Source organism: Allobosea sp. 01N443 (assembly GCF_056399325.1).
Genome location: NZ_JBFTRC010000041.1, coordinates 1 through 46,233 on the forward strand (window position 1 = coordinate 1; position 46,233 = coordinate 46,233).

Genomic DNA, 46,233 nt, shown 5'->3' on the forward strand with positions numbered 1-46,233 from the left:
AGAGACAAAAGTCTATATCAACGAACCGGCTCGCATCCGGTCCGATGATCCGACTTTCTGTGTCGGCATCGGCCTGAAGTCCGCAATCCACTCTGCGGGCCGATGCCGTGAAGCTAGATCTCAGACGAAGTCGAACCGGTCGACATCGACCAGCCCCTTGTCGGTGATCTTCAGATGCGGGATCACCGGCAAGGTCAGGAAGGCGACCTGCAGGAACGGCTCGGCCAGCACGACGCCGAGCGCCCTCGCTTCCGTTCGCAAGCCCTCCAGGCCGTGCCGCACGACCTCGAAAGGCTGGTCGCTCATCAGGCCGGCAACCGGCAGCGCCAGCTCCGCCTTGACCACGCCACCATCCGCGACGGCGAACCCGCCGCCGATCTCGATCAGCCGGTTGGCGGCAGCCGCCATCGAGGCTTCGTCGACGCCGACGACGCAGAGATTATGGCTGTCATGGCCGACGGAAGAGGCGATGGCGCCGTGTTTCATGCCAAAGCCGTGGACGAAGCCGGTCGCGATGCCGTTCGTCTTGCCATGCCGTTCGATCACCGTGACCTTGACCGCGTCCTGCGTGAGATCGGGCAGGGCCTCTCCATCCCGGGCGGGCAGGGACATCGCCAGCCGCTCGGTGATGATGCGGCCCGGCACGACGCCGATGACGGGGGTGTCGCCGGACCGGGCCGCGACCTTGAAATCTCCCGGCTCCAGTCTGCGGCACCGGACACTGCCGAGGCCAACCGGCGGAATGGGCTTGCGATCCGCGAAGAGGGCCCCCTCGACGAGCCGGCCTCCCGCAAAGACAGACTTCACCTGGCAGGTCGCGAGATCATCCACGAGCACGATGTCGGCGCGCTTGCCGGGCCCGATGAAGCCGCGATCGAACAGGCCGAAATTCCGTGCAGCCGCGAGCGTCGCGACGCGATAGGTCGCAAGCACATCCGCCCCGGCGGCGATCGCAGTGCGGATCATGTAGTCGAGATGGCCTTCCTCGGCGATGTCGAGCGGGTTGCGATCATCAGTGCAGAACGCGAGGAAGGGCGAGGCGTCGCGGGTGATCAGCGGGATCAGGGCATGCAGGTCCTTCGACACCGAGCCCTCGCGGATCAGGATCGCCATGCCCTTGGCGAGTTTTTCGCGCGCCTCCTCGGCCGTGGTCGTTTCATGATCGGTGCGGATGCCGGCCGAGAGGTAGCCGTTCAGGTCCATTCCACGGACCAGCGGGGCGTGGCCATCGATATGCCGGTGAGAGAAGGCTTCGAGCTTGGCGAGGCAGCCGGGATCGCGGTGAAGCACGCCCGGGAAGTTCATGAACTCGGCGAGCCCGATCACCTTGGGATGGTCCATCAGCGGCGTCAGGTCGCCCGCCTCCAGTCGGGCCCCTGCTGTTTCCAGATGCGTCGCCGGCACACAGCTCGAGAGCTGCACGCGCAAATCCATGCGCATCGCCTCGGCGCAGCGCAGGAAATAGCTGATACCCTCGACGCCAAGGACATTGGCGATCTCGTGCGGGTCGCAGATCGCGGTCGTGACCCCGTGCGGCAGCACGCAGCGCTCGAACTCGAACGGCGTCACCAGCGACGATTCGACATGAAGATGCGTGTCGATGAAGCCGGGCACCGCGATCAGCCCCCGGGCATCAAAGCTCGCGATGCCCTCATAACGGCCATAGGTGCCGACGATCGTTCCACCGCAGAGCGCGATATCGGTCTCGACCAGGGCGCCGGTGACGAGATCGAACAGCCTGGCGCCGCGAATGACGAGATCGGCCGGCTCGTCGCCACGGCCCTGGGCAATGCGGCGGGAAAGGGTTGCGGCGTCGGTCATGGCGAGGGTTCCATTTGGTCCAGGCGTGGCAGCGTGCACGTCGCCCGATGCAAAGTCGACTTGGACGGCGCGCGTTGCCGGCCTAGATAGGCTGTCTTGCCCGTCAGCCTAAGGGGTTCCGCCATGAAGCTCACCTGGTTCGGCCATTCGGCCTTCCGCCTCGATCTCCCCGGCGCTTCGCTGTTGATCGATCCGTTCTTCACCGGCAATCCGGCCTTCGAGGGTAATGCCGCCGAGGCATCGAAGGGCGTCAGCCATATCGTGATCACCCATGGCCATGGCGACCATATCGGCGACACGCTTGCCATCGCCGAGGCCAATCACGCGACCGTCGTCACCAATTTCGACCTGTGCATGTACCTTGCCTCGAAGAGCCTGAAGAAGTTCGAGCCGATGAATACCGGCGGCACGGTCGATCTCGGCTCCTTCCAGACCACCCTGGTCAGGGCAGATCACTCGGCCGGCCTGGTCGAGGCCGGTGTCGCTTTCCCGCTCGGCAGCGCCAATGGCGTGGTCATCAAGGCCCCGGGCGAGAAGACGCTCTGGCATATGGGCGACAYCGACATCTTCCCGGGCATGGCGCTGATCAGCGAACTGAATGCCGTCGACATCTGCATCTGTCCGATCGGCGACCGCTTCACCATGGGCGCGAAGACCGCGGCGCTGGCCATGACCCGCTTCGTCAAGCCGAAGGTCGCGATCCCCTGCCATTACGGCTCCTTCCCGATCATCGCCCAGAATGCCGACGAGTTCGTCGCGGCGTTGAAGGGCAGCGATGTTCGGGCCCTCGTGCCCGGGAAGGGCGAGGCGGTCGAGATCTGACGCAAGGCCGCGTCATCCGGGATCGGCAACGAAGCGCGCTATTCCCGTCTCCATCCAGCTTCGGTCCATGACGATGGATCCCGGCGTTCTGGCCGGGATTCCGACGACCCGTCAGTATTGACTTATCCTTTTGCCGCCGACGCGCTATAGCGCGGGCAAATCAGTTTCGGCTTGTTCAGCCACAGTTTCAGGAGCCTGCCATGTCGGTCGATCTCGCCACCGTGAAGCGCGTCGCGCATCTGGCGCGCATTGCCGTGCCCGAGGCCGATCTGCCCAAGCTGCAAGGCGAGCTCAACGCCATTCTCGGCTTCGTCGAGCAGTTGGACGAGGTCGATGTCAGCGGCGTCGAGCCGATGACATCGGTCACGCCGATGGCGATGACGCAGCGCCAGGATGTCGTCACGGATGGCGAGATCGCCGATCGGATCGTCGCCAATGCGCCGGTCTCCGAGGACAATTTCTTCATGGTGCCGAAGGTGGTCGAATAGGCGCTGATCCGCCCGTTCTATCTCCCCGGAAGCGCCAGGCGCGCTCCGCGGGCTCCTCCCAGTTCAATTTGCCGGAAACCACTGACGTGACCGACCTGACCCGCCTGACGCTGACCGAGGCCCGCGACGGCCTCAAGGCAAAGACCTTTTCCGCGACTGACCTCGCCAAGGCGCATATCGCCGCCATCGAGAAGGCCCGCGCGCTCAACGCCTTCGTGCTGGAGACGCCGGACCACGCGCTGAAGCAGGCCGCGGCCTCCGATGCCAGGCTGGCGAAGGGCGAGGGCGGCCCGCTCGAAGGCCTGCCGCTCGGCATCAAGGACCTCTTCGCCACCGAGGGCGTGCGCACCACCGCCTGCTCGAAGATCCTTGGCGAGTTCGTGCCAGCCTATGAATCGACCGTGACGAGCCAGCTCTGGCGCGACGGCGCGGTGATGCTCGGCAAGCTCAACAATGACGAGTTCGCCATGGGCTCGTCGAACGAGACCAGCGCCTTCGGCAATGTCGTCAATCCCTGGCGCCGCAGCGGCTCGAATGTCGGAGCAGGTGGCTCCGGCGCAATCGAGGGCAACCATCTGGTTCCGGGCGGCTCGTCGGGCGGCTCGGCCGCCGCCGTCGCCGCCGACCTCTGCCTGGCCGCCACCGCGACGGATACCGGCGGCTCGATCCGCCAGCCGGCGGCCTTCACCGGGACAGTCGGCATCAAGCCGACCTATGGCCGCTGCTCACGCTGGGGCACGGTCGCTTTCGCTTCCTCGCTCGACCAGGCCGGTCCGATCGGCAAGACGGTGCGCGACAGCGCCGTGATGCTGCGCTCGATGGCCGGGTACGATGCCAAGGACACGACCTCCGCGAACCTCGCCGTGCCGGACTACGAGGCCGCGGTCGGCCGCTCGGTGAAGGGCATGAAGATCGGCATTCCCAAGGAATACCGGCTCGACGGCATGTCGCCCGAGATCGAGGCTCTCTGGCAGCAGGGCATCGCCTGGCTGAAGGCAGCCGGTGCCGAGATCGTCAACATCTCGCTGCCCCACACGAAATACGCTCTGCCCGCCTATTACATCGTCGCGCCGGCGGAAGCCTCCTCCAACCTCGCCCGCTATGACGGCGTGCGCTACGGCCTGCGCGTGCCGGGCCGCGACATCGTCGAGATGTACGAGAAGACCCGCGCCGAAGGCTTTGGCGCCGAGGTCAAGCGCCGCATCATGATCGGCACCTATGTGCTCTCGRCCGGCTATTACGACGCCTATTATCTCAAGGCCCAGAAGGTCCGCACGCTGATCAAGCGCGATTTCGAGTTGGCCTATGCCGACGGAATCGACGCCGTGCTGACGCCGGCGACGCCCTCGGCGGCCTTCGGCATCGGCGAGAAGGGCTCGTCTGATCCGGTCGAGATGTATCTCAACGACGTCTTCACGGTCACGGTGAACATGGCCGGCCTGCCGGGCATCGCGGTGCCCGCCGGACAGGATGCGCAGGGCCTGCCGCTTGGCCTGCAGCTGATCGGCCGCCCCTTCGACGAGGAGACGCTGTTCTCGCTCGGCCAGGTCATCGAGGACGCGGCTGGCCGCTTCACGGTTGGCGAGAAGTGGTGGGCGTAAGCGCCTGAGCGCGGCGCCAATCCCGGGAGCCTCCAGGCAGGAGCCCGGGATTCGTCACCTGGATCTTCGAAGTTTCCGGATCGTTTCCGGCTCTGCATCACCTTGCGGTTTGTCCGGCATGGCGCGGACAGATTTCCGCTGGACCATGCTTTGGGTCTAGGCTGGCGGCATGATCTTCAGCCGCGCCATCGCCTGGGCCTGTCTCACTTTCCTGCAAGGGGCGCTGGCCTTCGTCGCCGCGCTCCTGCTTCTCCTGATCATCGTGCAGCAGGTGAGGGGCGATGCCGGTGCGCAGCCCCTCGCGAACCTGATCGCGGCTGCGGTGGCGGCTGGCGTCGCCTTCGCGTGCCGGCTCCTGGCTCGAAAGTTCGCCTAAAAGAGAAACCCCGCCTTGCCGGATCGGCAAGGCGGGGTTTCGTTGTTCAGCAGGCTTCAGTGGGCTGCCGGATGGGCATCCTTGCCGGCGGTCGGCTCGCCCTTCTTCTTCCGGCTCAGCACAGAAGCGAGCCAGCGCACCACCACATAGAAGACCGGGGTGAACAGCAGGCCGAACAGCGTCACGCCGATCATGCCGGAGAACACCGCGACGCCGAGAACCTGGCGCATTTCGGCACCGGCACCGACGGAGATCGTCAGGGGCAGCACGCCAAGGATGAAGGCGAGCGACGTCATCAGGATCGGTCGCAACCGGGTCCTGGCCGCTGCGATCGCAGCCTCGCGCCGGCTCATACCCTCGTCCTCGGCCTGCTTGGCGAATTCGACGATCAGGATCGCGTTCTTCGCAGCAAGGCCGACGAGCACGACGAGACCGATATCGACGAGCACGTTGCGATCGAAGTCCTTGTAACCGACGCCGACCATCGCCGCGAGAATACACATCGGCACGATCAGGATGACGGCGAGCGGCAAGGTCCAGCTCTCGTACAGTGCCGCCAGCAGCAGGAAGACGAAGACGACGGCGAGGCCGAAGGCGATGATCGCAGTGTTGCCGGCAAGCTTCTCCTGCAATGCGATCTCGGTCCATTCGAAACCGAACCCGGCCGGCAGAACCTGCTGCGCGATCTTCTCCACCTCCGCGATGCCCTGGCCGGTCGAATAACCGCGCGCCATCGAAAGCTGGACCTCGGCCGCCGGATAGAGGTTGTAGCGCGGCACGCGATAGGCGCCGGTCGTGTCGGAGAAGGTCGCGACCGAGCCGATCGGCACCATCTCGCCGTCGACATTGCGCGTCTTCAACGCCGCGACGTCGCGGATGTCGAGCCGGTAGGGATTGTCGGCCTGCGCCGTCACCCGGAAGGTGCGGCCCAGGATATTGAAATCGTTGACATAGGCCGACCCCATATAGACCGACAGGGTCTCGAACACCCGGGTCACGGGCACACCGAGCATTTCAGCCTTGGTCCGGTCGATATCGGCGTAGATCTGTGGCGTCCTGGTCGAGAACAGCGTGAACGGCTGCTGGATTCCCGGAGCCTGGCCCGCGGTTCCAGCCACTGCCCAGGTCGCGCCCTCAAGCGCCGGCAGGCCGCGCCCGCCGCGATCCTGGACATAGCCCTTGAGACCACCGCCGTTGCCGATTCCGGGAACGGCAGGAGGCTCGATCACCAGGGCGAAGGCCTCGCCGATCTGGCCCAGCTGGCTGCGCAGATCGTTGAGGATGCCCTGGGTCGTGAGGCCCGCCTTGGCCCTTTCCCTGAAGTCGGTGAGGGTGACGAAGGCGACGCCGGCATTGGGCGCCAGGGTGAAGGTTGCGCCATCAAGGCCGGCGAAGGCGACGATATGGGCGACGCCAGGCCGCGACAGCAGCATGTCGGTCGCCTTGCGGATGACCTCGTCGGTCCGCGGCAGCGACGAGCCCGGAGGCAGCTGCACGACGGCGATGAAGTAGCCGCGGTCGAGCTGCGGGACGAGGCCCGTCGGAATCGCCGCCAGGCGCTGGCCGGCGACCGCGATCAGGGCGGCATAGACCAGCAGCATCAGGACGCCGACGCGGATCAGGCGCGAGGTCGCCGCGCCGTATGCGCGCGAGAGCCAGTCGAAGGCCATGTTGAAATATTTGAAGAACCAACGCAGCGGCGCACCGATCGCCGCGAAGAAACCCTTCGGCTCCTCATGGCTGTGCGGCTTCAGCAGGATAGCCGACAGCGCCGGTGACAAGGTCAGCGAAACGAAGCACGAGATCGCCGTTGAGGCTGCGATCGTGACTGCGAACTGCTGGTAGAACGTGCCCTGCAGACCAGTGATGAAGGCGGTCGGGATGAACACGGCGCACAGCACGAGCGCAATCGCGAGCAGGGCGCCGCCGACCTCGTCCATGGTCTTGTGCGCTGCGTCCTTGGCGCTCATGCCTTGCGCCAGATAGCGCTCGACATTCTCGACCACGACGATCGCGTCGTCGACGACGATACCGATGGCCAGCACCAGCGCCAGCAGCGAGATCGTGTTGAAGGAGATACCGACCGCGCTCATCACCAGGAAGGTGCCGACCAGCGAAACCGGGATCGCGATGATCGGGATGATCGCCGCACGCCAGGTCTGCAGGAACAGGATCACGACGAAGACGACGAGCACGATCGCCTCGAGCAGCGTCGTCACCACGGCGGAGACGGATTCAGCGATGAACTCCGTCGGGTTGTAGACGATCTTGTACTCGACCCCGGCCGGGAAGTTCTTCGACAACCCGTCCATTGTCTTGATGAGCGCTTCGGATGCCGACAACGCATTCGAGCCCGGACGCTGGAACACGCCGATCGCGACGGCTTCCTTGTTGTCGAGATAGGAGTTCGACAGATAGTCCTGCGCGCCGAGCTCGACGCGGGCCACGTCGCGGACGCGGATCGTGCCGCCATCCGCGTCCGAGCGGACGACGATGTTGTAGAACTCGTCGATGCTGGTGAGGCGTCCCTGCGTATTGACCGAAAGCTGGAAGGCGCCATCCGACTTCGCCGGCGGCTGGTTGATTGCTCCGGCGGCGACCTGGATGTTGGCGGCGCGGATCGCGGCGATGACATCCCCGGCCGTCAGATTGCGCGCCGCGACCTTGGCGGGATCGAGCCAGACACGCATCGAGTAGTCGCGCGCGCCGAAGACCTGCACGTCGCCGACGCCTTCGACGCGGGTCAGCACGTCCTTCACGTTCAGCGTCGTGTAATTCGAGACGTATTGCTGGTCGCGCGAGCCGTCGGGCGACAGCATGTGGATGACCATCAGGAAGTCGGGCGAGGCCTTGCGGACCTGCAGGCCGAGCGTACGGACGTCCTGCGGCAGGCGCGGTTCGGCCGCCGAGACCCGGTTCTGCACCAGCACCTGCGCCTGGTCGACATCCGTGCCGGCCTTGAAGACGACGCTGATCGTAACACGCCCGTCACCGGTCGATTGCGACGAGATATAGAGCATATCGTCGACGCCGTTGACCTCCTGCTCGATCGGCGCTGCGACGGTCGAGGCGACGACCTCGGCCGATGCGCCCGGATAGGTCGCGGTGATCGTGACGGTCGGCGGCGCGATCTCGGGATATTCCGCGATCGGCAGGCTGCGCTGCGCGATGGCGCCGGCGATCGTCAGCAGGATCGAGAGAACGGTCGCGAAGATCGGCCGGTCGATGAAGAAATGCGCAAAGCGGAACATGCTGGGGTCCTGGCCGGGAGGGCAGGGCGGGCGGCCGATGCCGTCCGCTTCCGGTGATGGCGGCGTAAGCCGTCAGTTGGTTGCGGCGACCTTGATCTCGCCGGCCTGCGGTGTGACGGTCGCGCCCGGCCGCACCATCGGGCTGGCGAGCCCGTTGATGATGACCTTGTCGTCCTTCTCCAGGCCCTTGGTGATCACGCGCAACCCGTCCGCGATCTGACCGAGCACCACCGGCTTGGGCACGACCTTGTTGTCGGCGCCGACCGTCAGCACGATCTTGCTGGCCTGGTCCGAGACGATGACGGCGTCGGGAACGAGCAATGCGTCGACCTGGCCGGCATAGATGCGCACGCGCCCAAAGGTGCCGGGCGTCAGGAACTGATCCTTGTTCTCGAATACGGCGCGGCTGCGAATCGTACCTGAGCGGGCATTGAAGGCGTTGTCGACGAAGTCGATCTTGCCCTGGCGCTTCCAGCTCGTCTCGTCGGCGAGCCTGACCTGTGCGGTCGGAGCGCTTTCACGGTTCGTCAGCCCGCGCTGTTCGCCGGCGAGCCTGGAATAGCGGAGGTAGTCGGCTTCCGACGTATCGAACACGAAATTGATCGGATCGGTAGCGACGATCGTCGTCAGCAGCGTCGCACCCGACTGGCCGCCCGCGACGAGGTTGCCCGCATCGACGCGCTTGTTCGAGATCCGGCCGGACAGGGGGGCGCGAACCTGCGTCCATTCCAGATTGAGCTCGGCGGTCTTGAGATTGGCCTCGGCCGCCTGCTGGGACGCGACGGCACCGTTCAAGTTGGCGCGGCGCTGGTCAATGTCGCGAACCGTGATCGTCCGGTTCTGCGTCAGAGCCTCGGCGCGCTCGACCTCGTTCTGGGCGAGCTCGACCTGGGCCTTGGCGCGCGCGACTTCAGCGCGTGCCGCATCGACGGCAAGCTGATACGGGCGCTGGTCGATTGTGAAGAGCAGATCGCCCTTGTTCACCCGATCGCCGTCGCGGAAATGGATGCTGTCGAGGAACCCGGAGACGCGGGCCCTGATCTCGACCTGCTCGCGCGCTTCGAAGCGGCCTGTGTACTCGTCCCAGTTGGTCACGCGCTTGGCGAGCGGCGCTGCAGTCTGGACCGGCGGAGCCGGTGGGGCGCCCTGGGCGAGGGCCGTGGCGGCGGACGTCGCGAGCAGCACCGCGAAGGTGGCAAGAGTCCGACCCGTTGAGCGGCGGATTCGCATGGAAAAACTCCGGATAGCGGGGCCGGCGCAACCACTCTCGGTTTCCGGGCCGCGCGCAAGAAAGGTTGCGTGCTGACGATTGTCAAGTTCCGTCACTCGACAGCACCGTCGAATGACGACAGATTAGCAACATTCCGGCCAGGGGGTGACAGGATGGCAACAGACGCTTGCCGCCCGGGCGCCAAGGTTCTACCGAAGACGCGACCTGACCAGAGTTGGAAGACCGATATGAACGCGCATGCCCGCCCTGCCGACCCGAAGAAGCTGATCAAGGGTGCAACCGGCGATTGGGAAATCATCATCGGCATGGAAATCCATGCCCAGGTCACCTCCAACGCGAAACTTTTCTCAGGCGCCTCCACCGCCTTCGGGGGCGAGCCGAACGAGCATGTCAGCCTAGTCGACGCGGCCATGCCCGGCATGCTGCCGGTGATCAATGCCGAATGCGTGMGTCAGGCAGTTCGTACCGGCCTAGGGTTGAACGCGCGCATCAACAACCGGTCCGTGTTCGATCGCAAGAACTATTTTTATCCCGACCTGCCGCAGGGCTACCAGATCAGCCAGTACAAGAGCCCGATCGTCGGCGAAGGTGAGATCGTCGTCGATCTCTCGCCGACCGAGCAGATCAGCGTCGGCATCGAGCGCCTCCATCTGGAGCAGGATGCCGGCAAGTCGATCCATGATCAGCATCCGACGATGAGCTTCGTCGATCTCAACCGCTCCGGCGTCGCGCTGATGGAGATCGTCTCGCGCCCCGACCTGCGCTCGGCCGACGAGGCCAAGGCCTTTGTCACCAAGCTGCGCACCATCCTGCGCTATCTCGGCACCTGCGATGGTGACATGGAGAAGGGCAACCTGCGCGCTGACGTCAACGTCTCGGTGCGCCGCCCCGGCGAGCCCCTCGGCACGCGCTGCGAGATCAAGAACGTCAACTCGATCCGCTTCATCGGCCAGGCGGTCGATGTCGAGGCGCGCCGCCAGGTCGGCATCCTCGAGGATGGCGGCAAGATCGACCAGGAAACGCGGCTCTATGATCCCGGCAAGGGCGAGACCCGTTCGATGCGTTCCAAGGAGGAGGCGCATGATTATCGCTATTTCCCGGACCCGGACCTGCTGCCGCTCGAATTCGACGATGCCTTCGTCGAACATCTGAAGGCAGCGCTGCCGGAACTGCCCGACGCCAAGAAGGCGCGCTTCATCGCCGAATACGGCCTGACGCCCTATGATGCCTCCGTGCTCGTCGCCGAGCGCGAGCAAGCGGATTACTTCGAGGCTGTCGCCAAGGGCCGCGACGGCAAGGCCGCCGCCAACTGGGTGATCAACGAGTTGTTCGGCCGCCTGAACAAGGAAGGCAAGGATGTGACCGCCTCGCCGGTCTCTGCCGCCCAGCTCGGCGGCCTCGTCGATCTGCTTGGCGAGAGCGTCATTTCGGGCAAGATCGCCAAGGATCTGTTCGAGATACTCTGGTCCGAAGGGGGCGATCCGCGCGAGATCGTAGAGACGCGCGGCATGAAGCAGGTGACCGACACTGGAGCGATCGAGAAGGCGGTCGACGAGATCATCGCCGGCAATCCCGACAAGGTCGAGCAGGTCAAGCTGAAGCCGACCATGCTTGGCTGGTTCGTCGGCCAGGCCATGAAGGCGTCGGGCGGAAAGGCCAATCCGCAGGCGCTGAACGAGATCCTGAAGAAGAAGCTGGGTATCGAGTGACGCCAGACAGGCTCATCATCCGCGACGCGGTTGCGGCCGATCTCCCGGCCGTCCGCTCGCTGTTGGTCGAGACCTGGCATGCGACCTATGACGGCATTTATGGCTGGCAGCGTGTCGCCGAGATCACCAATGCCTGGCATTCGCTGGAGAATCTGAGCGCCCAGCTCGGTCGCGACGGCGAAGCCTTTCTCGTTGCTCTGGTCGATGACCAGATCGTTGCGACCTCGTCCGCCCGCCGCGAGCGCGACCGGGCGGCGCTGCTGACGCGGCTCTATGTCCTGCCGACCTATCAGGGCGTCGGGATCGGCCGCACCCTGCTGCACGTCACGCTCGCCCATTTCCCCCTGGCGCCGGTTGCGCGCCTGGAAGTCGAGCTGCAGAACGAGCCCGCGATCGCATTCTACGAGCGGATGGGCTTCTTCCTGCAGCGCTCGGCCCGCTTCGACGGCCGCGATGACACGCCCAACACCTTGCTGATGGCAAAGCGCCTGTTTGCCGAGTGACGGCAGCCGGCGGAGCCCGTCAGCGTGCCGCATGGGCCGGCATGCCGAGTTCCGTTTCAGAAAGGGCTTTGCTAACACCGCGCCAACCGCGGGGCTGTCCAGCGGTCCGGAGGCCTGGCCATGAGCAAGAGCAAGATCGATCCGTCCGAGATTTCCATTCGCCAGGCCCGGCGCGACGATGTCCAGCGTGTCGCCAGCCTGATCGTGCTTGGCTCCGCGACACAGGAAGTGACGGAACAGGACGCCGCAGCTGAAGCCGCGCACCCGGACTATGAGCGGGCCTTCGACGAGGTTCTGGCGAGTCCCGACACCACACTTTTCGTCGCCGAGCGCGCCGGAGAGGTCGTCGGCACCTTCCAGGTCACGCTCATTCCGGGTTTCGCCGCACGAGGGCGCAAGCGTGCGAAGTTCGAGAGTGTCCACGTTGCGCCGGAAACGCGGGGAATGGGGATCGGCGCAGTGATGATGACCCACGGGCTCGCCTTCGCAAAGGAGAAGGGAGCGGGGCTGGTCGAGCTGACCTCGCACAAGGCTCGCACCGACGCCCATCGCTTCTATCGCAATCTTGGCTTCGACCAGAGCCACGAAGGCTTCAAGAAGCCGGTCTGAAGGCCGCAGAGCCGTCCAGGCCGATCGCGGGCGGCTTACCATGCCCGGACATGACCAACCTGCTTGCCAAGCAGGTCGGCAACCCTACCGACGGCCTGCCGGGCGGCCTACATCAGATCCCGGCTCAATCGCGACAGGAAAGCTGTGATGCTCGCACGTTCGTCAAAGCCGATCGATCTCTACTACTGGCCGACGCCCAACGGCTGGAAAATCACCATCATGCTCGAGGAGTGCGGGCTCCCTTACAACCTCATCCCCGTGAATATCGGCAAGGGCGATCAGTTCAAGCCCGACTTCCTGGAGATCTCGCCGAATAATCGCATGCCGGCGATCGTCGATCATGATGGGCCCGGCGGAGAGCCGATCTCGGTCTTCGAGTCCGGTGCGATCCTGCAATATCTCGGCCGCAAGACCGGACAATACTACCCTGCCGATGAGCGTGGCCGCGTCGCGGTCGATGAATGGCTGTTCTGGCAGATGGGCGGTTTTGGGCCGATGCTCGGCCAGACCCATCATTTCCGCATCTACGCGCCCGAGAAGCTGCCTTACGCCATCGATCGCTACACCAACGAGGCCAACCGGCTCTATGGCGTGCTCAATCGCCGTCTCGAGGGCCGCGACTATATCTGCGGCGCTTACTCGATTGCCGACATGGCCTGCATCGGCTGGGCCAGAGGCTGGGAGAAGCAAGGGCAGGACATCAGGCAGTTCCCGAATGTCGGGCGCTGGCTGGAAACGATGCAGGCCCGCCCGGCCGTGCAGCGCGGCCTCGCGATCGGCGCTGAACTGCGCAATCCGGCCGGCATCAGCACGCCGGAAGAGAAGGCCGTTCTGTTCGGGCAGCGGGCCCGCTGAGCTGATCCATTGGCGATGGTCGACCTTGGGTTGACCGTCACCCTCCCGCCACGCTCGGCGCGCGCCGGGCTGGCGGCCCAGATGCCGGTTGCTGACGGCGCAGTTGACCGGACAGCGCCCTAAGCTCGTCGCGTCAGTTCGCCCGAGTCCATTTCACCGAGCGGCAGATGATACCGCCGAGCACGCAGCCCGAGGTGGTCAGCGCATCTCCGGACAAGGACATCGTGCCGGAATAGGTCTTGCCATCCTCCGGATTGAAGGCGCTGCCGCTCCATTTGCCGGCGCCGGTCGGCTTCATGTCGTAGAAGATGCGCTGGCCGACCTTGGCGGGGCCGTTCGTGTCCTTCAGCCAGGCCAGTGTGCCGCACATCGCCTCGCCGCATTTGGCAAAGCGCACCCGCGAGGCCCCGCTATCGCGCAGCCAGGTGCCGCTGACATCCAGTGCCAGGGCGGAGCCGGTGCCGGCGAGTGCCAGCGTCGCGAATCCGAGCAGAGCGGCCCTGGCCGAGGTCTTGTGAAAGCGCATGCGATCCTCCCGTTTCGACCAGCTATGGCTGCATGGTTCAGATATGAACTATATCCGAGCCGGCTTTCGCTTCAAGCTGGAGACGCGTCGGGCTTGATGGACGGCTCCCGCCGGACCGACACGGAGCAGGACAGGCAAACGAAGCCGGCCGGGCAGCCTTGTAGGGCGGGGAGGCGGCAGCTATAAGCCGCCGCATTCTCCAGATTGTCCCTAAGGAACCAACGATGGCTGTCCAGCGTACCTTTTCCATTCTCAAGCCCGACGCGACGCGGCGCAACCTGACCGGCGCGGTCAACGCGGTGATCGAGAAGGCTGGCCTGCGCATCGTCGCGCAGAAGCGCATTCAGATGACCAAGGGCCAGGCCGAGACCTTCTATGCCGTCCACAAGGAACGGCCCTTCTTCGGCGAGCTGGTCGAGTTCATGACGTCCGGCCCGGTCGTCGTTCAGGTCCTGGAAGGCGAGAACGCCATCGCCACCTATCGCGACGTGATGGGCGCCACCAACCCGGCGAATGCCGCCGAGGGCACGATCCGCAAGCTCTTCGCCGAGTCGGTTGGTGAGAACACCGCTCACGGTTCGGATGCGCCGGAGACCGCCGCCATCGAGATCGCGCAGTTCTTCGCCGGCAACGAGATCGTCGGCTGACGCGGCGCGACTGCTGATCGTCTTCGAACGGCGGAGCCAGTGGCTCCGCCGTTTTCGTTCGGGGAACTATTTGAAGCCGAGATCGAAGGCGTAGCTGGCGGAGACGCCGACAGTCAGCGAATCCCGTGAGCCGAACGGCTTGACGATCGGCGATCTGGTCGCATCGCCGACGAGGTGCTTGTATTCGAGATAGGCAGTCGTCTGCAGCTTCTCGGACCAGTTATAGGTCACCTGCGCGATCGCGCCGATCGAGTTGATCCCAGCATTGTAACGCTGCAGCAGGCCGCCTCTGCCCGCGTAATTGCCGCCGAAATAGGTCCGGACATAGTCGGCCCCGACGACGCTCATGCGCGGGCCGGCGCCGATCGTCCAGGCCCCGATCTTCTGGAAGGCGTCGATCTTGAATTCGGCGACAAGCGCGTCATGCGTGATCACGCCGCGGCGCAGGTCGACGCGGCCGCGCAGCCAGGAGGTCGGGTAGAATTCGACAAAACCGCCGAGCTCGGCGCCGAACTTGACGTCCGGCATGCCGATCAGCGCAGGGTTGGTGCTCGCCTTGCGCTCCCAGAGCAGGTTGCCGGAGAAGCCGACGCGCCAGGCCTTGCCGGAGAAGAATCCGATGCTGATCGCATCGTCTTCCGATGACCACCAGGTGCTCTTGGTGCCACGCGCCAGGTTCACGATCGCCCGCGGCCGGAAGACATAGTCGTTCGAACCGGAATAGTCYGGCGTGTAGCGCAGGCCGCCTCCCAGGGTCAGGTGCCAGTTCTGGACGGATTCGGGGGAGGTGAGGGTGGTGTAATCGCTGGACTGGGCTTGAGCTGAGCCGGCAGGCGACAGGCAGAGACTGGCCGCAAGGCCGGTCAGAAACGCAACGCAACGCATTATCGAACTCCGGCGCAACGGCGCCTTGGCAAGCGGAAGTTCCGACAATCTGAAGCGTTATCGTTAATCCCGGGTTGACGCCGCCGGCATTGACCGCAAAAGCCCGGCGCGTCACCAGTAGCGGGCTGAAGGATCATCCATGACCGAACTGCCCCGCATCACGCATCTGCCGTCAGTCTGCCCGCATGACTGCCCATCGGCCTGTTCGCTGGAAGTCGAGGTGATCGACGGGCGCAGCATCGGGCGGGTGCGCGGCAGCAAGCGCCAGAGCTACACCGACGGCGTGATCTGCGCGAAGGTGGCGCGGTATTCCGAGCGCATCCATCATCCGGACCGGCTGCTGCACCCCTTGCGCCGCACCGGACCGAAGGGCTCCGGGCAGTTCGAGCGTATCTCCTGGGATGAGGCGCTGGACGAAACCGCACGCCGCTTCCTCGCGATCGAGGCCGAGCACGGCGCCGACGCCGTCTGGCCCTATTACTATGCCGGCACGATGGGGCTGGTGATGCGTGACGGCATCAACCGGCTGCGCAACGTCAAGCGCTACTCCGGCCAGTATTCGACGATCTGCACCACGATGGCCTGGACCGGGTTCATCGCCGGCACGGGCCGGCTCGCCGGTCCCGATCCGCGCGAGATGGCGAAATCGGACTGCGTAGTGATCTGGGGCACGAACGCCGTGCACACCCAGGTCAATGTCATGCATCACGCGATCRAGGCGCGGAAGGAGCGCGGCGCCAAGATCGTCGCCATCGACATCTACCACAACCCGACGCTGGCCCAGGCCGATCTCGCGTTGGTGCTGCGCCCGGGTACCGATGGCGCGCTCGCCTGCGCCGTCATGCATGTCCTCTTCCGCGACGGCCATGCCGACCGCGACTATCTCGCGCGCTACACTGATGCGCCCGCCGAACTCGAGGAGCATCTCGCCAGCCGCACGCCGGAATGGGCGGCTGCGATCACCGGACTCGACGTCGCCGCGATCGAGGAATTCGCGACCCTGGTCGGCACCCGCAAACGCAGCTTCTTTCGCCTCGGCTATGGCTTCGCACGCCAGCGCAACGGTGCGGTGAACATGCATGCGGCGCTCTGCGTCCCGACGGTGACAGGCGCCTGGCAGTACGAAGGCGGCGGCGCCTTTCATTCGAACAGCGGCATCTACCAGTGGCGCAAGAGCCTGATCGAAGGGCTGGATGTCCGGGATCCCCGCATCCGCCAGCTCGACCAGTCGCAGATCGGCAGGGTTTTGACTGGCGACGCCGAGGCCTTGCGCCAGGGCGGGCCCGTGAAGGCGCTCTTCATCCAGAACACCAATCCCGTCTCGGTTGCGCCCGAGCAGGAACTGGTCAAGCAGGGCTTTGCCCGCGACGACCTGTTCACGGTCGTGCACKAGCAGTTCATGACCGAGACCGCAGCCATGGCCGACATCGTGCTGCCGGCGACGCAGTTCATGGAGCATGACGACCTCTACCAGGGCGGCGGGCATCAGCACATCATGTGGGGCGGCAAGCTCGTCGAGCCGCCTGGCGAGTGCCGCTCGAACCACGAGGTGATCTGTGCGCTTGCCGAGCGCCTGGGCGCCGAACATCGCGGGTTCGCGATGACGCCGCGCGAGATCGTCGACTGGACGCTGCGCGAGACCGGCCGCGGCACGCTGGACGAGCTGATCGCGGCTGATTTCCACGACATCCAGCCGGGGTTCGATCGCGCGCATTACGTCGACGGTTTCGGCTATCGCGACGGCAAGTTCCGCTTCAAGCCGGACTGGCCGAAGGTGCCCAACGCCAATGACGGCCCGGTCGGCCCCTACAGCCAGATGCCGGGTCTTCCCGATCATTGGGGCGTAATCGAGAACACGGACGAGACGCATCCCTTCCGCCTCGCGACCAGCCCCGCCCGCAGCTTCCTCAACTCGACCTTCACCGAGACACCAAGCTCGCAGAAGAAGGAGGGCGGACCGAGCTTGATGATGCATCCGCAGGACGCGGAAGGGCTCGGCATTTCCGATGGCGGCGAAGTCGTTATCGGCAACCGGCGCGGCAGCGTGCATCTGACGGCGAAGTTCTTCTCCGGCGTGGTGCGCGGCGTCGTCATTGCCGAATCGATCTGGCCGAATGCGGCGCACAAGCATGGGCGCGGCATCAACACCATCACCGGCGCCGATGCGGTCGCTCCCTTCGGCGGGGCCGCCTTCCACGACAACAAAGTGTGGATCAAGAAGGCGTGACTGATCGGCCACTTGACCTTTACGGAGGGCTGTGACCATTCCGCCGCGCGCGGGCGAGGCATGGATGATGCTTGCCCCGGCATGGGCATGTCTCGAAGGAACTGCGGAATCATGAAGATGCGGCGGATAGGTGCGGTCGTTCTGGCCGGTGGGTTCCTGATGATGGCTGCGGTTTCGGCCCAGGCCGCGAGCGGCACGAGCGCCTTGCCGCCGCCCGATCCGACCGCCAAGAACCTGACGCCCTACATGATCCAGCTTCGGGCCTTCGATGCCTGCCTGGTCACCCAGTCGCAGCTGATCGGCACGACGCGTGAAGCCGTCCACACGCCTTGCAGCTGCTATGCCAAGGGCACCGTCAACGCGATGACCAAGGACGAGATCCAGGCCTTCCGCGAAACCGGCTATTTCAACGACAGCGCCCGCGCCAAGGGCTACGATTTCATCGATCGCTGCAAGCTCAGGCGGCCGAGCTGATCAGCTTCCGGTCGGCGAAATAGCGCGCCCCGATCCGCGCCGCATAGGCGACGAGATTGGGGTGGCTTTCGATCAGGCCGCGTATCGGCGACTCGAAGAGCGTGCACAGCCCCGAGGCCAGGAAGGCGCCAAGCGTGGCGTCCGCGCCGCAAGGCTCGCTGCCCATCAGATAGGGCCGCTCGCCCAGAATCGCGGCGGCGGCTCCCAGCGCATGCCGGGCGAGTTCCGCCTGTTCAACCGGGCTGTGGCGCCCGGTGCCCTGGCCCTTGAGCGTGCGCTGCACCTGGCGTTTGACCATCGCGGCAACCAGCGGTCGCAACGGCGCCGGCACGACTCTGAAGAACTGAAGCGGCCCCCGGTTGAAATTGCTGTCATTGGCCCAGCGCTCGCTGACCACGAACCAGTAGAGATGATCCTCCAGCATCTTCTCGACGGCCCAGGCGATGCCGCGCTGTTCCGGCGTCAGGCCCTTGTCGAAGTCGATGCCGTATTTCCGCTCCAGATGCAGTCTGATGAAGGTGCTGTCGGCGACGATCTCGCCAGCGTCGATGATCAGCGGCAGCTTGCCCTTGGGCGCCCGCCTCATATTGCCGATCTTGCGCTCATGCGGGAGGCCGGACATCTGCAGGAGGATGTCCGCCTTCATGCAGAAAGGGCTCGGGTCCGGCAGGCCGAACCCGGGTCCGAAGACCTGTAGCGTGATCATGCGAAATCCTCCCATTGGCAGAGGCAAGGCGTTGGTTTTCTGCTGACAGACTGCTGACAACTCTTGTCAGCAGAGCTAGAGCATTCTCCTGCCCAACCTGATGCTTGGGAATTCCTCGTCATGCAACGTGCCGAACGTCTGCTCGATCTGATCCAGGGCCTGCGCCGACGTCGCAGGCCGGTGACGGCCGATACCCTCGCCGCCGAACTCGATGTCTCGGTGCGGACGATCTACCGCGATATCGGCGCATTGATGCGCCAGGGCGTGCCGGTGCGCGGCGAGGCCGGCATCGGCTATGTGCTTGACGCTGGCTTCGATCTGCCGCCGCTGATGCTCTCGCCGGACGAGATCGAGGCGGTTCTCGTCGGCATGCGCTGGCTTGGTGAGCGTGCCGACCCGGTGCTGGCACGCGCGGCGGAAGACGTCGTCAGCAAGGTCGCAGCCGTCCTGCCGCCGCATCTACGACCGATCCTGCTCGATGGCGCCCTGTTCGCGCCGGCCTATCGCTGCGACCAGCCGGTCGATCAGATCGATGCCGCCGGCATCAGGGCTGCGATCCGCCAGGGCCGCAAGCTCGCGATCCGGTATCGCGACGAGGCCGGTCAGGAGACCGACCGGATGATCTGGCCGATCGGCATGACATTCTACGAGCGGGTGCGGATCGTCATCGCCTGGTGCGAGCTGCGGCAGGCCTTCCGGCATTTTCGCACGGACCGCATCACCGATCTCGTCCCGCGCGAAGAGCGCTATCCGGCAAGACGGGCCGATCTGTTCCGTCGCTGGGAGAAGGAAGAGGAACAGGCGGCACAGGCCCGATCCTGCCCGATCGATCAGCCGCGCACGACCTCGCCCCCCGCCAGCGTGGCCCTGCCGGAGGCAACCTCCGCCAGCGCCCGCTGATAGAGCGCGTGTTCGACGCCGAGCACGCGGTGCGCCAGGGCATCCTCATCGTCGCCGGCGAGCACGGGAACCCGGGTCTGTGCGATCACCGGCCCGGCATCGAGCTCCGGCACGACGAAATGCACGCTGCAGCCATGCTCCCTGACCCCGGCTTCGAGAGCCTGGCGATGAGTATGCGTGCCCTTGAACAGGGGAAGCAGCGAGGGGTGGATATTGAGCAGCCGTCCTTCCCAGCGCCTGACGAACCAGGGCGTCAGGATGCGCATGAAGCCGGCGAGCGCGATGAGCTCGATCTGATTGACGCGCAGGACATCGTCCATGGCGCGCTCGAAAGCCTCACGATCCCGACCGAAGGAGCGGTGATCGACGGTTGCGACGGGCACCCCGGCAGCCGCAGCCCGGGCCAGGCCACCGGCCTCGGGCACGTTCGAGAGCACGAGAGCGATCTCGGCCGGATAGTCGCCGGCCTGCGCCGCCTCGATCAGCGCGGCCATGTTGGAACCGCGCCCCGAGATCAGGATCGCGGTGCGACGACGCGCCGGCTGAATCACAGGCTGAGCGTCCCGCGATAGCTCACCGGCTCTTCGCCGGCCGCGACCGGGACGATTTCGCCAAGCCGCACCGGCGCTTCGCCGGCGTCCCTCAGGGCGGCCTCGACCTCACCGGCCTTGCCGGCTTCAGCGGTGACGATCATGCCGATGCCGCAATTGAAGGTGCGAAGCATCTCGCGCTCGGCAACACCGCCGACCTTGGCAAGCCAGCCGAAGACCGGCGGAACCGGAATGGCCGCAAGATCGAGCGCAACGCCGAGCCCTTCGGGCAGCACGCGCGGAATATTGTCGGGGAAGCCGCCCCCGGTGATGTGGGCAAGCGCCTTGATGCCCGCCGTCGCCTTCAGCGCGGCCAGCAGCGGCTTTACATAGATGCGTGTCGGCACGAGCAGCGCTTCGGCGAGGCTGGTCTCAGGTGCGAAGGGGGCGGGAGCCTCCCAGCTCTGTCCCGACAGAGCGACAATGCGCCGGACCAGCGAGTAGCCGTTGGAATGGACGCCGGAGGAGGGCAGGCCGAAGACCACGTCGCCGGGCACGAGATCCGCACGCGGCAGCAGTGCCCCGCGCTCGGCGGCGCCGACCGCGAAGCCCGCGAGGTCATAATCCTTCTCGGCATACATGCCGGGCATCTCGGCAGTTTCGCCGCCGATCAGCGCGCAGCCGGCTTGCCGGCAGCCATCGGCGATGCCGCGCACGATCTCGACGCCGACCTGCGGATCGAGCTTGCCGGTAGCGTAATAGTCGAGGAAAAGCAGCGGCTCGGCGCCCTGCACGATCAGGTCGTTGACGCACATCGCGACGAGGTCGATGCCGATCGTCGAATGCCGCCCGCTTTCGATCGCGATCTTGACCTTCGTGCCGACGCCGTCATTGGCGGCGACCAGGATCGGGTCATTGAAGCCCGCAGCCTTCAGATCGAAGAGGCCGCCGAAGCCTCCGATCTCCGCATCGGCACCGGGGCGGCGCGTGGCACGCACCAGCGGCTTGATGGCATCGACCATCGCGTTGCCGGCATCGATGTCGACGCCCGCCTGCGCATAGGTCAGTCCGTTCGCTCCTGGCTTGCTCATGGTCCTCGGCTTCCATTCCGTTCGCGCGAGCGATAGGCAAGCCAGCCGCGCCTTGCAAGCCGCTATGACGGATTCGGCCTTGCCGGTGCACCGTTTCGGGCTCTAGCGTCGCACAGGACAGCGCTGCGAATCCGGAAGAGCATGACCCTTCCCAACCTCATCACCATCGGCCGGCTGTTTCTGGTGCCGCTCGTCGTGGTGATGATCACCAATGGACGCTGGGAGACGGCCTTCATCCTCTTCGTGGCGGCCGGCGTCTCGGACGCGGTCGATGGATTCATCGCCAAGCGCTTCGGCATGACCAGCGAGCTCGGCGCCTATCTCGACCCCGTCGCGGACAAGGCGTTGATCGTCTCGATCTACATCACGCTTGCGCTGGTCGGGGCTATCCCGGTCTGGCTGGTCGTCCTGGTGGTCTCGCGCGACCTGATGATCGTCTCCGCCGTGATCCTGTCCTGGGTGATGGAAAAACCCGTCGAGATCGCTCCTTTCGTGGTCAGCAAGCTCAACACGGCCGCACAGCTCATTTTCGCCGCGCTGATGCTCGGGAGCAAGGCCTTCGGGGTCGATCCCGGGCCGGCGATCGATGTCGGCCAGCTCCTGGTCGCCGTATTGACGCTGGGATCAATGGCGGCCTATCTCGCGTTCTGGCTGCGCCATATGGCGGCCTGACCTGCGGCGAGCGGGCGCGATTGCGTCCGTTTCAGTGCTGCGGCTTGGAACTTGCTTCGTGTTCACCCATCTTCGTGGACGCGGTCGATGATCTCGCATCGCGGAATCCGCCGGGGACTGCCTGTTCATGTCGTTGCAACGCCAAATCGGTTTCTGGCTGATCTCGCTCGCAGTCTTCGTGCTGTGCCTGGTCTTGCTGCGCGACGTGCTGCTGCCATTCATCGCGGCGCTGGCGCTGGCCTATCTGCTCGACCCCCTTGCGGATCGGCTCGAGCGGCTCGGAATGAGCCGTCTGGCCGCGACGATTGTCATCCTGATCGTCTTCCTTCTGATCTTCGTGCTGTCGCTCGTGCTGCTCATGCCCTTGCTCGGCCAGCAGCTCGCCGGCTTCGTTGCGCGGATGCCCGAGGTCGCTGCCAAGCTGCAAACGCTGATCCTGGAGCGGGGGGCGCCGCTCCTCGAGAAGCTGGGTGGTGGCAAGCTTGCCCAGGATGCCCAGAATTCACTCGGAAATCTCGTCGGCGAAGCAACCAAATGGGTCGGCAGTGTCCTGCAATCGCTCTGGTCCGGGGGGACCGCGATCATCGGCGTGTTCTCGCTGCTGGTTCTGACCCCCGTCATCGCCTTCTATCTGCTGGTCGACTGGGACCGCATGTGCGCGACCGTCGACAGCTGGTTGCCGCTCGACCATCGCGACACCATCCGCGGCCTGCTGAGCGAGATGGATAAGGCGATCGCCGGCTTCCTGCGCGGCCAGGCGCTGCTCTGCATCCTGCTCGGGACCTTCTATGCCGTCGGATTGAGCATCGTCGGCGTCAACTTCGGCGCGCTCATCGGCATCATCAGCGGCTTCCTCTCCTTCATCCCCTATGTCGGCTCGCTGACGGGCCTCGTGCTGTCGGTCGGCGTCGCGATCGTGCAGTTCTGGCCGGAGTGGACTTGGCCGTTGGTGACGCTCGGCGTCTTTGCCGCCGGTCAGTTCATCGAAGGCAACATCCTGCAGCCGAAGCTCGTCGGCGACTCGATCGGCGTGCATCCGGTCTGGCTGATGTTCGCGCTGCTTGCCTTCGGCTCTCTCTTCGGCTTCGTCGGGCTCCTGCTTGCGGTTCCCTTGGCGGCAGTCATCGGGGTCTTGAGCCGTTTCGCGCTTCGGCAGTATCTGGCGAGCAACATCTATCATGGCGGCGATGTTTCGAAGTCCGCCGAAGCCCGCAAGCGTCTCGGAGCCGATGTCTGACCATACAAGCCGCCCGCGTCAGCTCGCCTTCGACCTGCCCGTCGACAGCCGCCACGGCGTCGAGGATTTCCTGATCGGCCCGTCCAACGAAGCCGCCTATGGGATGATCGAGGCCTGGCCGCACTGGCCCGAGGCCTGGCTGCGCCTGGTTGGCCCGGAAGGGGCGGGAAAGACCCATCTCGCGGCGATCTGGGCCAAGGCGGCCCATGCCTGGGTCATGCCCGTCTCCGAGGTGACCGAGGAGAACGTGCCGCACCTGATCTCCGGAGGGGCGCTCGTCGTCGAGGATTGCGACAGAGGGCCTCGCGACGAAGCCGCCCTGTTCCACCTCTTGAACGCGATCAAGGCGAAGCGCGGCTCGCTGCTGCTGACCGCACGCGCAGCTCCCGATCAATGGGGCGTACGTATTCCCGACCTGTTGTCGCGCCTGCGGCTGGCGCCCCATGCGACGATCGCGCCGCCGGACGATGCGCTGCTGCGGGCGCTGCTGGTCAAGCTCTTCATCGACCGGCAGCTCATCGTCGATGCCGGCATCATCGAAGCGCTGACGCTGCGGATGGAGCGCTCGTTTGCCGCGGCGCGTGCACTGGTCGACGCGCTCGACAGGCTTTCGCTGGAACGCGGGCGGCGCGTCACGCGCGCCCTGGCCGGCGAGGTCCTGGCGGACCTCTTTCCGGATGATGCGAACTGAACAGGCAGCGCAGCCAGGCAGGTTGGAAGGAGAGCGGTATGGCCGACGGACGTGAGATCCGGCTGTTTTCCTACGGCACATTGCGCCAGAGGAACGTCCAGCTCGCCACATTCGGCCGAGAGCTCGAAGGCCGTGACGACGCCCTTGTCGGCTTCGCCCGCACAATGGTCGAGATCACCGATCCGGAGGTGATCGCCACCAGCCGCGAGACGCATCATCCGATCGTGACCCGGTCCGGCAATCCTGCCGACGAAGTGGCCGGAACCGTCTTCAACATCACAGCCGCGGAGCTCGCCGCGGCCGATTCCTACGAGGTCTCGGATTAGCGCCGGATTGCGGTGTGGCTCAGATCCGGGACCGAGGCGTTCGTCTATGTCCGGGCTGCGGACGCGTCCTGAATCGAACGTTCAGGCCGCGCCTTCCGAAGCCGACTTGGCCGACGGCCCAACGAGGCGTGCATGCATGGCCTCGATCAGAAGTTCATGCGCACGGGCTGCGATCGCGTCGAGCGAGGGCGTCCGCACGAACATCGCGGCCGCCTTCTCGCTGAGCTCCTCGCGGCTCGGCAGGACCGGCAGATGCCATTGCGCAACGGCGTCCTGGGCCTGCTGCTGCATTTCGGCCAGCCGGTCACCCGCACGTTGCTGCAGTTCGGCGAGCGCTTCGCGCAAATCGGCGAGCGTCATCGTCGGCAGATGCAGCTCCGACAGGGCAGGGCTCGCCGCATAGGCTTCCCGGAAGGCGCTGACGACGCGGTCCAGCGGCACCGAAGCCGCAAGCCGCTCGGCAGAGCGTTCGATGACGCGCGGCGGCAGGGCCTGCGAACGATCGACGACGGCCTGCGGCGGCGCCTTCAGGTCCCAGACCGCGCCGATCTTCGAGAGACCGAGGATCACGTAATAGGTCGGGTCCCACTGCCACCAGCGGAAGCCCTGACGCACGCTGTACTGATAGGCGTGGTGGTTGTTGTGCCAGCCTTCGCCCATGGTGATGATCGCCAGCCACCAGTTGTTGCGGCTCTCGTCGCCGGTCACATAGTCCTTGTCGCCATGCACATGCGCGAGCGAGTTGATGCAGAATGTCGCGTGATAGACCGCAACCGTCGACCAGAAGAAGCCAACGATCAGGCCGGCCCAGCCGCCGATCGCGAAGCAGAGGCCGGCAAGCAGGATCGCGGGCGCCAGCTCGAAACGGTGCAAAAGGCGCAATTCGGGGAACTTCGTCAGGTCCTGAATCGTTGAATCGTCGAAGGTGCTGTGATCGCGGCTGAAGATCCAGCCGACATGCGAATAGGCGAAGGATGTCATGACCGGCGAATGCACGTCATGCTCGGTATCGGCATAGCGATGATGGTGACGGTGCTTGGAGGCCCACCAGAGCACGCTCTTCTGCGCCGTCGATTGGGCCAGCAGCGCGAGCAGGAACTGCCCGAAGCGGCTGGTCTTGTAGGAGCGATGTGAGAAATAGCGGTGATAGCCACCGGTGATCGCGAACATCCGCAACCAGTACAGCCCGATCGCGAGCCAGACCGAGGTCCAGGTCACACCGCTCCAGAGCGCCCCGAAACAGGCGAGATGCGCCAGCACGAAGGGAACGGCGGATGGGTAGACGATGTCGCCATCATCATGAGGGGCAGTGCTGTCGCTCAAGAATGCTCTCTGTGGGGTTCGCGCGGATTCGCCGCTTCGGTGCGGCACGGGCCGCATGTCCAGCGGCACCAAACAGGACGAGCCGGCGCCGCGCAAGTAGGCCACTCGCCGCAGCATGGCAAGGAAACCACGTGGGAAGGCAATTGGTTCGAGGCAACGCAGGAATAGCACTCGCCCGTCATCGAAGCGTCACGCTAGGATGGCTTCAAGTTTGACAGGCGGGCGATCTCGGCCCGGCTTGCGTTCGAGACGAGGGCGAAACTCATGAATATCGAACCGACAAACGTGAAGGCCGCGGACATCGCGCCTCAGGTCGGTCCCATCGGTCTGCGCCATTCGCCGGCCCGCTTCGTCAATCGCGAGCTGTCCTGGCTGCAGTTCAACCGTCGGGTGATGGAGGAGGCGTCGAACCGCAACCATCCTCTGCTGGAGCAGCTCCGCTTCCTCTCGATCTCTGCCAATAATCTCGACGAGTTCTTCATGGTCCGCGTCTCGGGCCTGCGCGAGCAGCTCAAGGCGGGTGTCGTCACGCCCAGCCAGGATGGATTGACCCCGGCCGAGCAGCTGATCGAAATCGCCAAGGCGACGGCCGATCTTACCGCCGACCAGCAGGCGCGCTGGGTCGAACTCAAGCGCGAGCTGGACGATAATCGGATCGTGCTGCTGGGGCCGAAGGACATCGGTGCGCAGCACCGCACCTGGCTCGAGGACCACTTCCTCCATCTCGTCTTCCCCGTGCTGACGCCATTGGCGATCGACCCGGCGCATCCCTTTCCCTTCATCCCCAACCTTGGCTTCACGCTGGCGCTGGCGCTGGAGCGGATCAGCGATGGCCGGCAGCTCGACGCGCTGATCCGGGTTCCCGGGAAGATCGACCGCTTCATCGAGCTGCCCRATCTGGCACGCGACGGCGTGCACCGCTTCATCACGCTGGAAGACACCGTCTCGCTCTTCATCGGCAAGCTCTTCCCTGGCTACGACGTCAAGGGAACCGGCTCGTTTCGCGTCATTCGCGACTCCGACCTCGATATCGAGGAGGAGGCCGAGGATCTGGTCCGCGTCTTCGAGACGATGCTGAAGCAGCGCCGCCGTGGCGTCGTCATCCGTCTCGAGGTCAGCGACGGCATGCCGCCGCATCTGCACCGGCTGATCGTGCGCGAACTGAAGGTCGATCCCGACGAGATCGTCCAGGTCGATGGTATGATCGGGCTGAACGAGCTCTCGCAGCTGGTCGGCGTCGACCGGCCGGACCTCAAGTTCAAGCCGTACAACGCCCGCTTCCCCGAGCGCATTCGCGAGCATGGCGGCGATTGCTTCGCCGCGATCCGCCAGAAGGACCTGCTCGTCCACCACCCCTATGAAAGCTTCGACGTCGTCGTGCAGTTCCTGCAGCAGGCGGCGCATGACCCCAACGTCGTCGCCATCAAGCAGACGCTCTACCGCACCTCATCGAACTCGCCGATCGTCAGGGCGCTGGCCGAGGCTGCCGAGGCGGGCAAGTCGGTGACGGCCCTGGTCGAGCTCAAGGCGCGCTTCGACGAGGAGGCGAATATTCGCTGGGCCAAGGATCTGGAGCGCGCGGGCGTGCAGGTCGTCTATGGCTTCATCGAGCTGAAGACCCACGCCAAGCTCTCGATGGTGGTGCGGCGCGAGGCCGGCCAACTCGTCAGCTACTGCCATATCGCGACCGGCAATTATCACCCGATCACGGCGCGCATCTACACCGACGTCTCCTTCTTCACCGCCGATCCGGTGATGGGGCAGGACGTCGCGCGCGTCTTCAACTTCATCACCGGCTATGCGGAGCCGGCCGAGCTGGAGCAGATGTCCGTCTCACCGGTGGGGCTGAAACAGCGCCTGCTGTCCGACATCGCCGAGGAGATTGCCCATGTGAAGGCAGGCCGCAAGGGTGCGATCTGGGGCAAGTGCAACTCGCTGGTCGACCCCGAGATCATCGACGCGCTCTATGATGCGAGCCAGGCCGGTGTGGAGATCGACTTCGTCGTGCGCGGCATCTGCTGCCTGAGACCCGGAATTCCGGGGCTGTCGGAGAACATCCGGGTCAAGTCGATTGTCGGACGCTTCCTCGAGCACACCCGGATCTATGCCTTCGGCGCCGGCTTCGGCCTGCCCTCGGCCAAGGCCAAGCTCTATATTTCCTCGGCCGATCTGATGCCGCGGAATCTCGATCGGCGCGTCGAGGCATTAACCCCGATCCAGAATCCGACGGTGCACCAGCAATTGCTGGAGCAGATCATGCTGGCGAATTTCCTCGACAACGAGCAAAGCTGGACCATCTTGCCCGATGGTGGCTCAAGACGCATTGTCCCGCCGCCGAGCGACGAGTCGTTCAACGCCCACAAATATTTCATGACCAATCCGAGTTTGTCCGGACGTGGAAAATCGCTCTCCAATTCAAGCCCCCGCAGCCTTGCGCGCCGGACCGGCAGAAAGGCTTGACCCGGCGTTGATCCCGGGGCGGCTGAGCCTCGGCGAGACGCTCGCCATCGTCGATATCGGCTCGAACTCGGTGCGTCTCGTCGTCTACGAGATGCTGTCGCGTTCGCCGGCGCAGGTCTTCAACGAGAAGGAGATGGCCGGCCTCGGCCGTCAGGTCGCGACAACCGGGCGGCTTGCCGATGACGCCATCGAGAAGGCGCTTGGCGCGCTCGTGCGCTTCCGCATTCTCTGCGAGGCGATGCATGTCCGCGATATCCGGGTCATCGCGACGGCTGCGGCACGCGACGCCGCCAATGGACCTGCGTTCATTGCGCTTGCCGAGCGGGCGATCGGCCAGCCGATCGAGCTGATCTCCGGGGGGCGTGAAGCCTATTTGTCGGCTCTCGGCGTGATCTCGGGCTTTGACGCACCGCGTGGCGTCGTCGGCGACCTTGGCGGCGGCTCGCTTGAGCTTGCCGCCGTCGACAACGACCGGGTGGGCGAGGGGGCCAGCCTGCCGATTGGCGTGCTGGCGCTGCTCGACCGCTCGAAAGGCTCGGTCAAGCTCGCCGAGAAGATCGTCCGCGAGGCACTCGACAACCTGCCGCAGCTCGCCGCGATGCGCGGACGCGATTTCTACGCCGTCGGTGGCACCTGGCGTGCGCTCGCAACGTTGCATCAGCGCCAGTCGGTCTATCCGCTGAGCGTGATGCACGCCTACACCGTGCCGGCGCGGGACGTGACGGAATTCGCCAAGCTGGTCGAGCGGGCCGACAGCGCCGTGCTGGAATCGATCGAAGCAGTGTCCTCGGCGCGCCGGCCGCTCCTGGCCTATGGCGCACTGGTGCTCGACCAGTTGATCAAGCGCGGCCGTCCCAGGTCTGTTGTGATTTCGGCCAACGGTGTCCGCGAGGGACTGTTGCACGAACAGCTCCCCGACGAGGAGCGCAGGATCGATCCGCTGCTTCAGGGGGCACAGGACTACAACCAGCTCAGGGCCCGCGACCCGCGGCATGCGATCGACCTGATTGCCTGGGTCGCAAAGCTCTTCGCCAGCGCTGGCATGCATGAGGATGCGGCAAGCCGCCGCTTGCAGGACGTCGCCTGCCTGCTCTCGGATATCGGCTGGCGCGCCCATCCGGACTATCGCGGCGAGCAGAGCCTCAATGTCATTGCCCATGCCGCCTTCAACGGCGTGGATCACCCCGGCCGCGCCTTCCTGGCGCTCGCCGTGTTCCATCGCTATGCCGGCGCCAAGAGCGACACGCCGGTGGCATCCGAGCTGCGGCGCCTCCTGACACCCCGGCAGCTCGAACGCGCGCTGCTGCTCGCGGCGACGTTCCGCGTGGCCTATCTGCTTTCGGCGGGCATGCCCGATATCCTGACCCGCATTTCGCTGACCTGCGTCGACCGCCGGCTCGTGCTGCGCTTCCCGGCAGACCTCAAGGCGCTGTCGAGCGAACGGGTCACCGGGCGGCTGAAGCAGCTCGCCCGCCTGCTCGGCCGCGAGCACGAGGTCGCGGCGGGCTAAGGCATCGGCCGGAAAGAGGGTTCGATCATCGGGCCCGATGCGATACCGGGTCCGGGGACCTAACGCCTGCTGACATCGACCTCGGTCGCCGAGCGTACATCGACATCGACAATCGCGAGGTCGGGGCGATCGATGGCCGGATAGGCGCGCGTCTCGCCTGGCCGTTGCACGAAGACCAGGCTGGCGAGGGCAGGGTGGCTCGCCAGTTTCGAACGTGCCAAGGCTGGCTCCATGGCGCCGGGAAGCACCAGATGTGCCTTTCTGCCTCCTTCGAGGCAGGCATGCAGGTCGCCGAGGCTGAACAGGCCAAGCGGCAGCAGCTCGACACCTGTCAGGATCGCCATACCGGGCCCGGAGGCGAGCGCGGCGAGGTCCCCGCCGACCAGCGTGGTGATGATCCGTGACGAGGCCAGCGGTTTCAGCAGGCGCGAAATCTCCAGCGCCTTGCTCAGCAATGCGCGTTCCGAGATGGCCTGCGGTCCCGCAAAGCTCCTGCTGTCGACGACCTGGAGGGCCGGGCGTTCCGTCGATTCCGGCAGGGGGTGGCGCACGCCATTCGCAATCAGGGTATCGAGCGGAGCGACGCCGTCGGGAATGTCACGGCCGAAACCGCCGACGAAGCGCGTTCCGAAGGCACGCATGGCAAGTGTCCGCAGCATCAGCAATGGGCGAACGTGCCCGATGCGGCCGGCGCCGAGGGCCATCACCGCCCCCGATGCCTCGATCAACCGGAGCAGATCCAGCTCATTGGCGTGCAGCGGCAACATCAGCGGCGAGAGGCCGGAGCGCAAGGCGGCCAGAATGGAAACCAGTGCCTCGGGCCCCAGCGGTGCAAGGATCGCGACGCTCGCGCCGGGCTGGGCATGATTGGTGCTCAGAAGCCCGGCGAGGCGCGAAACCCGGTCGTCCAGGTCCACGAAACTGAGGGAGCGCGGCTGCTCGTCGCTCCAGCTGCGGCGTCCGGGGGGATCGCGCAGCGCCGCCTCGTAGCCGCGGCTGCGCACCAGGGCCTTCAGCAAAGTATCGAGATCGAGGCCGTCTAGCAGGGCAGCAGCGTCGTCGTAGTCAGCCCGCATCGACGATCCTTCAGTTCGCCGGAGCGGGCGGCGCCGGGACGCGGGCCAGAACYTCGGTGGACAGGAAATAGGCCGGCCTGCGGGCCGGCAGCACGACATCGCGTGAACGAGCGAGCCAGGTCTCGGGCAAATAATAGAGCGGCACGACATAGAACCCGGAGATCAGCAGCCGGTCGAGCGTGCGCACCGAGGCAACGAAATCGGCGCGTTCGCGGGCGGAGAGCAGCGTTTTCAATACCGCGTCGACGGCCGGCGATTTCACGCCTGCATAGTTCAACGAGCCCTTGCGCTCGGCATTGCTCGAATCCCAGCGCCCGACCTGCTCGTTGCCGGGAGAGGCCGAGGCCGGCCATGTCCACTGGATCATGTCGAAATCGAAGGTGGAAAGGCGGCGCCAATACTGCACGTCGTCGATCAACCTGACCGTGACGGCGATGCCGAGCCTGGTCAGCGACTTCGCATAGTTCAGCGCAAGCCGCTCCTGCGGCCGGCTGGTGACGGTGATCTCGAAGCTCAGCGCCTCGCCGTTCTTGCTCTGGCGCAGCACGCCGTCCTGAAGTGCGTAACCAGCGCTCTGCAGCAGATCGAGCGCCTTGCGCGCCTGATCGCGGTCACGGCCGGAACCGTCGGTCGCCGAGGGCATCCAGGTTCCCGCGAGAACGTCCTCCCGGACGGCCCCGGGGAAGCCTGCGAGCAGTGCCTTCTCGCGCGCATCCGCCGCCACTCCGAGCGCGGAGAGCTCCGAATCCGCGAAGAAGCTGCCGGCCCGTCGATAGACGCCATGGAACAGATTGCGGTTGGCCCATTCGAAGTCGAACAGGATGCCGAGCGCCTCGCGCACCCTGACATCGGCGAAGACCGTGCGGCGCGTGTTGAAGACGAAGCCCGTCATGCCCTTCGGCGCCTCGAAGCGCAGCGCCTCCCGGACGATGCGGCCATCGCGCACGGCGGGAACATCATAGCCCGTCATCCAGCGTGTCGGGTCCCCTTCGAGACGGATATCGTAGAGGCCGGCCTTGAACGCTTCGAAGAGCGTATTGGCGTCTCGATAGAAATCGTAGCGGATCTCGTCGGCATTGAAGAGACCGCGGGTCAGCGGATGATCCTCGGCCCAGAAGCCGCTGCGGCGCTTCAAGGTCAGTGCCTCGCCCGGCTTCACGTCACTCACGAGATAGGGACCGGAGCCGAGAGCGGGCTTGAAGCTGGTCTCTGCGAAGGTTTCCGCATTGGTCGCGTGCTTGGCGAAGATCGGCATGGCGCCGATCACCAGCGGCAATTCGCGATTGGAGCCGTCGCCGAGCTCGAACTCGATCCGGCGCAGCGTGGGCACTGCGACCTTGGTCACGCGCCCGAGACTGGAGCGGTGGAACGGCTTGCCCTTGGTCCTCAGCATGTCGAAGGTGAAGCGCACATCTTCGGCAGTGACTGGCTGGCCATCCGAAAAGGTGGCCCGCGGATCGATCTCGAAGGCGAGCCGCGTGCGGTCGTCATTGAGCTCGATCTTGCTCGCCAGCAGGCCATAGGACGTGAAGGGCTCGTCAGCCGAGCGGAAGAGCAAGCTCTGCTGCACATAGCGGGGCACGGCGTCCGGGGCGACGCCGAGCACCACGAGCGGATTCAGGCTGTCGAAGGTGCCCTGCAGGCCAAAAATGATTCGCCCCCCCTTGGGAGCGGCCGGATCGGCATAGGGCAAATGCGCAAAGCCCTTCGCCAGGGCGGGCTCGCCATGCATGGCGATGGCATGATCGACCGATGGCGATTCGGCGCGCGCAACCGCGCCCGCCGCCAGAACGGCGGCAAGAATTGCGAAGATATGCCGTACCGCAACGCCAATCGCTGCAGCCGGCGCAAGATATGAACCCATTGCCTGACCTGATTCCCAGCGGCAAGAATAACACGGCTTGCCGGCCGTCACGTAAGCTGTTCAGACTGGAAACCTGCAGCAGAACTCGCTAAACGCAGCGCGAGGTGTCATTCAAACGCCGCAATCGCAACCGATGTGCACGGCCTTCCAGGGGCTGGCGCGCGTAAGCGATTGAGCCCGTCGACAATGATGCGCGCGGCTTGCGAAGTCGTGTTTCGAGATTCGCCTGGTAAGGAAAACCATATGACCGCTTCGTTCAGCCCGTCTCAGCGCCTGTCCGCCCGAGCGTTCGGCCTGGCCATGAGCGCCGTGATCGGCCTCAGCCCGGTCGCCGCCTTCGCTCAGCAGCAGCGTCCCGCCCAGCGCCCGGCCCAGCCACCGGCTCAGCAGCAGCCCGCGCAGCCGCCGGCCGGACAAGCTCAGCAGGGTGGTCCCACCGTCGTTCAGGTCAAGCCGGAGCCGTCTCAGACCAGCTRGACCAAGGTTTGCGGCAAGGATCAGGCCGCCAACAAGGAAATCTGCTACACGACGCGCGATTTCGTCTCGGATCAGGGCCAGCCGGTGCTTGCGGTTGCCGTCTATGACGTCAAGGGCGACGCGACCCGGATTGTGCGCTTCCTGATGCCGCTCGGCCTGATGCTGCAGCCTGGTGTCCGCTTCGGCGTAGACGCGGCGCAGCCGGTGCCCGGCCGTTACGCCATCTGCTTCCCGAACGGCTGCTTCGCCGAGGCGCAGGTGAAGGACGATGTCATCAACGCGATGAAGAAGGGCAATACGCTCAATATCAGCGTGCAGAATCAGACCGGCCGCGAGGTGACCTTCTCGATTCCGCTTGCCGATTTCGGCAAGGGCTTCGATGGCGCCCCGATCGACCCGAAGGTGCTGGAAGAACAGCAGAAGCAACTGCAGGACGAATTGTCCAAGCGCCAGGAAGAGCTGCGCCAGCGTCTTGGCGGCGGCGGAGCCAATGCGGCTCCGGGCGCTCCGGCGGCTCCCGGCGCGGCTCCCGCTCCCGGCGCTCCGGCTGCTCCCAAGCCCTGATCGGGTTGCCGTTCGCACAAACAGAAAAGGCCGGCCCCTCGGGGCCGGCCCGAAGAGATGGTAGAATGGTTGGTCCTTCGACGGGCGCAGGTTCTCCGGGATCGCCAGCCACCATTCCTCCGTATTGGAGAAGGTGGGGTCGACGTCGAAAATCACCCCTCGGAACGGATAGACACGGTGTTTCACCACCTGCCCGATCCGGAATTTCGCTGAACGCGCTTCCATGTCTCGCCTTGATCCGTCCTCAAGCCGGCAGGCTCTCATACTGCCGGCTAACGTCGCCATCTCGCGCATGCGGTAGGATTGCGTCGCAAATAGGTCAAGATCAACGGCTGAAAGTCGCTAGTTCGGCGGCAATCCATAGCGCTCGGCGAGAGCCGGATCGCGAGCGGCAACCTGGTGGGCCAGATCGACGATGACCTTGGCCTGTTTCCAGGTGGCGTCGTCCTGCATCTTGCCGTCGATCATGACCGCGCCCGAGCCGTCGGGCATGGCTTCCAGGATGCGTCGGGCGAACGCGACCTCTCCGGGATCCGGGCTGAAGACGCGCTTGGCGATCTCGATCTGCGAGGGATGCAAGGTCCAGGCGCCGGCGCAACCGAGCAGGAAGGCGTTGCGGAACTGGGCTTCGCAGGCGGCTGCATCCGAGAAGTCGCCGAAAGGGCCGTAAAAGGGCTTCAACCCGGCCGACGCGCAGGCGTCGACCATCTTCGCCAGCGTATAATGCCAGAGATCCTGCTGAGCGACGGCGCGAGCGCCGCCTTCGGGGGAGGGGTCGGCGATCACCTTGTACTCGGGGTGCCCGCCGCCGACGCGCGTCGTCTTCATGGCGCGCGAAGCGGCCAGATCGGCTGGGCCAAGGCTCATGCCGTGCATGCGGGGGGAGGCCGTGGCGATGGCCTCGACATTCTTCACGCCTTCGGCTGTTTCAAGAATGGCATGGATCAGGATCGGCTTGCGGAGCTGATGCCGCGCTTCGAACTGGGCGAGCAGCTGATCGACATAATGGATGTCCCAGGGCCCCTCGACCTTTGGCACCATTACGACATCGAGCTTGCCGCCGACCTCGGACATGATCGTGCTGATATCATCGAGAAACCAGGGCGAGTTCAGGGCGTTGACCCGCGTCCATAGGCCGGTCGCGCCGAAATCGACGGACTTGGCCATCATGATGAATCCGTCGCGCGCAGCCGTCTTGGCGTCGACCGGGATCGCATCCTCGAGATTGCCGAGCACGATATCGACCTGACCGGCGAGTTCCCCGACCTTGGCGCGGATCTTTTCAAGATGTGGCGGCACGAAATGGATCATGCGCTCCAGTTTCAGCGGCAGCTCCCGCAAGGGCTCCGGCGCGCCGATGGCGAGCGGGCGGAAGAACTGGCGCGGCGTCTTGGTTGGCATGGTGGGCTCCATGGTGCGTTGCAGCGAATGTGCCGGACCATGCAGCGCCCGTCCATTGGGCTTTCGCAGCGCGCCGGGCGTCGAACTGAGAATGATAGCCTAGGATGAAATTCCAGCGCGCGCGTCAGACAATATTCCTAGGCATTCATGCCTGTTGCATTGCCGGGCTGCGAGCGATGCGCTGCGCGGCTTTGCCGTTGGCCCTCGACCCGCTACACCGCCGCGATGCGCCTGCCTGTTACCCGGGAGGTGCACCCGCCCGAGGTTCCAGCGCGTATGGCCGAACTTGCCAGCCTGTTCAATCTGGTCGCGCCGTTCTTCGGCCTGATCGTCCTTGGCTTCGCTGTCGGGCGCTACAAGCGGCTCCCGGAAGAGGGGCTGGCGTGGATGCAGTACTTCCTGATCTACATCGCCCTCCCGGCGCTGTTCTACCGCCTGATTGCCGACAAGCCGCTGAGCGAGCTCTCGAACTGGGGCTTTGTCGGCGCCACGACGCTCGCCACCTTCTGCGTCTTCTCGCTCTCCTTCCTCATCGGCTTGAAATCCACGCACGGGCATATGCCCCAGGCGGTGATGCAGGCGGTCGCCGGCTCCTACTCGAATATCGGCTATATGGGCCCACCGTTGATCCTGGCCGCGCTCGGGCCGGTCGCGAGCGCGCCGGTGGCGCTGATCTTTGTCTTCGACAATATTCTGCTGTTCTCGCTGGTGCCCTTCCTGATGGCCCTGGCCGGCGTCGAGAAGAAGGGCTTTCTCGCGACAGCCGGCGAGGTGCTCTGGAAGGTGGTGACGCACCCCTTCAATCTCGCGACCCTGGCCGGCGTGATCGCGAGCTACACCAAGCTCGAATTGCCGACTGCGCTCGACAAGATGACGCTCTGGCTGTCGCAGGCGGCGGCTCCCTGCGCGCTGTTCCTGCTCGGCGTCACGGTGGCGCTGCGGCCGATGAGGTCGATGCCCGCGGAAGTGCCGGCCCTGGTCKCGGTCAAGCTCGTCCTCCACCCGCTGCTGGTCTGGGTGCTGCTCTCGGCGCTCGGAAATTTCGCCGACCCCTGGGTCTATGCGGCGGTGATCATGGCGGCGCTGCCGCCGGCCCTGAACATCTTCGTGATCTCGACGCAGTACAAGGTCGGCGTCGAGCGCGCCTCGGCCTGCATCCTCGTCGGCACCATCGTCTCGATGGTGACGCTGACGGGCTTCCTGTGGCTGGTGAAGACGGGCAGGATGGCGGCAGACCTGTTTCCCTGACGGCTGCCCTGCGCCCGTCCAATCCCCGGGATCGCGATGCTGCCGCTCGACGACCTTCTGGTTCTGGATTTCTCGACTTTGCTGCCGGGCCCGCTCGCGAGCCTGTTTCTGGCCGAGGCGGGTGCCGAGATCATCCGGATCGAGCGGCCGGGYGGTGAGGACCTCCGCCGCTTCCCACCGCGCTTCGGCGAGACCTCGGCTCCATTCGCTGCGCTCAACCGCGGCAAGAAGAGCATCGAGATCGACCTGAAATCCTCCGATTCCGCCGAATTGCTGCGCCCTCTGGTCGAGCGCGCCGACATCCTGATCGAACAGTTCCGCCCTGGCGTGATGGAGCGGCTCGGTCTCGGTTTCGAAGCCCTCCACATGATCAATCCCCGGCTGATCTATTGCTCGATCAGCGGCTATGGCCAGACCGGGCCGCGCTCCCAGGATGCCGGGCACGATATCAATTACCAGGCGATCGGCGGGCTGCTCGGGCAATCGCTGAAGCGTGGCGAGCCTCCGCCGCTGCCGCCGACGCTCGTTGCCGATATCGCAGGCGGGGCGATGCCGGCGGCGCTCAACATTCTGCTGGCGCTGCGCCAGCGCGAGCGCACCGGTCGAGGCTGCCATCTCGACATCGCGATGAGCGACGCTATGCCGACCTTCACCTGGTACAGCCTTGCCCAAGGGCAGGTGACGGGAAACTGGCCGGAAGGCGGCGAGGGGCTCCTGACCGGGGGAAGCCCGCGCTACGGGCTCTATGCCACCGGCGATGGCTGGTTTCTCGCGGTTGGAGCCCTGGAGCAGAAATTCTGGGAGGTCTTTTGCGAGGCGATCTCGCTCGATCCCGGCTTGAGCGATGATCGGATGAATCCGGAGGCGACGCGCTCCGCGATCGCCTCCATCATCGCATCGGAACCGGCGTCGTACTGGCGGAGCTATCTCGAGCCGCGCGATTGCTGCTGCACGGTCGTGCGCAGCCTCGAGGAGGCGCTGGCCGACCCGCACCTGACTGCGCGCGGCCAGCTCGACAACCAGGCGGAGGAGCCGGGAGGCAGGCGCCTTGTCTCGACCCCCTTGCCACTGGCCCCGGTTTTCCGGGAGCACGCGCCCGCACTGCTGCGCGTGCCGTCGAGCGGTGGTGATCAGGAGTTGCTGCAGACAGAACCCGACAGGGGCGACTGATCGCGGGCCGCTCAGTTGGCCATGCCGCCAGCCAGGCCCTGGCGCATGACGATCCGGCGCAACGGCCCGATCTGCGAGAGCGCGAGCAGGCCGGCGCCACGCATTAGGTCGGCGGGGAGCAGGTCGGTCAGCAAGGTCCGGTTCAGCGCATCGACCGCACCGGTACGCAGCCGTACATCCGTCTGCCGCGCCGAATCATAGGCGGCAATCACCGCGTCGCTGCCCGGGTCTTCGGCGTCATGCAGGACGCGACGCAGGGCTGCGACGTCGCGCAAACCGAGATTGAGCCCCTGAGCGCCGATCGGCGGGAAGACATGGGCCGCTTCCCCGATCAATGCCATCCGGTTCGCCCCGAAACGTGTTACCGAGAGGCCGCCCATGGGAACGCGCCCACGCGCCCCCTCGACGGTCATGGCCCCGAGCAGGGAATGCGTCTGCCTCTCGACGCTGCGGGCGAACGTGGCATCGTCCAGCGCGGCGATCCGCTCGGCCTCTCTCGGCTCGAGCATCCAGACCAGCGAAGAGCGGTGGCCGGGCAGGGGAACTAGCGTGCAGGGGCCGCTGCGCGTGTGGAATTCCGTCGAGGTCTCGCGATGGTCGCGGCGATGGCCGAGGATCGCCGTCAAGGCGATCTGCGGATAGCGCCAGTCCCTGGTGGTGATACCGGCAGCGTCCCGCACGCGGGATTGGCGACCATCGGCGCCGATCACCAGCCGGGCGCAGAAGGGCTCGAACTCGGCTCCGGAGATCCTGACCGCATCATCTTGGGCTTCGATCGCCGAAACCATATGGGGCACGCTCCGGATGTTCGGGTTGGCCTGGACATGCTCGGCCAGCGCCGCAACGAGATCGGCATTCTCGACATTCCAGCCGAAAGCGTCGAGCCCGAGTTCGGACGCGTAGAACTCGACCGGTGGCTGCCGGAACAGGCTGCCGGTGTCATCGACAAGGCGCATCACCGCGAGCGGAGCAGCCTTGCCGTCGAGGGCCGGGAGCAGGCCGAGCTCGGCGAGCATCCGCCAGGAGCCGTCGAGCAGCGCCACGGTGCGACCGTCTCGCGGGGCGACCGGGCGGCCGAATACGGTGACCTGCCAGCCATCTGCCGCACAAGCGAGCGCGGCGGCCAGCCCAACGGCGCCGGCGCCAATGATGGCGATCTCGGCCTGATCAGAATGCGGGAGCGTAGCACGCGAAGTCATGGCATTTGGCTAGCCGACCCGAAGGCGTCTGGCCAGTCCGCGCTGCGTCGCAGCCCCGCACAGAGACTGCGTGAAATGGGCCCTGACGAAGGACGGAAGCGTTCATGCCGCGCCCCGATCCCGCACCATCATCTGCCGACCCGGCGTTGGGCGCCGACCCGCCCAGCAGTCCGGCCGTTGCGTTGATGCGATGCAAGTCCCTATGGTCCGGCCTTCACGTGATGGAGCAATGTCAATGGTCAAGGCGATACGCGTTCACCAGACCGGCGGACCCGAGGTTCTGAAATACGAGGACGTTGCGTTGCCGGCGCCCGGGCCAGGCGAGCTGCTGGTGAGGAACCGCGCGATCGRCCTCAACTTCATCGATACCTATTTTCGATCGGGCCTTTACGCGGCCCCCAAGCTGCCCTTCGTGCTGGGCAACGAGTCGGCCGGTGACGTCCTTGCCGTCGGCCCCGATGTCACCGAGTTCAAGCCGGGCGACCGCGTCGCCTGCGTTGCGACGCTCGGAGCCTATGCCGAGGAGCGCATCGTGGCGGCGGCATCGACGGTGGCTCTGCCGGCTGCGATCTCCTTTGAGGCTGCGGCCAGCATGATGCTGAAGGGCCTGACCGCCGAATATCTGCTGCACCGGACCTACAAGGTGAAGCCGGGCGACACGATCCTTGTGCATGCTGCCGCTGGCGGCACCGGCCTGATTCTGTGCCAGTGGGGCAAGGCGCTCGGCGCGACCGTGATCGGCACCGCAGGCTCCAGGGACAAGGCCGAGCTCGCCAAGGCGCATGGTGCCGACGAGGTCATTCTCTACCGTGACGAGAATGTCGCGGCGCGGGTCAAGGACATCACCGGCGGAAAGCTCTGCGACGTGGTCTATGACGGCGTCGGCAAGGACACGTTCATGGCCTCGCTCGACTCGCTCAAGCCCTTTGGCGTGCTTGCGAGCTTCGGCAATGCGTCGGGCGCGGTCGAAGCGTTCAATCTCGGCATCCTGGCTGCAAAGGGCTCGCTCTACGTCACCCGTCCGACACTGAACTCCCACACCGCAAAGCGCGAAACGATGGTCGAGATGGCGAAGAACCTGTTCGGCGCCGTCACCTCGGGCAAGGTCACGATACCGGTGAACGCGACCTTCCCGATGAAGGATGCAGCCGAGGCACATCGCACGCTGGAGAGCCGCGGCACGACGGGCTCGACGGTCCTCATTCCGTAGCGTTCGCCGCCTCGTCGCAGCAATCTCGCCCAGATTGTTGCCTAGATCTCCTGCCGCCGGGGGCGGCAGGATGGGTGGCTGGGCAAGATGAAGAACGCGATTCGGGCACTATGTGTCGTGCCGGCGCTGATCGGCGCGGGCATATTGGTGCTGCCGCGCGGATGGAATGGCCTGCAGTTKCAGGTGGCGGCCAGTGACCCCGTCGCCCTGTCGGACCTGCGCCTGCAGGGCGTGCTTGCGTCCGGGCGCATCGCAGACGAGATCGATGCCGCGATTGCCGCTGGCGACACCGACCTTGCCGGCAGCTTTGTCGATCTGGCCGCCGAGCATCGCCTCGTTGTCACGGAGGATCAGCGCGAGCGCCTCGCGCGCTTGAAGGACGAGGCGTCGACGCGCGCACTCAGGGATTTCGGCTCCGGTTTCCTGTCGGGCGAACGCGCGAGCAATGCCGGCTTCGCCGGCGCGGTGGTCAGCGACGTTGTCGGCGTCGGCGACCTGCGGGACCTCGCCGGTGAAGGCCAGAAGCTGCTCCGCGGCGAGGCAACAGATCATGTCGTCCTGGTACTGGCCGCTGGCGGGCTCGCTCTGAGCGTTGCGACATGGGCGAGCCTCGGCAGCGGCCTGCCGGCACGCGGTGGTCTCAGCGTCGTCAAGGCAACGGCGAAGGCAGGCATGCTGTCGCCAAAGCTGACGGCCAATCTCACGCGCATGGCCGCGGGAGCCGTCGATCGTCCGGCTCTGACAGCCAGTCTCTCCGCTGCTGCGCGCTTCGACCTGGCAGCAGCCCGCGCATCCTCGGCTGCGATCGTGCGGCCGGCGGCAATGACGCGCCTGGCAACGCTTGGGCAGGATGCCGGCGCAGTCTATGCCCGGACCGGCCAGGCCGGTCTGCGCCAGGTTCTCGCGGTTGCAGACGAGGCCGGCGATATTGGGCGCGCGGCACGGCTGAGCGCCGCCAAGGGGTCCACCACCCGTGCGGTCCTGAAGGTGCTCGGACGTTCGGCGCTGGTGCTGGGCGCGCTCAGTCTCACGACCATGAGCTGGATCTTCGCCCTGATCGGCTATGCGGTGGCGCTGGCCATGCTCGCGCAGAGATTTGGCTGGTGGCTCGGGCGCCTCGGTTCAGCCCGGCGAAAGCCGGCTATCTGAGAGCAGGGCCGATCATCGTTCCGACGCCTGTGAACCTGCTGCGGAGACGACGCGACCAATGAGGGCCAGCGGACGCTGATCCTCATTCGGGAGCATGTCATGAACCGGACACTTCGTTTCACTGGTCTGTTCTTGGCCTCTCTAACCATCTCGACGGTCGCAATGTCGCAGCAGAACGGCAGCGGGCATGGCGGCGACGATGGCGGTCGGAGCGGCAAGGGCGCAGCAGGCGGAAGCGCTCGGTCCGTGTTTCAGCTGCTGCGCGAATTCCCTGGGGGGAAGGCACGCCTCACCCGCGCAGTCGCGCTCCGTGGCGGGGGCGCCAACCGGATCGATCATGTCTGCAGCGAGCCGCCTCCGTCACGGCGCCTGCCGTCGCGTTCCAACAGACCTGCCTTGGGGTAGCGAGGTCTTCCTCTATCGCGGGCGCGGCGACCAGATCATGCGCGCCCTTGCGAAAGTGGACAGGCCCGATCAGACCGCGATTCCGTGCAGATCGTAGGCGTCGGCCCGCTCGATCTTCACCGTCACGATCTCGCCGGCCCGGAGCGGCCGGCGGCTCGCAACATAGACATTGCCGTCGATCTCGGGCGCATCCCATTTGGAGCGGCCCTTGGCGACCGTCGGGCCCGCCTCGTCGATGATCACCTGAATGCGCTTGCCGACCCGGCTCTTGACGATCCGGGTACTGATTTCGGCCTGCGCCTTCATGAAACGATGCCAGCGCGCTTCCTTCTCGTCCTCCGGGATCAGCGGCAGGCCGAGATCATTGGCAGGCGCACCCTTGACCGGCTCGTATTTGAAGCAGCCGACGCGCTCGAGCTTTGCTTCCCTCAGCCAGTCGAGCAGGAACTGGACATCCTCTTCCGTCTCGCCGGGGAAGCCGACGATGAAGGTTGAGCGGATGGCGAGATCGGGACAGATCTCGCGCCATTTGCGCAGGCGGTCGAGCGTGCRGTCCTGATGAGCCGGGCGCTTCATCGCCTTGAGAACGCTGGGAGATGCGTGCTGAAAGGGAATATCGAGATAGGGCAGAATCAGCCCTTCCTGCATCAGCGGGATGACCTCGTCGACATGCGGATAGGGATAGACATAGTGCATCCGCACCCAGACCCCCATCTGGCCGAGTTCCCGCGCCAGCTCGAAGAAGCGCGTGCGGACCTCGCGATCCTTCCAGAGCGAGGGGGCGTATTTGACATCGAGGCCATAGGCACTGGTGTCCTGGGAGATGACCAGCAGTTCCTTGACGCCAGCCTTGACCAGTTTCTCGGCCTCGCGCAGCACATCGCCGATCGGTCGCGAGACCAGGTCCCCGCGCAGCTTCGGGATAATGCAGAAGCTGCAGCGATTGTTGCAACCCTCTGAAATCTTGAGATAGGCGTAGTGCCTCGGCGTGAGCTTGATGCCCTGGTCCGGCACCAGGTCGACAAAAGGATCGTGCCTGGGCGGCACCGCCTGATGCACGGCCGAGACGACGCTCTCATAGGCCTGGGGACCGGTGATCGCCAGCACGTTCGGGAAGGCGTCGCGGATCTGCTCGGGCTCGGCGCCCATGCAGCCGGTGACGATGACCTTGCCGTTCTCGGCCATGGCTGAGCCGATCGCCTCCAGCGACTCCGCCTTGGCGCTGTCGAGGAAGCCGCAGGTATTGACGATGACGAGGTCAGCGCCCGCATGGCTCTTGCTGAGCTCATAGCCTTCCGAGCGCAGCGAGGTGATGATGCGTTCGGAATCGACGAGGGCCTTGGGACAGCCCAGGGAGACGAAAGAAATCTTCGGCGCGACGGCGTTCATCGGCGACAAGCTCGGACACTGGATCAGGAAGGGGCGCGGCGGGGCCGGCGCATATGGCGCTTCCTTTGACGTGTTTTTAGAGGTTTTGCAAATTGCAGCCGAGATCGCAGGCAAAGCCGCCGGATTCCCTATCCCTTGCAATGTTCATTCAATCGAGCCCCGGGACGATGCCGGCGGGCGAGGCAGCCGTTGCGTCGTCGCGGATGGAGATCACGATGAACAGGGCCCGCACCAGCATCGCCAGGGGCGTCGCGACCATGCTGGCGCTTTCAGGTGCCGCCGCTTCGGCACAGGCGCATCCAAAGGCCGGCTTGGCGCCGCCATTGCCCGCCAGTGCGCCGCGCGTGCGGCCGGTCCAGGACGAAGGAGCGCCCCATTCGCCCTGCAGGGATGGGCGCTTCAGCTTCGGCCGACCGGTCGATTGCGAGGCGGAACTGCGACGCTGGCACGCAGGCCGCGCGCCCTCCGACCCCTGCACGGACGGGCGCTACAGTTCAGGCGAGGCGTATGACGGCCATGCGGAGTACCAGCCCTGGAGGTGGCGGGAACGGGCGAAGGACAACGGCTTCTGGAAATAGCTGCGTGCTCAGGCGGCCAGGCCTGGCTGGGGGAAGACCATCCTGAGACAGGCACCGCCCGATGCTGAATCGAGCGCGAGCACCTCGCCTCCGTGACGATGCATGATCTCGCGAACAAGGTTGAGACCGAGGCCCGAGCCGCGGCTTTGCGCATGAAGCCTTTGAAAGGGCTCGAAGACACGTTCGCGTTGCTMGCGCGGAATGCCGCATCCGTCGTCCTGGATGTCGATGATCGCGGAGTGACCGACGCGGACGGCAATCGTTCCAGTCCGGCCGCCATGCTCGATCGCGTTCTGGACCAGATTGGTCAGGGCCCGCTCGACCGATAGCGGATCTCCAATGACCGTGACCGGATCTCCCTCGGGCTTGAACTCCATCTGATAGCCGGCGGCGAAGGCCAGGGGCGCAAGGTCGACCACGACCCGCTTCGCAATCGCGTTGAGGTCCATGGGCGTGAACGTGTCCGTCTGCTGATCGAGCCGCTCAAGGTCAAGAAGCTGCTCCATCATGGTCGCCAGCCGCGCAACATCCTGGAGGAGGCGCGTCTTCTCTTCGCCCGCCGGCAGGGATGCCAGCCTCGTATTGAGAATGGCGACGGGCGTCCGCAGTTCATGCGCGGCGGCCGCCAGGAAGCGCTTGTGTTGCTCGTAGCCCCTGTCGAGACGTCCAAGGGCGGCATTCACCGCCGTGACTAGCGGCGTGATCTCGACCGGCACGTCATCGAGGGGCAAACGAACACCCCGCCGGTCGATCTCGATGCGCCCGGCCTGCGCCGCTGCCCGGCCCAATCCGGCCAAGGCTCCTCGGACCACCAGCGGAGTGACGAGCAGGGCCGCGACCGCCATCACGGCGAGAACGGGCAGAACCTCCTTGAGGAACACGAGGCTCATCCCCAGGGCCACAAGATAGAGCGATGCCCGGGTCTCGGTGCCCGTCACGACCTGGACCTCGCCAGCTGCGCTGTTCACCCATCTGACCCGTGCCGTGGCGCGGGGAGGATCGCCGATATTCCAGCCCAGCCGGGCCTGGCCGATATGGTCGAGGCTGTCGCCGAGCTGGCTGAAATCCGCAGGAACGGCTCCTTCGGACACGCGGTGGCCCGTGCGGTCCCGGATGACGAACCAGAGATTTGGATTAGAAGCCCGCATCCGGGTCAATTGGCGCGTTGGCCGCAGCACCAGCTTGCCAGTCGGCCCGCGCGCCACCGCGCCTCGCAGGGTCTCAATGGTGCTCTCGACCGATGAGAAGTCGAACAACGCCCCTGTGGCGAACAAGCCAGCGACGATCAGCATGATGGCGGCAGCCTGGAACGCCATGAGCCGCCCGATCAGCCGGCGCTTGAGGGAATACCCGCCATCCATCGTCAGGCGGTTTCGCGGATGAGGTAACCGACTCCGCGAATCCCATCGATCGTCGCGCCGGCATCAGCTTCCGCAAGCTTGCGGCGCAGGCGAGAGACATGGGTATCGAGCGCGTTGGACTGGATCTCGTCATCCAGACCGAACACGGCCTCCATCAGGAAGGTTCGCAAGACCATTCGCCCCATCCGGCGCATCAGGGCTTCCAGCACCAGCAATTCGCGCCGCGGCATGGCGAGCATCTGGCCTGCCACACGGGTCTCGCGGTGCACGAAATCGAAGGAAAGGCGACCGATCCGCACCGTATCGGAGCGCATGCCGGCAGGCCGGCGCAGGAGTGCGCGCAGGCGCGCCAGAAGTTCCTCGAAGGCGAAAGGCTTGCCGAGATAGTCATCGGCTCCATGGTCAAGACCCGCGACCCGGTCGTTCAAGTCCCCACGCGCCGTCAGCATGAGGACCGGCACCGTGTCGCCCTTTGCCCGCAGCCTTCGGACCAGGTCCAGGCCGTCGCCATCGGGCAACTGGCGGTCAAGCAGCACTGCATCATAGATGCCGCAGCTTTCGCTCAGCATTGCCTCTGCATCCGCTCTGGTTGGCAGATGGTCCACGACCATGTCCTGACGGGTCAGCGCAGTGCGCAGCGCTGAAGCCATTGCCGGCTCATCCTCGACCAACAAGATGCGCAAGGCGGAATCTCCCGCTCCTCGGGGGTAACCGCCTATCGAGTGCGGATTGCGCCAACCTTGCATGGAAGCTCGGTCCCGACCTCGCCGGCGAGAGCTCATTCCGGCCTCATCGAGTCCGGCACGCCCCTGCGCCTCCGCATGACAGGCTGGCTCAACCCCGTCGTGGCATCGATGCCGACGGCGCCGCGAAACAGAGCGGTGCACTCATGGAAGCTCCGGGCCCGCTCAACCATTGCGGTGGCCGCCACTGGGATGGACTGCACATGTCATCGAGAATGCTACCCGGCGCCGGGCGAAGCCTCCGCGTTGCGCCTGAAGACGCCTTGGGACGGAGGACCGGCATGCTGGCCTCCGACAACTGGTCTTTCTTCCGCGCCTGGATCGGTGCGCCGTTGCGTGTCGCTTCGGTGACGCCGTCGGGCACCGCCCTGGCGGATCTGATGACACAGGAGGTCACGCCGGAAACCGGGCCTGTCATTGAACTTGGACCTGGAACCGGCGCATTTACCCAGGCGCTCATCAGGCGAGGCGTGCCCGAGCACAACCTGACCCTCGTCGAGTTCGGGCCCGATTTTGCGCGGCTGCTCGAAATGCGCTTTCCCGAGGCCCGTGTGCGCTGGATGGACGCTTCACGCCTTCGCGAAGTCGCTCTTTACGAAGCAGGAGGGGTTGGCGCCGTGATCAGCGGCCTTCCCGTGCTTTCGATGCCGCCACGAAAGGTCATCGCCATTCTCAGGGGCGCGTTTGGCTATTTGCGGCCGGGCGGCGCCTTCTATCAGGTCACCTATACGACGCGCTGCCCCATCCCGAAGCCAATCCTGGATCGCCTCGGCCTTCGCGCAACACGGATCGGCTCGACATTGCGCAACATCCCGCCGGCGGCAGTTTACCGGATTGCCCGGCATCGCCCCTCGCGGTCGAGTCTGGTCTGAAAAGGTCGAACGACAGCTGGATTCAGGCAGGGCGCGAGCGGAGGCGCGCGTTAACG

General features: G+C 65.5%; 41 protein-coding genes and 1 pseudogene. 24 read left to right on the forward strand and 18 right to left on the reverse strand.

The genetic code is table 11. From position 1 onward, the window contains the following. Positions 1–120 precede the first annotated feature (120 nt). Positions 121–1,821 carry an adenine deaminase gene (gene ade, locus AC1DRP_RS12990; protein WP_441507630.1) on the reverse strand — a complete coding sequence of 567 codons (1,701 nt, stop codon included), beginning with the start codon at positions 1,819–1,821 and terminating at the stop codon, positions 121–123. Positions 1,822–1,944: 123 nt separating this feature from the next. Here ade and AC1DRP_RS12995 point away from each other — a divergent pair, with 123 nt between their 5' ends. From AC1DRP_RS12995 to AC1DRP_RS13010, 4 genes are all read left to right on the forward strand, one after another. Further along, positions 1,945–2,643 carry a metal-dependent hydrolase gene (locus AC1DRP_RS12995; RefSeq protein ID WP_476768659.1) on the forward strand — a complete coding sequence of 233 codons (699 nt, stop codon included), beginning with the start codon at positions 1,945–1,947 and terminating at the stop codon, positions 2,641–2,643. A 200-nt stretch (positions 2,644–2,843) separates the two neighbouring features. After that, the gene (gene gatC / locus AC1DRP_RS13000) at positions 2,844–3,131 is read left to right on the forward strand and encodes an Asp-tRNA(Asn)/Glu-tRNA(Gln) amidotransferase subunit GatC (RefSeq protein ID WP_113512524.1); all 288 of its coding nucleotides are present in this window, start codon (positions 2,844–2,846) and stop codon (positions 3,129–3,131) included. 86 nt (positions 3,132–3,217) lie between these two features. After that, the gene (gene gatA, locus AC1DRP_RS13005; protein WP_476768660.1) at positions 3,218–4,732 is read left to right on the forward strand and encodes an Asp-tRNA(Asn)/Glu-tRNA(Gln) amidotransferase subunit GatA; all 1,515 of its coding nucleotides are present in this window, start codon (positions 3,218–3,220) and stop codon (positions 4,730–4,732) included. Positions 4,733–4,901: 169 nt separating this feature from the next. Continuing rightward, positions 4,902–5,108 (forward strand): hypothetical protein, encoded by a 207-nt coding sequence (locus tag AC1DRP_RS13010; RefSeq protein WP_441507633.1) that lies wholly within the window; start codon positions 4,902–4,904, stop codon positions 5,106–5,108. A gap of 56 nt (positions 5,109–5,164) precedes the next feature. Here the strand turns inward: AC1DRP_RS13010 and AC1DRP_RS13015 are convergent, their stop codons facing one another. Together AC1DRP_RS13015 and AC1DRP_RS13020 are read right to left on the reverse strand one after the other, a co-directional pair. Next, on the reverse strand, positions 5,165–8,359 hold the full coding sequence (locus tag AC1DRP_RS13015; protein WP_441507634.1) for an efflux RND transporter permease subunit: 3,195 nt from the start codon (positions 8,357–8,359) through the stop codon (positions 5,165–5,167). A 72-nt stretch (positions 8,360–8,431) separates the two neighbouring features. Beyond that, positions 8,432–9,589, reverse strand: coding sequence for an efflux RND transporter periplasmic adaptor subunit (locus AC1DRP_RS13020; protein WP_441507635.1), 1,158 nt, complete (start codon positions 9,587–9,589; stop codon positions 8,432–8,434). 228 nt (positions 9,590–9,817) lie between these two features. Here AC1DRP_RS13020 and gatB point away from each other — a divergent pair, with 228 nt between their 5' ends. The 4 genes from gatB (at position 9,818) to AC1DRP_RS13040 (ending at position 13,266) form a co-directional block, all read left to right on the forward strand. Then, a complete protein-coding gene (gatB, locus tag AC1DRP_RS13025; protein WP_476768661.1) occupies positions 9,818–11,299 on the forward strand; it encodes an Asp-tRNA(Asn)/Glu-tRNA(Gln) amidotransferase subunit GatB in 1,482 nt (493 codons plus the stop codon). Further along, positions 11,296–11,802 (forward strand): GNAT family N-acetyltransferase, encoded by a 507-nt coding sequence (locus tag AC1DRP_RS13030; protein WP_441491730.1) that lies wholly within the window; start codon positions 11,296–11,298, stop codon positions 11,800–11,802. The genes gatB and AC1DRP_RS13030 overlap by 4 nt, the downstream gene beginning before the upstream one ends. A 120-nt stretch (positions 11,803–11,922) precedes the next feature. Continuing rightward, positions 11,923–12,411, forward strand: coding sequence for a GNAT family N-acetyltransferase (locus AC1DRP_RS13035; protein WP_441491729.1), 489 nt, complete (start codon positions 11,923–11,925; stop codon positions 12,409–12,411). Positions 12,412–12,558: 147 nt separating this feature from the next. Beyond that, the gene (locus AC1DRP_RS13040) at positions 12,559–13,266 is read left to right on the forward strand and encodes a glutathione S-transferase N-terminal domain-containing protein (protein ID WP_441507636.1); all 708 of its coding nucleotides are present in this window, start codon (positions 12,559–12,561) and stop codon (positions 13,264–13,266) included. 133 nt (positions 13,267–13,399) lie between these two features. Here the strand turns inward: AC1DRP_RS13040 and AC1DRP_RS13045 are convergent, their stop codons facing one another. After that, a complete protein-coding gene (locus AC1DRP_RS13045) occupies positions 13,400–13,792 on the reverse strand; it encodes a DUF2147 domain-containing protein (protein ID WP_476768662.1) in 393 nt (130 codons plus the stop codon). Between the two features lie 224 nt (positions 13,793–14,016). Here AC1DRP_RS13045 and ndk point away from each other — a divergent pair, with 224 nt between their 5' ends. After that, positions 14,017–14,439, forward strand: a complete 423-nt coding sequence (gene ndk / locus AC1DRP_RS13050) for a nucleoside-diphosphate kinase (protein ID WP_441491726.1) — start codon at positions 14,017–14,019, stop codon at positions 14,437–14,439. A gap of 66 nt (positions 14,440–14,505) precedes the next feature. Here the strand turns inward: ndk and AC1DRP_RS13055 are convergent, their stop codons facing one another. Beyond that, positions 14,506–15,324, reverse strand: coding sequence for a MipA/OmpV family protein (locus tag AC1DRP_RS13055; RefSeq protein WP_441507638.1), 819 nt, complete (start codon positions 15,322–15,324; stop codon positions 14,506–14,508). 139 nt (positions 15,325–15,463) lie between these two features. On the opposite strand from AC1DRP_RS13055, the gene AC1DRP_RS13060 reads away from it, so the two are divergent. Continuing rightward, the gene (locus AC1DRP_RS13060; protein ID WP_476768663.1) at positions 15,464–17,551 is read left to right on the forward strand and encodes a molybdopterin-containing oxidoreductase family protein; all 2,088 of its coding nucleotides are present in this window, start codon (positions 15,464–15,466) and stop codon (positions 17,549–17,551) included. A 111-nt stretch (positions 17,552–17,662) separates the two neighbouring features. Continuing rightward, a complete protein-coding gene (locus tag AC1DRP_RS13065; protein ID WP_441507640.1) occupies positions 17,663–18,025 on the forward strand; it encodes a hypothetical protein in 363 nt (120 codons plus the stop codon). Here AC1DRP_RS13065 and AC1DRP_RS13070 read toward each other — a convergent pair. Then, a complete protein-coding gene (locus AC1DRP_RS13070) occupies positions 18,009–18,731 on the reverse strand; it encodes a glutathione S-transferase family protein (protein WP_441507641.1) in 723 nt (240 codons plus the stop codon). The two genes, AC1DRP_RS13065 and AC1DRP_RS13070, sit on opposite strands and share 17 nt — an antisense overlap. Positions 18,732–18,851: 120 nt before the next feature. Here AC1DRP_RS13070 and AC1DRP_RS13075 point away from each other — a divergent pair, with 120 nt between their 5' ends. Next, positions 18,852–19,631 (forward strand): helix-turn-helix transcriptional regulator, encoded by a 780-nt coding sequence (locus AC1DRP_RS13075; RefSeq protein ID WP_441507642.1) that lies wholly within the window; start codon positions 18,852–18,854, stop codon positions 19,629–19,631. Here the strand turns inward: AC1DRP_RS13075 and purN are convergent. Beyond that, positions 19,562–20,125: a phosphoribosylglycinamide formyltransferase gene (gene purN / locus AC1DRP_RS13080; RefSeq protein WP_441507672.1), complete on the reverse strand. Its 564-nt coding sequence runs from the start codon at positions 20,123–20,125 to the stop codon at positions 19,562–19,564. The two genes, AC1DRP_RS13075 and purN, sit on opposite strands and share 70 nt — an antisense overlap. A 53-nt stretch (positions 20,126–20,178) precedes the next feature. Continuing rightward, a complete protein-coding gene (gene purM, locus AC1DRP_RS13085) occupies positions 20,179–21,252 on the reverse strand; it encodes a phosphoribosylformylglycinamidine cyclo-ligase (protein WP_441507643.1) in 1,074 nt (357 codons plus the stop codon). A gap of 141 nt (positions 21,253–21,393) precedes the next feature. On the opposite strand from purM, the gene AC1DRP_RS13090 reads away from it, so the two are divergent. The 4 genes from AC1DRP_RS13090 to AC1DRP_RS13105 all read left to right on the forward strand — a co-directional run bounded on the left by AC1DRP_RS13090 (position 21,394) and on the right by AC1DRP_RS13105 (position 24,178). Continuing rightward, positions 21,394–21,924, forward strand: coding sequence for a CDP-alcohol phosphatidyltransferase family protein (locus tag AC1DRP_RS13090; RefSeq protein ID WP_441507644.1), 531 nt, complete (start codon positions 21,394–21,396; stop codon positions 21,922–21,924). A gap of 127 nt (positions 21,925–22,051) precedes the next feature. Further along, complete coding sequence (locus tag AC1DRP_RS13095) at positions 22,052–23,161, forward strand: AI-2E family transporter (protein ID WP_441491719.1); 1,110 nt, start codon at positions 22,052–22,054, stop codon at positions 23,159–23,161. Further along, complete coding sequence (locus AC1DRP_RS13100; protein ID WP_476768664.1) at positions 23,154–23,852, forward strand: P-loop NTPase family protein; 699 nt, start codon at positions 23,154–23,156, stop codon at positions 23,850–23,852. Before AC1DRP_RS13095 ends, AC1DRP_RS13100 begins: the two co-directional genes overlap by 8 nt. A 38-nt stretch (positions 23,853–23,890) precedes the next feature. After that, the gene (locus AC1DRP_RS13105) at positions 23,891–24,178 is read left to right on the forward strand and encodes a gamma-glutamylcyclotransferase family protein (RefSeq protein ID WP_476768665.1); all 288 of its coding nucleotides are present in this window, start codon (positions 23,891–23,893) and stop codon (positions 24,176–24,178) included. An 81-nt stretch (positions 24,179–24,259) separates the two neighbouring features. On the opposite strand, the gene AC1DRP_RS13110 is transcribed toward AC1DRP_RS13105, so the two are convergent. Further along, positions 24,260–25,501 (reverse strand): acyl-CoA desaturase, encoded by a 1,242-nt coding sequence (locus AC1DRP_RS13110; protein ID WP_441507648.1) that lies wholly within the window; start codon positions 25,499–25,501, stop codon positions 24,260–24,262. A 264-nt stretch (positions 25,502–25,765) separates the two neighbouring features. On the opposite strand from AC1DRP_RS13110, the gene AC1DRP_RS13115 reads away from it, so the two are divergent. Continuing rightward, positions 25,766–27,961 (forward strand): RNA degradosome polyphosphate kinase, encoded by a 2,196-nt coding sequence (locus tag AC1DRP_RS13115; protein WP_476768666.1) that lies wholly within the window; start codon positions 25,766–25,768, stop codon positions 27,959–27,961. 7 nt (positions 27,962–27,968) lie between these two features. Beyond that, positions 27,969–29,471 carry an exopolyphosphatase gene (ppx, locus tag AC1DRP_RS13120; RefSeq protein WP_441491714.1) on the forward strand — a complete coding sequence of 501 codons (1,503 nt, stop codon included), beginning with the start codon at positions 27,969–27,971 and terminating at the stop codon, positions 29,469–29,471. Between the two features lie 59 nt (positions 29,472–29,530). Here ppx and AC1DRP_RS13125 read toward each other — a convergent pair whose 3' ends face one another. Both AC1DRP_RS13125 and AC1DRP_RS13130 read right to left on the reverse strand, forming a co-directional pair. After that, the gene (locus AC1DRP_RS13125; protein WP_441507650.1) at positions 29,531–30,547 is read right to left on the reverse strand and encodes an AMP-binding protein; all 1,017 of its coding nucleotides are present in this window, start codon (positions 30,545–30,547) and stop codon (positions 29,531–29,533) included. A 10-nt stretch (positions 30,548–30,557) separates the two neighbouring features. Further along, positions 30,558–32,411, reverse strand: a complete 1,854-nt coding sequence (locus AC1DRP_RS13130; protein ID WP_441507651.1) for an extracellular solute-binding protein — start codon at positions 32,409–32,411, stop codon at positions 30,558–30,560. 243 nt (positions 32,412–32,654) lie between these two features. On the opposite strand from AC1DRP_RS13130, the gene AC1DRP_RS13135 reads away from it, so the two are divergent. Continuing rightward, the gene (locus AC1DRP_RS13135) at positions 32,655–33,452 is read left to right on the forward strand and encodes an invasion associated locus B family protein (RefSeq protein WP_476768667.1); all 798 of its coding nucleotides are present in this window, start codon (positions 32,655–32,657) and stop codon (positions 33,450–33,452) included. 54 nt (positions 33,453–33,506) lie between these two features. Here AC1DRP_RS13135 and hspQ read toward each other — a convergent pair. Together hspQ and AC1DRP_RS13145 are read right to left on the reverse strand one after the other, a co-directional pair. Continuing rightward, positions 33,507–33,677: pseudogene (gene hspQ / locus AC1DRP_RS13140) on the reverse strand (heat shock protein HspQ); the annotation flags it as partial. A gap of 117 nt (positions 33,678–33,794) precedes the next feature. Beyond that, complete coding sequence (locus tag AC1DRP_RS13145; RefSeq protein ID WP_441507652.1) at positions 33,795–34,853, reverse strand: HpcH/HpaI aldolase/citrate lyase family protein; 1,059 nt, start codon at positions 34,851–34,853, stop codon at positions 33,795–33,797. A 276-nt stretch (positions 34,854–35,129) separates the two neighbouring features. Here AC1DRP_RS13145 and AC1DRP_RS13150 point away from each other — a divergent pair, with 276 nt between their 5' ends. Together AC1DRP_RS13150 and AC1DRP_RS13155 are read left to right on the forward strand one after the other, a co-directional pair. Continuing rightward, positions 35,130–36,101 (forward strand): AEC family transporter, encoded by a 972-nt coding sequence (locus AC1DRP_RS13150; RefSeq protein ID WP_476768668.1) that lies wholly within the window; start codon positions 35,130–35,132, stop codon positions 36,099–36,101. A 36-nt stretch (positions 36,102–36,137) separates the two neighbouring features. Further along, a complete protein-coding gene (locus AC1DRP_RS13155) occupies positions 36,138–37,271 on the forward strand; it encodes a CaiB/BaiF CoA transferase family protein (RefSeq protein WP_441507653.1) in 1,134 nt (377 codons plus the stop codon). A gap of 11 nt (positions 37,272–37,282) precedes the next feature. Here AC1DRP_RS13155 and AC1DRP_RS13160 read toward each other — a convergent pair whose 3' ends face one another. Then, positions 37,283–38,470 carry a UbiH/UbiF family hydroxylase gene (locus tag AC1DRP_RS13160; RefSeq protein WP_441507654.1) on the reverse strand — a complete coding sequence of 396 codons (1,188 nt, stop codon included), beginning with the start codon at positions 38,468–38,470 and terminating at the stop codon, positions 37,283–37,285. 235 nt (positions 38,471–38,705) lie between these two features. Between AC1DRP_RS13160 and AC1DRP_RS13165 the strand changes: the two genes are divergently transcribed. Together AC1DRP_RS13165 and AC1DRP_RS13170 are read left to right on the forward strand one after the other, a co-directional pair. Further along, the gene (locus AC1DRP_RS13165) at positions 38,706–39,680 is read left to right on the forward strand and encodes a quinone oxidoreductase family protein (RefSeq protein WP_476768669.1); all 975 of its coding nucleotides are present in this window, start codon (positions 38,706–38,708) and stop codon (positions 39,678–39,680) included. Between the two features lie 87 nt (positions 39,681–39,767). Beyond that, complete coding sequence (locus AC1DRP_RS13170) at positions 39,768–40,829, forward strand: hypothetical protein (protein ID WP_476768670.1); 1,062 nt, start codon at positions 39,768–39,770, stop codon at positions 40,827–40,829. Between the two features lie 474 nt (positions 40,830–41,303). Here AC1DRP_RS13170 and rimO read toward each other — a convergent pair whose 3' ends face one another. From rimO to AC1DRP_RS13190, 4 genes are all read right to left on the reverse strand, one after another. After that, entirely contained in the window at positions 41,304–42,623 is a 1,320-nt protein-coding gene (rimO, locus tag AC1DRP_RS13175) for a 30S ribosomal protein S12 methylthiotransferase RimO (protein ID WP_476768671.1), read from the reverse strand. 148 nt (positions 42,624–42,771) lie between these two features. Further along, on the reverse strand, positions 42,772–43,101 hold the full coding sequence (locus tag AC1DRP_RS13180) for a hypothetical protein (RefSeq protein WP_441507656.1): 330 nt from the start codon (positions 43,099–43,101) through the stop codon (positions 42,772–42,774). Positions 43,102–43,209: 108 nt separating this feature from the next. After that, positions 43,210–44,568: a sensor histidine kinase gene (locus AC1DRP_RS13185; RefSeq protein WP_476768672.1), complete on the reverse strand. Its 1,359-nt coding sequence runs from the start codon at positions 44,566–44,568 to the stop codon at positions 43,210–43,212. Further along, complete coding sequence (locus tag AC1DRP_RS13190) at positions 44,565–45,245, reverse strand: response regulator transcription factor (protein WP_441491702.1); 681 nt, start codon at positions 45,243–45,245, stop codon at positions 44,565–44,567. The genes AC1DRP_RS13185 and AC1DRP_RS13190 overlap by 4 nt, the downstream gene beginning before the upstream one ends. Positions 45,246–45,586: 341 nt before the next feature. Here AC1DRP_RS13190 and AC1DRP_RS13195 point away from each other — a divergent pair, with 341 nt between their 5' ends. Then, positions 45,587–46,177 carry a class I SAM-dependent methyltransferase gene (locus tag AC1DRP_RS13195; protein WP_441507657.1) on the forward strand — a complete coding sequence of 197 codons (591 nt, stop codon included), beginning with the start codon at positions 45,587–45,589 and terminating at the stop codon, positions 46,175–46,177. Positions 46,178–46,233 lie beyond the last annotated feature (56 nt).

Excerpts from the sequence above, each read along its gene's own strand:
- ade (WP_441507630.1), bottom strand. The coding sequence starts at position 1,821 with ATGACCGACGCCGCAACCCTTTCCCGCCGCATTGCCCAGGGCCGTGGC.
- purN (WP_441507672.1), bottom strand. The coding sequence starts at position 20,125 with ATGGCCGCGCTGATCGAGGCGGCGCAGGCCGGCGACTATCCGGCCGAG.
- AC1DRP_RS13100 (WP_476768664.1), top strand. The coding sequence starts at position 23,154 with ATGTCTGACCATACAAGCCGCCCGCGTCAGCTCGCCTTCGACCTGCCC.
- AC1DRP_RS13020 (WP_441507635.1), bottom strand. The coding sequence starts at position 9,589 with ATGCGAATCCGCCGCTCAACGGGTCGGACTCTTGCCACCTTCGCGGTG.
- AC1DRP_RS13040 (WP_441507636.1), top strand. The coding sequence starts at position 12,559 with ATGCTCGCACGTTCGTCAAAGCCGATCGATCTCTACTACTGGCCGACG.
- AC1DRP_RS13015 (WP_441507634.1), bottom strand. The coding sequence starts at position 8,359 with ATGTTCCGCTTTGCGCATTTCTTCATCGACCGGCCGATCTTCGCGACC.
- AC1DRP_RS13105 (WP_476768665.1), top strand. The coding sequence starts at position 23,891 with ATGGCCGACGGACGTGAGATCCGGCTGTTTTCCTACGGCACATTGCGC.
- AC1DRP_RS13090 (WP_441507644.1), top strand. The coding sequence starts at position 21,394 with ATGACCCTTCCCAACCTCATCACCATCGGCCGGCTGTTTCTGGTGCCG.
- gatC (WP_113512524.1), top strand. The coding sequence starts at position 2,844 with ATGTCGGTCGATCTCGCCACCGTGAAGCGCGTCGCGCATCTGGCGCGC.
- AC1DRP_RS13195 (WP_441507657.1), top strand. The coding sequence starts at position 45,587 with ATGCTGGCCTCCGACAACTGGTCTTTCTTCCGCGCCTGGATCGGTGCG.
- AC1DRP_RS13070 (WP_441507641.1), bottom strand. The coding sequence starts at position 18,731 with ATGATCACGCTACAGGTCTTCGGACCCGGGTTCGGCCTGCCGGACCCG.
- AC1DRP_RS13075 (WP_441507642.1), top strand. The coding sequence starts at position 18,852 with ATGCAACGTGCCGAACGTCTGCTCGATCTGATCCAGGGCCTGCGCCGA.
- AC1DRP_RS13010 (WP_441507633.1), top strand. The coding sequence starts at position 4,902 with ATGATCTTCAGCCGCGCCATCGCCTGGGCCTGTCTCACTTTCCTGCAA.
- AC1DRP_RS13145 (WP_441507652.1), bottom strand. The coding sequence starts at position 34,853 with ATGCCAACCAAGACGCCGCGCCAGTTCTTCCGCCCGCTCGCCATCGGC.
- AC1DRP_RS13160 (WP_441507654.1), bottom strand. The coding sequence starts at position 38,470 with ATGACTTCGCGTGCTACGCTCCCGCATTCTGATCAGGCCGAGATCGCC.
- AC1DRP_RS13035 (WP_441491729.1), top strand. The coding sequence starts at position 11,923 with ATGAGCAAGAGCAAGATCGATCCGTCCGAGATTTCCATTCGCCAGGCC.
- AC1DRP_RS13065 (WP_441507640.1), top strand. The coding sequence starts at position 17,663 with ATGAAGATGCGGCGGATAGGTGCGGTCGTTCTGGCCGGTGGGTTCCTG.
- AC1DRP_RS13095 (WP_441491719.1), top strand. The coding sequence starts at position 22,052 with ATGTCGTTGCAACGCCAAATCGGTTTCTGGCTGATCTCGCTCGCAGTC.
- purM (WP_441507643.1), bottom strand. The coding sequence starts at position 21,252 with ATGAGCAAGCCAGGAGCGAACGGACTGACCTATGCGCAGGCGGGCGTC.
- AC1DRP_RS13125 (WP_441507650.1), bottom strand. The coding sequence starts at position 30,547 with ATGCGGGCTGACTACGACGACGCTGCTGCCCTGCTAGACGGCCTCGAT.
- ndk (WP_441491726.1), top strand. The coding sequence starts at position 14,017 with ATGGCTGTCCAGCGTACCTTTTCCATTCTCAAGCCCGACGCGACGCGG.
- AC1DRP_RS13045 (WP_476768662.1), bottom strand. The coding sequence starts at position 13,792 with ATGCGCTTTCACAAGACCTCGGCCAGGGCCGCTCTGCTCGGATTCGCG.